The sequence below is a fragment of the Nonomuraea purpurea genome, assembly GCF_042650645.1.
Classification (GTDB): Bacteria; Actinomycetota; Actinomycetes; order Streptosporangiales; family Streptosporangiaceae; genus Nonomuraea; species Nonomuraea purpurea.
The window spans coordinates 57,672-113,344 of record NZ_JBHSBI010000013.1; the positions used below are offsets into that span (position 1 = coordinate 57,672).

Annotated in this window: 51 protein-coding genes (2 of these 51 cut by a window edge); 22 read left to right on the forward strand and 29 right to left on the reverse strand. The window is 69.6% G+C overall.

Going from position 1 to position 55,673, the window contains the following annotated elements; translation table 11 throughout:
• The 3 genes in view from ACFOY2_RS25315 to ACFOY2_RS25325 are tightly spaced (each overlapping or abutting the next) and all read left to right on the forward strand, a layout consistent with a single transcriptional unit that may run on beyond the window.
• Positions 1-587 carry the 3' portion of a TetR/AcrR family transcriptional regulator gene (locus tag ACFOY2_RS25315; RefSeq protein ID WP_379530576.1) on the forward strand. Its footprint begins 118 nt before the window's first position, so 587 of the gene's 705 nt are visible here — the last part of the coding sequence; its start codon lies off the left edge, out of view; its stop codon occupies positions 585-587.
• The gene (locus ACFOY2_RS25320) at positions 547-2,019 is read left to right on the forward strand and encodes an AMP-binding protein (RefSeq protein ID WP_379530577.1); all 1,473 of its coding nucleotides are present in this window, start codon (positions 547-549) and stop codon (positions 2,017-2,019) included. Before ACFOY2_RS25315 ends, ACFOY2_RS25320 begins: the two co-directional genes overlap by 41 nt.
• On the forward strand, positions 2,016-2,735 hold the full coding sequence (locus tag ACFOY2_RS25325; protein WP_379530578.1) for an enoyl-CoA hydratase/isomerase family protein: 720 nt from the start codon (positions 2,016-2,018) through the stop codon (positions 2,733-2,735). Before ACFOY2_RS25320 ends, ACFOY2_RS25325 begins: the two co-directional genes overlap by 4 nt.
• A gap of 3 nt (positions 2,736-2,738) precedes the next feature.
• Here the strand turns inward: ACFOY2_RS25325 and ACFOY2_RS25330 are convergent, their stop codons facing one another.
• On the reverse strand, positions 2,739-3,176 hold the full coding sequence (locus ACFOY2_RS25330) for a MerR family transcriptional regulator (protein WP_379530579.1): 438 nt from the start codon (positions 3,174-3,176) through the stop codon (positions 2,739-2,741).
• Between the two features lie 38 nt (positions 3,177-3,214).
• Between ACFOY2_RS25330 and ACFOY2_RS25335 the strand changes: the two genes are divergently transcribed.
• Positions 3,215-3,844, forward strand: a complete 630-nt coding sequence (locus ACFOY2_RS25335) for a class I SAM-dependent methyltransferase (RefSeq protein WP_379530580.1) — start codon at positions 3,215-3,217, stop codon at positions 3,842-3,844.
• Here ACFOY2_RS25335 and ACFOY2_RS25340 read toward each other — a convergent pair.
• The 5 genes from ACFOY2_RS25340 to ACFOY2_RS25360 are packed head-to-tail and all read right to left on the reverse strand — an operon-like array spanning position 3,837 to position 7,860.
• Complete coding sequence (locus tag ACFOY2_RS25340; RefSeq protein WP_379530581.1) at positions 3,837-4,445, reverse strand: PH domain-containing protein; 609 nt, start codon at positions 4,443-4,445, stop codon at positions 3,837-3,839. The two genes, ACFOY2_RS25335 and ACFOY2_RS25340, sit on opposite strands and share 8 nt — an antisense overlap.
• A complete protein-coding gene (locus ACFOY2_RS25345; protein ID WP_379530582.1) occupies positions 4,442-5,515 on the reverse strand; it encodes an adenosine deaminase in 1,074 nt (357 codons plus the stop codon). Before ACFOY2_RS25345 ends, ACFOY2_RS25340 begins: the two co-directional genes overlap by 4 nt.
• Before the next feature lie 18 nt (positions 5,516-5,533).
• Positions 5,534-5,884: a cupin domain-containing protein gene (locus ACFOY2_RS25350; RefSeq protein WP_379530583.1), complete on the reverse strand. Its 351-nt coding sequence runs from the start codon at positions 5,882-5,884 to the stop codon at positions 5,534-5,536.
• Between the two features lie 5 nt (positions 5,885-5,889).
• Positions 5,890-6,480 carry an AMIN-like domain-containing (lipo)protein gene (locus tag ACFOY2_RS25355; RefSeq protein ID WP_379530584.1) on the reverse strand — a complete coding sequence of 197 codons (591 nt, stop codon included), beginning with the start codon at positions 6,478-6,480 and terminating at the stop codon, positions 5,890-5,892.
• A 51-nt stretch (positions 6,481-6,531) separates the two neighbouring features.
• Positions 6,532-7,860, reverse strand: a complete 1,329-nt coding sequence (locus ACFOY2_RS25360) for an MFS transporter (RefSeq protein ID WP_379530585.1) — start codon at positions 7,858-7,860, stop codon at positions 6,532-6,534.
• 165 nt (positions 7,861-8,025) lie between these two features.
• On the opposite strand from ACFOY2_RS25360, the gene ACFOY2_RS25365 reads away from it, so the two are divergent.
• Positions 8,026-8,436, forward strand: coding sequence for a MarR family winged helix-turn-helix transcriptional regulator (locus ACFOY2_RS25365; RefSeq protein ID WP_379530586.1), 411 nt, complete (start codon positions 8,026-8,028; stop codon positions 8,434-8,436).
• On the opposite strand, the gene ACFOY2_RS25370 is transcribed toward ACFOY2_RS25365, so the two are convergent.
• The 6 genes from ACFOY2_RS25370 to ACFOY2_RS25395 form a co-directional block, all read right to left on the reverse strand.
• Complete coding sequence (locus ACFOY2_RS25370; RefSeq protein ID WP_379530587.1) at positions 8,423-9,700, reverse strand: thymidine phosphorylase; 1,278 nt, start codon at positions 9,698-9,700, stop codon at positions 8,423-8,425. The two genes, ACFOY2_RS25365 and ACFOY2_RS25370, sit on opposite strands and share 14 nt — an antisense overlap.
• Complete coding sequence (locus tag ACFOY2_RS25375; protein ID WP_357819431.1) at positions 9,700-10,095, reverse strand: cytidine deaminase; 396 nt, start codon at positions 10,093-10,095, stop codon at positions 9,700-9,702. Before ACFOY2_RS25375 ends, ACFOY2_RS25370 begins: the two co-directional genes overlap by 1 nt.
• On the reverse strand, positions 10,092-11,378 hold the full coding sequence (locus tag ACFOY2_RS25380; protein WP_379530588.1) for an ABC transporter permease: 1,287 nt from the start codon (positions 11,376-11,378) through the stop codon (positions 10,092-10,094). Before ACFOY2_RS25380 ends, ACFOY2_RS25375 begins: the two co-directional genes overlap by 4 nt.
• Positions 11,375-12,508 (reverse strand): ABC transporter permease, encoded by a 1,134-nt coding sequence (locus ACFOY2_RS25385; RefSeq protein ID WP_379530589.1) that lies wholly within the window; start codon positions 12,506-12,508, stop codon positions 11,375-11,377. The genes ACFOY2_RS25380 and ACFOY2_RS25385 overlap by 4 nt, the downstream gene beginning before the upstream one ends.
• On the reverse strand, positions 12,508-14,103 hold the full coding sequence (locus tag ACFOY2_RS25390) for an ABC transporter ATP-binding protein (RefSeq protein ID WP_379530590.1): 1,596 nt from the start codon (positions 14,101-14,103) through the stop codon (positions 12,508-12,510). The genes ACFOY2_RS25385 and ACFOY2_RS25390 overlap by 1 nt, the downstream gene beginning before the upstream one ends.
• A gap of 81 nt (positions 14,104-14,184) precedes the next feature.
• On the reverse strand, positions 14,185-15,246 hold the full coding sequence (locus ACFOY2_RS25395) for a BMP family lipoprotein (RefSeq protein WP_379530591.1): 1,062 nt from the start codon (positions 15,244-15,246) through the stop codon (positions 14,185-14,187).
• Positions 15,247-15,547: 301 nt separating this feature from the next.
• Here ACFOY2_RS25395 and ACFOY2_RS25400 point away from each other — a divergent pair, with 301 nt between their 5' ends.
• On the forward strand, positions 15,548-17,428 hold the full coding sequence (locus tag ACFOY2_RS25400) for a Xaa-Pro dipeptidyl-peptidase (RefSeq protein WP_379530592.1): 1,881 nt from the start codon (positions 15,548-15,550) through the stop codon (positions 17,426-17,428).
• Here the strand turns inward: ACFOY2_RS25400 and ACFOY2_RS25405 are convergent.
• Positions 17,409-18,632, reverse strand: coding sequence for a M20 family metallopeptidase (locus tag ACFOY2_RS25405; protein WP_379530593.1), 1,224 nt, complete (start codon positions 18,630-18,632; stop codon positions 17,409-17,411). The two genes, ACFOY2_RS25400 and ACFOY2_RS25405, sit on opposite strands and share 20 nt — an antisense overlap.
• 500 nt (positions 18,633-19,132) lie before the next feature.
• Between ACFOY2_RS25405 and ACFOY2_RS25410 the strand changes: the two genes are divergently transcribed.
• Positions 19,133-20,524, forward strand: coding sequence for a peptide ligase PGM1-related protein (locus ACFOY2_RS25410; protein ID WP_379530594.1), 1,392 nt, complete (start codon positions 19,133-19,135; stop codon positions 20,522-20,524).
• Here ACFOY2_RS25410 and ACFOY2_RS25415 read toward each other — a convergent pair.
• Positions 20,496-20,705 (reverse strand): SCO4848 family membrane protein, encoded by a 210-nt coding sequence (locus tag ACFOY2_RS25415; protein WP_357819447.1) that lies wholly within the window; start codon positions 20,703-20,705, stop codon positions 20,496-20,498. The genes ACFOY2_RS25410 and ACFOY2_RS25415 overlap by 29 nt on opposite strands.
• A 98-nt stretch (positions 20,706-20,803) precedes the next feature.
• On the opposite strand from ACFOY2_RS25415, the gene ACFOY2_RS25420 reads away from it, so the two are divergent.
• Positions 20,804-21,889: a D-alanyl-D-alanine carboxypeptidase family protein gene (locus ACFOY2_RS25420; protein ID WP_379530782.1), complete on the forward strand. Its 1,086-nt coding sequence runs from the start codon at positions 20,804-20,806 to the stop codon at positions 21,887-21,889.
• On the opposite strand, the gene ACFOY2_RS25425 is transcribed toward ACFOY2_RS25420, so the two are convergent.
• Positions 21,878-22,816, reverse strand: coding sequence for a YihY/virulence factor BrkB family protein (locus ACFOY2_RS25425; RefSeq protein WP_379530595.1), 939 nt, complete (start codon positions 22,814-22,816; stop codon positions 21,878-21,880). The genes ACFOY2_RS25420 and ACFOY2_RS25425 overlap by 12 nt on opposite strands.
• A 188-nt stretch (positions 22,817-23,004) precedes the next feature.
• On the opposite strand from ACFOY2_RS25425, the gene ACFOY2_RS25430 reads away from it, so the two are divergent.
• Positions 23,005-24,195, forward strand: a complete 1,191-nt coding sequence (locus tag ACFOY2_RS25430; protein ID WP_379530596.1) for a helix-turn-helix domain-containing protein — start codon at positions 23,005-23,007, stop codon at positions 24,193-24,195.
• Between the two features lie 216 nt (positions 24,196-24,411).
• Here ACFOY2_RS25430 and ACFOY2_RS25435 read toward each other — a convergent pair whose 3' ends face one another.
• From ACFOY2_RS25435 to ACFOY2_RS25445, 3 genes are read right to left on the reverse strand one after another with little or no spacing between them, the layout of a single operon-like run.
• The gene (locus ACFOY2_RS25435; RefSeq protein ID WP_379530597.1) at positions 24,412-24,654 is read right to left on the reverse strand and encodes a hypothetical protein; all 243 of its coding nucleotides are present in this window, start codon (positions 24,652-24,654) and stop codon (positions 24,412-24,414) included.
• 27 nt (positions 24,655-24,681) lie between these two features.
• Entirely contained in the window at positions 24,682-25,686 is a 1,005-nt protein-coding gene (gene trpS / locus ACFOY2_RS25440) for a tryptophan--tRNA ligase (RefSeq protein WP_379530598.1), read from the reverse strand.
• 14 nt (positions 25,687-25,700) lie between these two features.
• Positions 25,701-27,014 carry a hemolysin family protein gene (locus ACFOY2_RS25445; protein ID WP_379530599.1) on the reverse strand — a complete coding sequence of 438 codons (1,314 nt, stop codon included), beginning with the start codon at positions 27,012-27,014 and terminating at the stop codon, positions 25,701-25,703.
• Between the two features lie 86 nt (positions 27,015-27,100).
• Between ACFOY2_RS25445 and galE the strand changes: the two genes are divergently transcribed.
• Positions 27,101-28,051, forward strand: a complete 951-nt coding sequence (galE, locus tag ACFOY2_RS25450) for a UDP-glucose 4-epimerase GalE (RefSeq protein WP_379530600.1) — start codon at positions 27,101-27,103, stop codon at positions 28,049-28,051.
• A 217-nt stretch (positions 28,052-28,268) separates the two neighbouring features.
• On the opposite strand, the gene ACFOY2_RS25455 is transcribed toward galE, so the two are convergent.
• Positions 28,269-29,255 (reverse strand): malate dehydrogenase, encoded by a 987-nt coding sequence (locus ACFOY2_RS25455; RefSeq protein ID WP_379530601.1) that lies wholly within the window; start codon positions 29,253-29,255, stop codon positions 28,269-28,271.
• 58 nt (positions 29,256-29,313) lie between these two features.
• Positions 29,314-31,392: a serine/threonine-protein kinase gene (locus ACFOY2_RS25460; RefSeq protein ID WP_379530602.1), complete on the reverse strand. Its 2,079-nt coding sequence runs from the start codon at positions 31,390-31,392 to the stop codon at positions 29,314-29,316.
• 152 nt (positions 31,393-31,544) lie between these two features.
• On the opposite strand from ACFOY2_RS25460, the gene ACFOY2_RS25465 reads away from it, so the two are divergent.
• Entirely contained in the window at positions 31,545-32,672 is a 1,128-nt protein-coding gene (locus tag ACFOY2_RS25465; protein WP_379530603.1) for a saccharopine dehydrogenase family protein, read from the forward strand.
• 5 nt (positions 32,673-32,677) lie between these two features.
• Here the strand turns inward: ACFOY2_RS25465 and ACFOY2_RS25470 are convergent, their stop codons facing one another.
• The 4 genes from ACFOY2_RS25470 to ACFOY2_RS25485 form a co-directional block, all read right to left on the reverse strand.
• Complete coding sequence (locus ACFOY2_RS25470; RefSeq protein WP_379530604.1) at positions 32,678-33,706, reverse strand: polysaccharide deacetylase family protein; 1,029 nt, start codon at positions 33,704-33,706, stop codon at positions 32,678-32,680.
• Between the two features lie 135 nt (positions 33,707-33,841).
• Positions 33,842-35,056: an NADP-dependent isocitrate dehydrogenase gene (locus ACFOY2_RS25475; RefSeq protein WP_379530605.1), complete on the reverse strand. Its 1,215-nt coding sequence runs from the start codon at positions 35,054-35,056 to the stop codon at positions 33,842-33,844.
• Between the two features lie 53 nt (positions 35,057-35,109).
• The gene (locus ACFOY2_RS25480) at positions 35,110-35,409 is read right to left on the reverse strand and encodes a DUF3017 domain-containing protein (RefSeq protein WP_379530606.1); all 300 of its coding nucleotides are present in this window, start codon (positions 35,407-35,409) and stop codon (positions 35,110-35,112) included.
• A gap of 21 nt (positions 35,410-35,430) precedes the next feature.
• The gene (locus ACFOY2_RS25485; protein ID WP_379530607.1) at positions 35,431-36,552 is read right to left on the reverse strand and encodes a citrate/2-methylcitrate synthase; all 1,122 of its coding nucleotides are present in this window, start codon (positions 36,550-36,552) and stop codon (positions 35,431-35,433) included.
• 181 nt (positions 36,553-36,733) lie between these two features.
• On the opposite strand from ACFOY2_RS25485, the gene ACFOY2_RS25490 reads away from it, so the two are divergent.
• Positions 36,734-37,381 carry an FHA domain-containing protein gene (locus tag ACFOY2_RS25490; RefSeq protein ID WP_357819472.1) on the forward strand — a complete coding sequence of 216 codons (648 nt, stop codon included), beginning with the start codon at positions 36,734-36,736 and terminating at the stop codon, positions 37,379-37,381.
• Between the two features lie 214 nt (positions 37,382-37,595).
• Here the strand turns inward: ACFOY2_RS25490 and ACFOY2_RS25495 are convergent, their stop codons facing one another.
• On the reverse strand, positions 37,596-39,125 hold the full coding sequence (locus ACFOY2_RS25495; RefSeq protein WP_379530608.1) for a glycoside hydrolase family 10 protein: 1,530 nt from the start codon (positions 39,123-39,125) through the stop codon (positions 37,596-37,598).
• A gap of 86 nt (positions 39,126-39,211) precedes the next feature.
• On the opposite strand from ACFOY2_RS25495, the gene ACFOY2_RS25500 reads away from it, so the two are divergent.
• Positions 39,212-40,642 carry a glycoside hydrolase family 3 protein gene (locus tag ACFOY2_RS25500; RefSeq protein ID WP_379530609.1) on the forward strand — a complete coding sequence of 477 codons (1,431 nt, stop codon included), beginning with the start codon at positions 39,212-39,214 and terminating at the stop codon, positions 40,640-40,642.
• Complete coding sequence (locus ACFOY2_RS25505; protein ID WP_379530610.1) at positions 40,639-41,499, forward strand: MurR/RpiR family transcriptional regulator; 861 nt, start codon at positions 40,639-40,641, stop codon at positions 41,497-41,499. Before ACFOY2_RS25500 ends, ACFOY2_RS25505 begins: the two co-directional genes overlap by 4 nt.
• Positions 41,500-41,508: 9 nt before the next feature.
• Here ACFOY2_RS25505 and ACFOY2_RS25510 read toward each other — a convergent pair whose 3' ends face one another.
• Positions 41,509-42,279: an IclR family transcriptional regulator gene (locus tag ACFOY2_RS25510; protein ID WP_379530611.1), complete on the reverse strand. Its 771-nt coding sequence runs from the start codon at positions 42,277-42,279 to the stop codon at positions 41,509-41,511.
• Between the two features lie 101 nt (positions 42,280-42,380).
• Here ACFOY2_RS25510 and ACFOY2_RS25515 point away from each other — a divergent pair, with 101 nt between their 5' ends.
• From ACFOY2_RS25515 to ACFOY2_RS25540, 6 genes are read left to right on the forward strand one after another with little or no spacing between them, the layout of a single operon-like run.
• The gene (locus ACFOY2_RS25515; RefSeq protein ID WP_379530612.1) at positions 42,381-43,325 is read left to right on the forward strand and encodes an ABC transporter substrate-binding protein; all 945 of its coding nucleotides are present in this window, start codon (positions 42,381-42,383) and stop codon (positions 43,323-43,325) included.
• Entirely contained in the window at positions 43,322-44,092 is a 771-nt protein-coding gene (locus ACFOY2_RS25520; protein ID WP_379530613.1) for an ABC transporter permease, read from the forward strand. The genes ACFOY2_RS25515 and ACFOY2_RS25520 overlap by 4 nt, the downstream gene beginning before the upstream one ends.
• A gap of 53 nt (positions 44,093-44,145) precedes the next feature.
• Positions 44,146-44,841 (forward strand): ABC transporter permease, encoded by a 696-nt coding sequence (locus ACFOY2_RS25525; RefSeq protein ID WP_379530783.1) that lies wholly within the window; start codon positions 44,146-44,148, stop codon positions 44,839-44,841.
• Positions 44,834-45,604: an ABC transporter ATP-binding protein gene (locus ACFOY2_RS25530; protein ID WP_379530614.1), complete on the forward strand. Its 771-nt coding sequence runs from the start codon at positions 44,834-44,836 to the stop codon at positions 45,602-45,604. The genes ACFOY2_RS25525 and ACFOY2_RS25530 overlap by 8 nt, the downstream gene beginning before the upstream one ends.
• Positions 45,601-47,193, forward strand: coding sequence for a thiamine pyrophosphate-dependent enzyme (locus ACFOY2_RS25535; RefSeq protein ID WP_379530615.1), 1,593 nt, complete (start codon positions 45,601-45,603; stop codon positions 47,191-47,193). Before ACFOY2_RS25530 ends, ACFOY2_RS25535 begins: the two co-directional genes overlap by 4 nt.
• Before the next feature lie 10 nt (positions 47,194-47,203).
• Positions 47,204-48,664, forward strand: coding sequence for a benzaldehyde dehydrogenase (locus ACFOY2_RS25540; protein ID WP_379530616.1), 1,461 nt, complete (start codon positions 47,204-47,206; stop codon positions 48,662-48,664).
• A 6-nt stretch (positions 48,665-48,670) separates the two neighbouring features.
• Here the strand turns inward: ACFOY2_RS25540 and ACFOY2_RS25545 are convergent, their stop codons facing one another.
• Positions 48,671-49,069, reverse strand: coding sequence for a hypothetical protein (locus ACFOY2_RS25545; RefSeq protein WP_379530617.1), 399 nt, complete (start codon positions 49,067-49,069; stop codon positions 48,671-48,673).
• A gap of 52 nt (positions 49,070-49,121) precedes the next feature.
• Entirely contained in the window at positions 49,122-50,339 is a 1,218-nt protein-coding gene (locus ACFOY2_RS25550; protein ID WP_379530618.1) for a serine hydrolase domain-containing protein, read from the reverse strand.
• Positions 50,340-50,632: 293 nt separating this feature from the next.
• On the opposite strand from ACFOY2_RS25550, the gene ACFOY2_RS25555 reads away from it, so the two are divergent.
• A complete protein-coding gene (locus ACFOY2_RS25555; protein WP_379530619.1) occupies positions 50,633-51,391 on the forward strand; it encodes a GbsR/MarR family transcriptional regulator in 759 nt (252 codons plus the stop codon).
• Positions 51,392-51,401: 10 nt separating this feature from the next.
• Here ACFOY2_RS25555 and ACFOY2_RS25560 read toward each other — a convergent pair whose 3' ends face one another.
• Positions 51,402-52,247: a bifunctional methylenetetrahydrofolate dehydrogenase/methenyltetrahydrofolate cyclohydrolase gene (locus ACFOY2_RS25560; protein ID WP_379530620.1), complete on the reverse strand. Its 846-nt coding sequence runs from the start codon at positions 52,245-52,247 to the stop codon at positions 51,402-51,404.
• Positions 52,248-52,439: 192 nt separating this feature from the next.
• Here ACFOY2_RS25560 and ACFOY2_RS25565 point away from each other — a divergent pair, with 192 nt between their 5' ends.
• Positions 52,440-55,673, forward strand: the 5' portion of a protein-coding gene (locus tag ACFOY2_RS25565; RefSeq protein ID WP_379530621.1) for a glycoside hydrolase family 38 N-terminal domain-containing protein. It continues 948 nt past the right edge of the window; only the first 3,234 of its 4,182 coding nucleotides appear in the window; it begins with the start codon at positions 52,440-52,442; its stop codon lies off the right edge, out of view.

Below are 55,673 nucleotides of genomic sequence, written 5' to 3' on the forward strand. Positions count from 1 at the left end.
CGGTCAACATGACCAATGCCGGGATTTATCACCATGTGTCGAGCAAAGAGGCCCTGCTCGCCGACCTCATGCGCGTCGCCCAGCGGAACCTGATCGACGCCGTCGAACGCATGCTCCACCCCCACCACCGCCCCCTCGACCGCCTGTCCCTGCTGATCAGCTCACTGACCGCCGTGCACGCCCTCAGCCCCATGACCACCCGCGTGATGGACGGCGAACTACGCTCCCTCACGCCCGGCTCCGCCGCCCACACCGAGATCATCGCCCTGCGCGACGCCTACGAGGAGCACTGGAAGCGGGCCATCGCCGACGGCGTCGCCGAGGGCACGTTCCGCGTCGCCGACCAGAAGCTGACCCGGCTCGCCCTGATGTCCATGTGCACCGGCACCAGCGAGTGGTATCGCCCCGACGGGGACTCCACGCTGGAGCAGGTGTGCGCCGAGTTCGTCACGATCGGCCTGGCCGCCGTCCGCGCCCCCGCCACCGCCGGGGCCGTGGCGAGGCATGATCCGTCCCTGCTGCCCGACTTCCCGTGGGAGCCGCCGGATGCACGCAACGATCCCCGACCTGCTGAGGCACGCCGCTAGCACCTACGGCCGGCGCGAGTTCCTCAGATTCCCCGACACCTCCATCACCTTCGGCGAAGCCGACGCCCGCTCCGACCGGCTGGCCGGCGCCCTGATCGACCGGGGCGTCCGGCCGGGCGACCGGGTCGCGGTCATGCTGGACAACGTGCCCGGATGGCCGCTGACCTGGCTCGGGATCCTCAAGGCCGGCGCGATCACCGTGCCGGTGAACATGCGCTACCGGGCCGCCGACCTGGAGCACGTCCTGCGGGACTCGGGCGCCGTCGCCACCGTGACCGCCACCGATCTGGAGCACGTCCCGGGGACGGTGTACGACGTCGACTCGTTGTCGTCGGACACAACCGTCCCGAACCGCACCCACGATGTCACGAACGACGTCGCGAATTTTCAGTACACGTCGGGGACGACCGGCTTCCCCAAAGCCTGCATGCTCACCCACGACTACTGGCTCACCACCGCCCGCCTCATCGCCGGCCAGGCCAGGCTCCGCGACGACGACGTCATGCTCATCGCCCAGGCCTACTCCTACATGGACCCGCAGTGGGCCACCCTCATGTGCCTCATGGGCGGCATCCCCCTGGTGGTCCTGCCCCGCTTCTCCGCCTCCGGCTTCTGGGCCTCGGCCAGGGAGCACGGCGCGACGCTCACGTACGTGCTCGGCACCATGCCCCTGCTGATGCACAAGCAGCCGCCCCACCCCCGGGACCGCGACAACCGGATGCGGCTCGTGCTCTGCTCGGGCATCCGGCCCGACCTGCACCGGACGTTCGAGGAACGCTGGGGCGCGCCCTGGCGCGAGCTCTACGGCTCCACCGAGACGGGCCCCGACCTCGGGGTCCCCATCGAGGCGGTGGAGACGGTCGGCACCGGCGCCATGGGCCCGGCGTATCCGGGCAAGGAGGTCACGCTGGACGAGGAGAGCGGCGAGATCCTGGTCAGGGGCGTCCCCATGATGAAGGGCTACTGGAACCACCCGGAGGCCACCGCCCACGCGTTCAGAGGCGGCTGGTACCACACCGGCGACCTGGGCGTCCGCGACGCCGCCGGATACATCCGCCACGCCGGGCGGTTGAAGGACATGGTGCGCAGGGGCGGCGAGAACATCTCGTGCGCCGAAGTGGAGAGCGTGCTCACCCAGCACCCGGCCGTCCTGCAGGCGGCCCTGGTGCCCATCCCCGACGAGTTGTTCGGCGAGTTGCCCAAGGCGTTCATCCAGCTCCGCCCCGGCCACGCCCCGGAGCCGAGCACGGCCATGAGCGTGATCGAGCACGCCAGGCGACGCCTGGCCCGTTTCAAGATCCCGGCGTATGTGGAGTTCGTCGAGGGTTTCTCGCTGACCCCGTCGGCCCGCATCGAAAAGCGTCATCTGCTGAACCAGGACCGCGACCAGCGGACCGCCCCCGCCATCCCCGTCGAAAGGGAACGCTCATGATCGAGGTGACGGAACGCGACGAGGTGGCCGTGGTCACGCTCACGCGTCCGGAGAAGCTGAACGCCCTGACCGCCGCCATGCGCAGGCGACTGGCGGCGGAGGTGCGCGCGCTCGGCCGCGACACCAGGGGCATCGTCGTCACCGGCACCGGCCGGGCGTTCTCGGCCGGTGAGGACCTCCACGAGGCCGTGGGACAGTCGCTGGTGGCGGAGGTGGAGTCGTTCCACGACATGACCAGGGCCGTGCTGGAGACGCGGGTCCCGGTCGTGGCCGCGATCAACGGCCTGGCCGTCGGCGGCGCCGCGGAATGGACGCTCTGCTTCGACGCTCGCATCGGCACCCCGGCGGCCGAGTACTTCTTCCCTGAGAACCACATTGGGCTGTCGATCTCGAACGCCTCCAGCTACCTGCTCCCCCGCCTGGTCGGCGCCAGGGCGCTGCGACTGGTGCTCGACTCGGCCCGCATGAGCGCCGAGGACGCCCTGGCCATGGGCCTGCTGGACGAGATCGTCGCCCAGGAGAGCCTGCTGGAGGCGGCCATCGCCCGCGTCCGCCACTGGAGCGCCCCGGGCACGGCGACGGCCGTCCACCTCGACCTTCTGCGCCCGTCCCGCGAGCAGGTCGAGCGCGCCTTCGCGGCCGAGACCGAGGCGGCCAAGCAGGTGGAGAAGTCGGGCACCGCCCAGGCCGGCATCGCCCGCTTCACCACCAGGTGAAGGTCAGCGCGAATGAACCTCTTCGTGAGCCTCTTCGAGAGAACGTCCCGCCAGGAGCGCCGCGACCCCGTCGGCGAAGTTGGAGCACTCGAAGAGGTCCTCGTGCGGGCAGGCCAAGCCATGGGCGATGGCGGTGCGTGCCACCTGAGCCTGGGCAATCCGTTGATCCAGCTCGGCGAGCTTGCGTTGGCACAGCTCCCGCCAGCCGTCGTCGGCCGGCGAACGAGACGCGATGAAGGTTTTGGCCTCCCGCAACGTGAAGCCGACGTCTCGCAGCAACAACACCACACCGACCTGCCCGACGGCCGATGGCGGATAACGCCGTTGGCCTGAGACCCGGGCCGGCGCCGGTAGCAGGCCGAGCTCCTCCCAGTAGCGCAGCGCGGAGGTGGCGACGCCCGTGCGGCTCGCCAGCTCACCGATCGTCAACTGCTCACTCATTTGACTTCAAGCATACTTGAAGTCGTTGACTGGCGATCATGAGCAAACAACGCGCGATCAGATACTTGGTGGGCCAGGCCCATCACCCCCGGGGCATCGTCGGGTGGGCCAACGGCTGGATGTTCGCTCATCGCCCCTCCAACAGGAAGCGCAACATCTGGGCGGTGTCGTTGCTGGACGTGCAGCCCACCGACCGGGTGCTCGAAATCGGCTTCGGCCCCGGCGTCGCCATCGCCGAGTTCGCCGCCCGCGCCACCCGGGGCCACGTCTTCGGCATCGACCACTCGCAGGCCATGGTCCGGCACGCCACCCGTCGCAACGCCGCCGCCGTCCGCGCCCGCCGCGTGCACCTCACGCGCGCCTCCGTGGAGCAGTTGCCGAGTTTCGGCGAGCCGCTCGATGCCGTCCTCGCCGTCAACTCCGTGGGGTTCTGGCCCGACCCGGTGGAGCGGCTTGGCGAGCTGCGCCGCCTGCTCCGCCCCGCGGGACGCATCGCGCTCGTCAGCCAGCCCCGCTGCCCCGGCGCCACCCGGGACACCACGGCCCAAGCCGCCCAAGAGCTTCAGGACATGCTCACCCAGGCCGGCTTCACCGATTTCCGGGTCGAGACCCTCGAACTCGACCCGCCCGTCGCCTGCGTGCTTGCCAACAATCCGGGCACTAAATGACCGCGGCGACCACCACGAGCACGAACGCCGCCGCCACGACCGCGATGGCGTCGTAGGACCAGGTGACCCGGGCCGGTTCGGCCGTCTCGTCGCGTCGCCTGGCCGACTCGGCGCGCTCGCGGATCTGGTCGCCCACCCAGTCGGCGTGCGTCTTGCCGGTGAACGCCTCCATCGCCGCCTGCTCCGGCTTCGACAGCCTGGGTTCGGTCCGCAGGCGCCCCCGCTCCTGCTTGGGGACCCCGCGCCGCTGCGCCCTGGCCCGCTCTCGCGCGCTGCTCATCGGCGTCCACAACCGCAGCGTGCGTTCCTCGCCGTACTGGACGTTGATGGAGTGGGACACGCTCACGTCGTCGATGGCCGTCCACGGCAGGAACGTCGTGCGGAACGGGTTGCGCCCCACCAGCCCCGCCTCGGTGAACACCGTGGCGGGGCGCAGCGCGACCACGTAGACCAGGGCCGTGAGGACGCCGAGCACGGCCAGCGCGATCAACGACGACTTGCCGGTGTAGCGGGCGATCAGGTCCCACACGTTGAGGGCGACGAAGGCCAGCCACACCCAGCCCAGCACGAAGGCGACCCTGGAACGGTAGGTCTGTTTCACGGCTGCCACTTGAGCTGCGCGAACCCCGGCTTGATCACGCCGTTGATCAGCGCCAGCCGCTCGTCGAACGGGATGAACGCCGACTTCATCGCGTTGACGGCGAACCACTGCAGGTCATCCCAGCCGTAGCCGAACGCCTCGACCAGCTTGGCGAACTCCAGCGACACGCTGGTCGAGCTCATCAGCCGGTTGTCGGTGTTGACGGTGACCCGGAAGTGCAGCCCCCGCAGCAGCCCGATGGGGTGGTCGGCGATGGAGTCGGCGGCCCCGGTCTGCAGGTTGGACGTCGGGCACATCTCCAGCGGGATGCGCTTGTCCCGGACGTAGGCGGCCAGCCGCCCCAGCTTGGCCGAGCCGTCCTGGGCCACGGAGATGTCGTCGATGATGCGCACCCCGTGGCCGAGCCGGTCGGCGCCGCACCACTGGATCGCCTGCCAGATCGACGGCAGGCCGAACCCCTCGCCCGCATGGATGGTGAAGTGGGCGTTCTCGCGCTGCAGGTACTCGAAGGCGTCGAGGTGGCGCGTGGGCGGGTAGCCGGCCTCGGCCCCCGCGATGTCGAACCCCACCACGCCCACGTCGCGGTAGCGCACCGACAGCTCGGCGATCTCCATGGACCGCGCCATGTGCCGCATGGCCGTCAGCAGGGTGCCGACCCGGATGCCGCGCCCTTCGGAGCCCTGCCTGAACCCCTCGAGCACCGCCTCGACCACCTCGTCGAGGCTCAGCCCCGTGGTGGTGTGCTGCTCGGGCGCGAAACGCACCTCGGCGTAGACCACGCCGTCGGCGGCCAGGTCCTGGGCGCACTCGGCGGCCACGCGGACGAGCGACTCGCGCGTCTGCATGACCCCGACCGTGTGCTCGAACGTCTCCAGATAGCGTTCGAGCGATCCCGAGTCGGACGCCTCCTCGAACCACTGGCGTAGATTGTCGGGATCTTGGGTGGGCAGCCGACTATAACCGGACTCCCGCGCGAGCTCGACGATCGTCTCGGCGCGGAGCCCGCCGTCGAGGTGATCGTGCAGCAACACCTTGGGAGCCCGCCGGATCTCATCAAGCGTGGGGCTCATCTGACCATGATATGAGGGTCAGTCGCGCCCGGCCGACTCAGGGGAGAAGGCGGGCAGGCAGACCGCGACGTATTCGGCCCCCTCGGGGCCCACCCGGTATCTGACCTTCTCCCCCGGTGAGGTCACCACCGACTGCCCGGCCGCGACCTCCGTCGTGCCCTCGGCGTGCTCCACGATCACCAGGCCGCGCAGGACCAGGGTGTACTCGGTGAAGGACGGCGTCTGGGCGGGCTCGTCCCAGCCGGGCGGGGCGGTCATGTGGGCGATGGAGATCGCCTCGTCGCCGCTGTTGACCCGGCCGATGTGCTCGTCGATGAGCTTGCCGCCCGGCACCGGGATGCGGGCAGGACCTTCGATCTTTCTCACCACGGACGTCAGTGTGCCACGTCCACTGTCAGCCGGTTCGGCGGGCCCTGCTCCTTGACCTGGAACGCGGCCCGCCTGTTCAGCACCAGCCCGATGCCGACGCGCCCCTCGAAGTCGCCGGTTCTGACGACGCCGGCCAGGTTGCGCAGGTTGGCCGGGTAGATGGGGCCGCCTTTCCAGGTGGGTTCGCCGCGCTCGTCGTGCGCGTCGGCGGGGAAGAGCGTGACCTGCAGGTACGCGCCGCCGTGGACGTCGATCGGCTCGCCGGAGCCGTCCTCGACGAGTTCGTCCACCCATTTCGCGTTGTATCCGGGGACGTCGCCGTCGAAGTCGACGACCACGCGGTCGTAGGTGTCGTGGGCGGTGAACCGCACGCCCTTGACCAGGACGGGCTCGCCGCCGCCCTTCTCGACGTCCACCTCGGAGGTGCTCGTCGGAGTGTCGCTGTCGGGGCGACCCGACTCCGTGGCGGCCGACTGGCCCTGCGGCAGAACGGTTTGCGTGGCGGTGCCGCAGGCGGTGAGCACGGCGAGGGCGGCGAGCACGGCGGCGGCGCGCGCACGCGACGACCGGCCGCCGTGCTGAGCAGACGAGCACATGATCAGTAGATGCCCAGCTCACCGGGGGTGCAAGCGTGTGAAGGGGCCCCTTCACACGCTCTCGTAGACCGGCGCGCTCTCCTGGGGGACGGGCGCGGCCTTGCGGGCGCGCAGCCCCGTCGCGGAGATCACCAGCCCGACCAGGGCCAGCACGAGCGAGACCACGATGGCCGCGCGCAGCGAGCCGATCGAGAGCGTCTCGCCGCCCGAGGTGAGCACGGCGGTGACCACGGCCAGCACGATCGCGCCGCCGACCTGGCCTGAGGTGTTCAGCAGCCCGGAGGCCAGGCCCTGCTCGTCGTCGTCCACGCCGTTGGTGGCCTGGATGTTCAGCGAGGGGAACGACAGCGCGAACGCGATGCCCATGAGGATCATGCCGGGGATGACCATGCCGCCCAGGCTCGGGGTGCGGTCGATGCCGGAGAAGATCGCGTACCCGCCGGCCAGCGCGGCGGAGCCGATGACGATCAGCTTGCCGGTGCCGAATCTGTCGGCGAAGTCGCCCATCTTGGTCGAGGTGACCGCGACGAGCACGCCGGCGGGCAGGAACGCCATGGCGGTGCCCAGGGCCGACCAGCCGAGCAGGTTCTGGAAGTACTGCATGGCCACGAACTGGAAGGCCACGTACGAGCCCATCAGGATCAGCAAGCCCAGGTTGGCCCGCACGATGGGGCCGGAGCGCAGGATGCCCAGCCGCACCAGCGGGTGGCGCATCCGCAGTTCGGCGAAGACGAACAGGCCGAGCAGCACGGCCACGCCCACCAGCGAGCCGATGGTCGTCAGGGAGGCCCAGCCGGCCTCGGGCGCCTGCACGACGGTGAAGACCAGCAGCAGCATGGACGCGGTGATCAGCACGGCGCCGACCAGGTCGTGACCGCCCTCGGCACGCTCCTCGGCGCCGCGCGGCAGCGCCTTCAGCGCGGCGACCAGAGCGATGATCGCGACGGGCACCGGCATCAGCAGCGTGTACCGCCAGCCGATCTCGGTGAGCAGGCCGGACAACACCAGGCCGAGCGAGTAGCCGCTGGCGCCGCTGGCGGTGAAGATGCTCAACGCCCTGTTGCGCTGCGGCCCTTCCGGAAAGGTCGTCGTGATGATCGACAAGGCGGCCGGTGCGGTGAAGGCGGCGGCCACCCCCTTGACGAAGCGGGCCGCGATCAGCAACCCGCCGTCGTCCACGAGACCACCCAGCAACGACGCCACGGCGAAAACACCCAAGGCGACCAGGAACACCCTGCGCCGCCCGAGCAGATCGGCGGTCCTGCCCCCGAGCAACAGAAGACCGCCGTAACCGAGCACGTAACCGCTCACCACCCACTGCAGGGAGGAGGTGCTCAAACCGAGGTCGTGCTGGATGGCCGGGAGGGCGACACCCACCATCGAGACATCCAACGCGTCAAGAAAGATCACTGTGCAGAGCACGGCAAGCGCGCCCCAACGGGACGAGGAAGAGGACATGGATCAGAACGATACATGCACTCGCATCTAATGCAAGTGCATTTAATTCCATTGCATGAGATTTCCCGGAGTGGTAACCTCCGCGACATGGACGAGGAGTTCGTGGTCGGCACCTGGCACTACGTCCTGGCCAAACACGCCAAGGCCATGTGCGCGCTGGAGCGCGAGCTGGGCGATCGGCACGGGCTGGGGCCCAGCGAGTTCGAGGTGCTCGACCGGATGGTGCACCACGGCAAGAAACTACGCATCCAGGAACTCTGCGACGAGGTCCACCTGAGTCAGAGCGCGCTGTCCCGGGTGGTGGCGCGGCTGGAGAAGGCCGCGCTCGTCTCACGCGTCGTCTGCGACGTCGACCGGCGGGGCGTGTTCGTGTGCATCACCGACGAGGGGCGCGCCAGGCACGCCGAAGCGCTCCCGACCCAACGCGCCGTCCTGTCCTCCGTCTTCACCGAAGCTCCCGCCCCGGCCGCCTTCGAGGCCGCGGTTACGGGGCCGTGACGCGGTCGATGACCAGCGGAAGCAGCTCCTGGCCCGCCTCCCCCACCGCGTAACCGTCCTCCAGCGCCTCCAGCGCCCGCTCGAACCTGGCCGTCTCGTCGGCGTGCAGCGTCAGCAGCGGCTGCCCTTCCCGCACCAGATCCCCCGGCTTGGCGTGCAGCGTGACCCCCGCGCCGAACGACACCGGATCCTCCTTGCGTGCCCGCCCGGCCCCGAGCCGCCAGGCGGCCAGCCCCACGGCGTAGGCGTCCAGCCTGGTCAGCACCCCCGACGAGGGCGCCTCGACGGTCAGGGTCTCGGCCGCCCGGGGTAGCAGGGCGTCCGGGTCGCCGCCCTGGGCGGTGATCATGCGCCGCCAGGCGTCCATGGCCGAGCCGTCCTGCAGCACCTTGGCCGGGTCCTTGCCGGACACCCCTGCGGCCTCCAGCATCTCCTTGGCCAGGCGTACGGTCAGCTCGACCACGTCGGCGGGCCCGCCGCCCGCGAGCACCTCGACGGACTCCTCGACCTCAAGCGCGTTGCCCACGGCCCGCCCCAGCGGCCGGTCCATGGCGGTCAGCAGCGCGACCGTGCGCACGCCCGCGTCCGTGCCCAGGGCGACCATGGTCTCGGCGAGCTCTCTGGCGGCCGACGGCGTCTTCATGAACGCCCCCGAACCCACCTTCACGTCGAGGACCAGCGACCCGGTCCCCTCGGCGATCTTCTTGGACATGATCGACGAGGCGATCAGCGGGATCGACTCGACGGTGCCGGTGACATCGCGCAGCGCGTACAGCTTCTTGTCGGCCGGGGCGAGCCCGGAGCCCGCGGCGCAGACGACGGCGCCCGCCGAGCGCAGCACGTCCAGCATCTCGGAGTTGGACAGCGAGGCCCGCCAGCCCGGGATGGATTCGAGCTTGTCGAGCGTGCCGCCGGTGTGCCCGAGGCCGCGCCCCGACAGCTGCGGCACGTACGCGCCGCACGCCGCCACGAGCGGCGCCAACGGCAGCGTGATCTTGTCGCCCACGCCGCCCGTCGAGTGTTTGTCGGCCGTGGGCCGGTCGAGCGCGGACCAGTCCATGCGCTCGCCCGAGCGGATCATGGCCTGGGTCCAGTCGGCGATCTCGCGCCGGTTCATGCCGTTCAGCAGGACGGCCATGGCCAGCGCCGACATCTGCTCGTCGGCCACGCCACCACGGGTGAAGGCGTCGATCACCCAGTCGATCTGGGCCGTGGTGAGCTCGCCGCCGTCACGTTTGGCGCGGATCACCTCGATGGCGTCCATCACTGGCTCCGGCTGAGGTCGGCCGGGCCGAACGCGTACGGCAGGATCTCCGCCATCCGCTTCGGCCCGTCCACGGTCTCGACCAGCAGGTCCTCGCCGCCGAACTCGTAAAGGAGCTGCCTGCAGCGACCGCACGGCATCAGCAGCTCGCCGTGGCCGTCGACGCAGGTGAAGGCCACGAGCCGGCCGCCGCCCGAACGCTGCAGCGCCGAGACCAGGCCGCACTCGGCGCACAGGCCCACGCCGTAGGAGGCGTTCTCGACGTTGCAGCCGGTGACGATCCGGCCGTCGTCGACCAGCGCCGCCGCGCCCACGGGAAAGTGGGAGTACGGCGCGTACGCATGCCGCATGGCCTCTTCGGCCTCGCTACGCAGGCCGTCCCAGTCGATGGTCAATGTTGTTCCCCCCGGCGATAGCTCACACCGTCGGCCTTGGGCATCCGCAACCGCTGCGAAGCCACCAAGAGCACGAGCAACGTGAGCACGTGTGGTGTGACGAAAACAAGCTCGCCCGGCAACTCCTCGACGGTCAGCCACAACCAGAAGAGCACAACCACGCCGGCCGCGGCGACGGCCATCAGCGTGTAGTCCTTGGTGCCCCTGGTCACGACCTCGGCGGGCTGGTCGGAGGCCAGCATCCGCCGTACGCGCAGCACCAGGTAGCCGAGCAGCAGCACCGCGCCGAACAGGAAGAACGACACGATCGTCCCCGACCCCGAATCGCGCAGTTTCAGGGCCTCGGCGTAGCCGAACAGCGAGGCGCCGGCCGCGAGCCCGCCGGGCCGCCAGTTGCCGAAGATCATGGCGGCCAGGCCGATGAAGCCACGTCCCTGTGTCTGGCCCTCGACGTACTTGTTGGAGACGAAGACCAGGAACACGCCGCCGAGCCCGGCGAACGCACCGGAGATGACGACGGCGATGTACTTGATCCGGTAGACGTTCACGCCCAGCGACTCGGCCGCCCACGGGTTCTCACCCGCCGAACGCAGCCGCAGGCCGAAGGAGGTATGCCAGAGCACGTAGAACGTCAGCGGGAGCAGCAACACGGCCAGGACCACCAGGATGTTCACGTTGTGGGTCAGGCCGCGCAGAATCCCGGCGAGGTCGGCGACCAGGAACCAGCGGGTGCTCTCCAGCCACCCGAACACATCGGGCCCGTCGGAAAGCACCGGCAGGCTGGGCGTCCACGGGTGCCCGCTGATCGCGGGCGAGCCGGTGATGCCGGCACCCGCGTCGGCCGCCGGTGTGCCGTTCTTGTAGAGCACCTCCGACAGGAAGCGGGTGACGCCGGGGCCGAGCAGGTTGATCGCGACGCCGCTGATGATGTGGTCCACGCCGAACGACACGGTGGCGATGGCATGGATGAGGCCGCCGAGCGCGCCGCCGAGCAGCCCCGCGAGCAGCGCGGCCACGGGGCCCCACTGGTAGCCGGCCCAGCCGGCGAACCAGGTGCCGAGCACCATCATGCCTTCGAGGCCGATGTTGACCACGCCGGCCCGCTCGGCCCACAACCCGCCCAGACCGGCCAGACCGATCGGCACCGCCAGCATCAGCGCGGCGGCGAACGTGCCGGAGGAGGTGAGGTCGTCCTGGCCCGTCACGAAGCGCACCAGCGACATCAACAGAATGAGCGCGGCGACGCCAATGAGCGCCACATGGTACTTGCTTACGCGAGTCATGCTGCCACCTCAACCTTGCCGAGCTGCTGGGCGGCGCGCCGCTCTTCGAATCTGAGCGCAAGCCGGTTGGTCACCTCGTTGGCCACGACGACGAGCAGGACGATCACGCCCTGGATGATCGTGACGACGGACGCCGGCACGTTGGCCTCCTGCAGCGGTCCCTGCGCCCGGTCGAGAAAGGCGAACAGCAGCGCGGCGATCGCGATGCCGACGGGTTTGTTCCTGCCGAGCAGCGCCACCGCGATGCCGAGGAAGCCCAGCCCCGCGGTGAAGTTGGAGTTGAAGGCGCCCCTGTCGCCGAGGATCTCCGGCAGGCCGATGAGCCCGGCGATCCCGCCGGACAACACCATCGCCGCGATGACCATGCGCTTGGGATTGACGCCGGACGCGAGCGCGGCCGGGCCGTTGAGCCCGCTGGCCTTGACGTCGAAGCCGAAGCGGGTGCGCTCCAGCACGAACCAGATCACCACACCGAGCACGATCGCCACCAGCAGGAAACCCCACAGGCCGCCGGCGCGAGTGGGCGGGATCAGCCCGAACCACTCGAAGACGAAGTTGAGGTCGGGGAACATGGCCGACTCGGGCAGCTTCTGCGTCGTGGTGACGAGCGACCCCGCCTCGCGCTCGCCCATGAACGGGCCGCGGACCAGGAAAGCCGTCAAGTTGATGGCGATGTAGTTCAACATGATCGTGGAGATGACCTCGTTCACGCCCCTGGTCACCTTCATGACCGCGGGGATGAGCGCGTACAGGCCGCCGACCAGCGCGGCGACCAGGATGATCACCGTGATCTGGATAGGGGCGGGCGCCGTGAACGTCGAGCCGACGTACGCCGCGCAGATGGCCGCGAGGCGGTACTGTCCCTCGACGCCGATGTTGAACAGATTCATGCGGAAGCCGACGGCCACCGCCAGCCCGGCGATGAACAGCGGCACCGCCCGGTCGAGGAGCGCGGCGATGTTGTTCGACTCCGCCCGCTCGGTCGCACCGAAGTTGAAGAAGGCGGCGAACGCCTTGAGCGGCTCGCCGCCCGCGACGCTGATCGCCACGCTGCAGATCGCGATCGCCAGGACGACGGCGACGACGGCGCCGGCGACGGTGAACAGCGCCCGATTGAGCCCGGCGGGCATCACGTCTCCTCGTTGTCGGCGATGGCGCCGGTCATGTAGCCGCCCAGCCGCTCGGGCGTGATGTCGGAAGGGTCGAGCGCGGCCACGAGACGGCCCCGGTAGATCACCCGGAGGGTGTCGGACAGGCCGATCAGCTCGTCGAGGTCGGCGGAGATGAGCAGGACCGCCAGCCCCGCGGCCCTGGCCTCGCGCAGGTGGTCCCAGATGGCGGCCTGGGCGCCGACGTCCACGCCTCTGGTCGGGTGCGCGGCGATGAGGAACTTCGGCTCGCCGCTCATCTCGCGGCCGACGATCAGCTTCTGCTGGTTGCCGCCGGACAGGGCCAGGGCCAGGGTCTCGACGCTCGGCGTGCGGACGTCGTAGTCCTTGACGATGCGCGCGGTGTCGGCCTTGGAGGCGCGCCGGTTGATCCAGATGCCGCTGCGCGCGGGCTTCCTGGTCTGGTGGCCGAGCACGCGGTTCTCCCACAACGACGCCTCAAGCAGCAGGCCCTGGCGGTGCCGGTCTTCGGGGATGTAGCCGATGCCGGACTCCCTGCGGCGCAGGGTGGACCAGTCGCTGATGTCGTGTTCGCCGAGCTCGATGACGCCGTGCGCGGGACGGATGCCCATGATGGTCTCGATCAGCTCGGACTGGCCGTTGCCCTCGACGCCGGCGATGCCGAGGATCTCGCCCTCGTGGATCTCGAACGACACGTCGTCGAGAAGCAGGCGCTTGCCCTCTTCGCGAAGCTTGTCGACATACGTACTGATCTCGACGCCCTTCGGCACCGGGCGGTGGTCCTCGGCCTCCATGGTCAGGTGGGAGACCTTGAACGCCACCCGGTCGGTCACCGTGGACTCGCGGGTCTCCGGCGTGGGCAGCTCGCTGCCGACCATCAGCTCGGCGAGCTGCCGTGCGGTGACGTCGGCGGGGTTCACGCTGGCGACCGTGGTGCCGCGCCGGATCACGGTGATCGCGTCGGCGATGTCGAGCACCTCGTCGAGCTTGTGGGAGATGAAGATGACCGTCAGGCCATCGGCCTTGAGCTCGCGCAGGTTCTGGAAGAGCTCCTCGACCTCCTGCGGCACCAGCACGGCCGTCGGCTCGTCGAGGATGAGGATGCGGGCGCCTCGGTAGAGCACCTTGAGGATCTCCACCCGCTGGCGGTCGCCGACGCCGAGGTCCTCCACGAGTTTGCCGGGGTCGACGCGCAGGCCGTGGCTCTCGGCCAGCGCGGCGATGCGCGCGCGGGCCGAGGCGGTGTCGCGTCCGCCGCGGGTGCCCAGGACGATGTTCTCGACCACGGTCAGGTTGTCGGCCAGCATGAAGTGCTGGTGGACCATGCCGATACCGGCGGCGATGGCGTCACTCGGGGTGCGGAAGCTGACCTCCGCGCCGTTGATCTTGATGGTGCCCTCGTCCGGCTTCTGCATGCCGTAGAGGATCTTCATGAGGGTGGACTTGCCGGCGCCGTTCTCCCCGACGATGGCGTGCACCGTGCCGGGTTCGACGGTGATGCGGATGTCGTGGTTCGCGATGACGCCGGGGAAACGCTTGGTGATGCCCTCCAGCTCTACGGCGGGTTTCACCGTGGCCAGGGTGTCAGCACTCATTTCGCCTTCCTTGGGGGGCGGCATAGACAGAAGGCCCGAAGTCTGCGGACTCCGGGCCCTCAGGTGTCACTTCTACCGCGATTACGGCTTGGCCGGAACGGTGATTTTGCCGTCCACGATGTCCTTCTTGGCCGCGTCGAGCTTGTCCTTGATGTCGTCGATCTCGCCGCCGGTGGTGGACAGGCCCACCCCGTCGACCTTGAGGTCGTAGGTGGTGTTGCTGCCGCCCTTGGCACCGCCCTGAGCGGCCTTGATGAACTCGAACACACCGACGTCGACGCGCTTGAGCATCGAGGTCATGATGACCGGCTGCAGGTCGGTCTCCTTGACCGTCTGACGCTGGTCGGAGTCGACGCCGATGGCCTGCTTCTTGGCCGCAGCAGCCGCCTGGAAGACGCCGAGACCGGAGTCGCCGGCGGCGTGGTAGACGATGTCCGCGCCGTCCTGGTACATCTTCTCGGCCGCGACCTTGCCCTTGTCGGGGGCCTTGAAGCCGGAGAAGTCACCGTCGGGGGTGAGGTACTTGATGTCGATCTTGGCGTCGGCCTTGACCGACTTCACGCCCGCCACGTACCCGGCCTCGAACTTCTTGATCAGGTCGTTCTGGACGCCGCCGACGAAGCCGACGTGGCCGCTCTGCGACTTGGTCGCGGCGGCGACGCCCGCCAGGTAGGAGCCCTGCTCCTCGGCGAACAGCAGCCCGGTCACGTTGGGCGCGTTGGAGGCCGAGTCGACGACCGCGAACTGGATCTCCGGGTACTCCTCGGCGGCCTTCTTGATGTCCTCGCCATAGGCGAAGCCGACCCCGATGATCGGGTTGTAGCCGGCGTCGGCGAGCTGGCGCAGCAGGTCGCCACGGTTGGAGCCGTCGGCCGCCGGGCTCAGCTCCTTGATCTCCGCCCCGAGCTCGGTCTTGGCCTTCTCCAGCCCCGTGTACGCGGCGTCGTTGAACGACTTGTCGCCCCGCCCGCCGATGTCGAACGCGAGCCCCACCTTGAGCGCGCCCTTCGACGCCTCGCCGCCCGGCGCCTCGCTGGCCGTGGTGTTCCCACCACTGCTACCGCTGCCGCAAGCGGCCGCCGCCATGAGCATGACGCCGACTGCCGAGCCGAACGCCATCCTGTTGAATCGCTTGCCGAGCAAGGCGACTCCCTTCCCTTTCCCCGTCGTCCTCTCCTCTGTCGAAACTTCATCGCAGGCACGAAGGACGTACGGCACCTGCACGGAAGATAGTTGCTTGACCAGGGCAGACCAAACTCGCACACAGGGTCGCAACCGCTCCGTTATCGACATCACTCGCGTCCGTGACCTGAATCGAGCATCAGACACCGGGCGCGTCGAAGGAAAATTCTGCCCAACTTTTGGGGGGCGATCACCTCTTGCCGGGACGCCGATCATGACAGACATTCCCAGCGACGGTGAAATCTCGTCGACGGAGTCCCGTATGCAGCGTTGGAAGGCACTGGCCGTGCCGCTGGCCGCGTCGCTCGTCGCGGCCTTGACCGGCCCCACACCCGCCACAGCCGACACCCCCTCCATCTCGATCCAGAACAACGCCACCCAGCCGGTCTTCTCCCGGGCGGAGGCCGTCAAGCAGACGGTGTTCGTCGAGGTCGCGGGGACCGACAGCGACAACGACGGCCGGCCCGACCGGGTGGCCGTGGACATCCTGCGACCCAAGGAGACCGACCAGGGACTGAAGGTCCCGGTGATCATGGAGGCCAGCCCGTACTTCGCGGGCGGCAACGACGTCGGCAACCACCCCGTGGACGTCGACGCGGACGGCAACCCGCTGCCCGCCATGAGCACCCTGGCCAAGAAGCTGGACGCCGAGCCGTTCGACGGCTACTACGACAACTACTTCCTGCCCCGCGGCTACGCCGTCGCCCTGGTCGAGAACCTCGGCAGCGGGCGCGCGACCGGCTGCCCGACCTCGGGCGACGTCAACGAGACGGCCGGGCCGAAGGCCGCGATCGACTGGCTCAACGGCCGCGCCAAGGGCTTCGACGCCGAAGGGAACCCGGTCGCGGCCACCTGGTCCACTGGCAAGGTCGGCATGATCGGCGTCTCCTACAACGGCACGCTGCCGAACGCGGTCGCCGCGACCGGCGTCGAGGGCCTGAAGACGATCGTGCCGATCTCCGCGATCTCGAACTGGTACGACTACTACCGCGCCAACGGCGGCGTCCTGGCCCCCGGCGGCTTCCAGGGCGAGGACCTGGACGTGCTGGCCAAGTACGTACTGACCAGGCAGAACGGGCAGCAGGCCTGCGGCGCGCTGATCGACGGATTGACGACCGGCCAGGACCGGGTCACCGGCGACTACAGCCCGCTCTGGGACGCCCGCAACTACATGAACGACGTCGGCAAGGTCAAGGCCAGCGTCTTCCTGGCGCACGGGCTCAACGACTGGAACGTCAAGACCAAGCAGTTCGCGCAGTGGTGGTACGCCCTGGCCAAACGGCAGGTGCCGCGCAAGATCTGGCTGCACCAGGGCACCCACATGAGCCCGTTCAACTTCCGCGCGGCCGAGTGGCTGCGCCAGTTGCACGGCTGGTTCGACTACTGGCTGCACGGCATCGACTCCGGCATCATGCGCGAGCCGCAGGCGGACGTGGAGACCGCCGTCGGCCAGTGGGGCCGGTACAGGTCGTGGCCGCTGCCAGGAACGGCCACCGTGCCCCTCCACCTGGGCTCAGGGCGGCAACTCGGCCCGTTCTCGCAACCGCGCGCGGCGAAGGAGTCGTTCGTCGACCAGAAGGCCAGGACCGCCGAGCAGCTCGTCGAGGCCACGGGCGAAGACCCGAACCGGCTGGCGTACCTGACCCGCACACTCCCCTCCGACGTGCGGGTCTCGGGCACGCCCACGCTGTCGGTCCGGGCCTCGATGAAGGACGGCGCATCGCCGTACCTGACGGCGCTGCTGGTGGACTACGGCACCGACGTCCGGCCGAACGGCACCCTGGTCTCCACGGGCCAGACCTACTGTTACGGACAGGGTGTCCCCGGCGACACGGGCTGCACCACGCTGAGGAACCTGGGCACGGCCACCACCCCCTACAAGATCGTCACCAGGGGGTGGCTCGACGTGCGCAACCGGCACCGCCCCGACAAGACCGAGCCGCTGCGGCCCGGCAAGGAGTACACCTTCTCGTGGGACTTCCAGCCGACGGACTACGTGTTCAAGAAGGGCCACCGGCTGGGCCTGGTCATCATCTCGACCGACGTCGACTTCACGCTGCGCTACCCGCCCGGCACCACGGTGACGGTGTCGCCGGGGCAGTCGTCGCTGCGCCTGCCGTTGGTCACGCCATGGCGTTGGTGATGGAGTCGAGCGGGCCGACCTCCCACAGCGCGGTCAGCGCCGTGGTGGCCATCATCCGCACGCCCATCGAGATCGCCTTCTCGTCCACGTCGAACGTGCCCTGGTGGATGTCGTAGGTCACGCCGTCGGGCGAGCGGGTGCCGAGCCGGGCGAACGCGCCGGGGAGCGACTCCAGGTACCAGGCGAAGTCCTCGCCGCCGAGCGACTGCTGGGTCGGGACCACCGCGCCCGCGCCCAGCGCCCGCTCGGCGGCCTCGGCCAGCATCTCGACGCTGACCTCGTCGTTGACCACCGGCGGCACCCCGCGCGTGTAGTCGAGCGTGGCCTCGATGCCGTAGGCGCTTGCCACCGACTCCAGCAGCGACTTGATCAGGTCGGGGGCGGCGTGCCAGGCGGTCTCGTCGAGGCAGCGGACCGTGCCCTCGGCGATGCCGTCGTCGGGGATGGCGTTGGCCGCGGAACCCGCCTCGACCCGGCCCCAGACGAGGCTGAGCGAGGAGCGCGGGTCGACGCGGCGCGACAGGGCCGCGGGCAGCTCGGTGAGGATCTTGGCCAGGGCGAAGACCAGGTCGGCGGTCAGGTGGGGGCGTGCGGTGTGGCCGCCGGGCCCCGCCACCCTGACGACGATCCTGTCGCAGGCCGAGGTGATGGGGCCGGACCTGAGCCCGACCTGGCCGACGTCCACGCGGGGATCGCAGTGGAGACCGAAAATACGGTCGACGCCGCTGATGCCGCCGTGGGCCATGACCTCCAGCGCGCCGCCGGGAAGCTCCTCGGCGGGCTGGAAGATCAGGCGCACCCGGCCGGGCAGCAGGCCGGCGGCGGCCTGCTGGGCCAGGAAGAGCGAGGTGCCGAGCAGGATCGTGGTGTGCACGTCGTGGCCGCAGGCGTGGCAGGCTCCCGCCACGGTGGAGCGGTAGGGCGCGTCCTTCTCGTCCTGAAGGGGCAGCGCGTCGATGTCGGCGCGCAGCGCGACGGTCGGGCCGTCGCCGTTGCCCACGTCGCAGATCAGCCCGGTGCCGCGCGGCAGCACCGAAGGGGTCAGGCCGGCGGCGGTGAGCCGCTCGGCGATCCGCTGGGTCGTGCGATATTCGGCGAAGGCGAGCTCAGGATGCATGTGAATGTCGCGGCGGAACGCCACGAGGTCCTGCTCGGCCTCCGCCAGGAACGCGTCGAGTTCCCCCCGAAGCTCACGTCCCCGCATATGTCACCATCCCGTCCCAATGCCGCAGGCCCCACGTTCTGGCCGTCGCGGCTCGTGCGCTGTCAATACTCGTCCACCCCGCGACGGCCTCTGTCTGGTCGAGCAGGCCGCTCGGCGAAATCAAAAGACACACCCGCTTGGTTTGGTGTGCGAGATCGTCAGCACGGGCCTGGCGTTCGTCGGTCGCGAATGCCGCCGCGGCCCGGGAGCACAGCGGTCGGCCGTGAGCCCGATGGCGATGCTTCGACTTTATCGCTCTCCTGAGCCGCCCCGCCGACACATACACCAAAAGTTAGCCGATGACCTGACCGTAACCCCAGGTGACCCCAGTTCCCGAACGTTTGTCTGACCCGGAAATAGTCACAAGGGATCATTAGATCGTGACCCGATGTCGCCACTCCCAAACGTGGTCAGCGATTCCGAATCCTGTCACCTTCTGTCATGGTCATCACACTTCGGCGATTGCTGTTTTTGGGAAGATTGCGTGTTTCACTCGCTATATGATCACTAATATCCCGTTCGGGGAGAAGTGTTCTGGGTGGAGCATCTTCAAGCCGAGCGAGGGGACCCTGGTGGTCGTGCCCTCGCTCTCCCTCCCGCAGGATGAGCTCCGCCGCATCACGGCGGCCAGGTCGTACGAGGAACGTTTACTCTTCCTCCTCCTCGCCCTTCGCGAGCCCGGGGTAAAGGTGGTCTACCTCTCCTCCGCGCCCGTCGACCGCGACATCATCGACTACTACTTCGGCTTCCTGCCCGATCCGGACGACGCCGCCAAGCGTCTGACGCTGATCACGCTGGACGACCCCTGGTCCCAGCCGCTGACCAGGAGCCTGCTCCGCCGTCCCGACGTGCTGGAACAGCTCCGCTCGGCGATCGAAGGCGAGGCGTGGCTGGTGCCGTTCGTCCTGAGCGAGCTCGAGGAGGAGCTCGCCGCCTTCCTCGGCATCCCCCTGTACGGCCCCGCGACGTCCCTGGCCTACTACGGCTCCAAGAGCGGCGCGCGGGAGGTCGGGCACGAGGCGGGGGTGCCGATGCCGCGCGGCTTCGGCGACGTGCGCGCGGCGAACGAGGTCGAGGAGGCCATGGAGGCCCTGCCGGGCGAACGGGTGATCGTCAAGCTGAACGACGGCTACTCCGGGCTCGGCAACGTGATCGTCACCAAGGGTGACAGGTCGCTGACGAGCTTCTCGGCGGCGGGAGAGACCTGGGAGAGCTACACCAAGAAGATCCGCGAACGGGGGGCGGTGGTCGAGGAGTTCATCGAACATCGCCCGCTCTACTACCCGAGCGCGCTGGCCCAGATCACGCCGGGCGGCCAGGCTCAGGTGCTCGCCACGCACGACCAGGTGCTCGGCGGGACCAACGGCCACGTCTACCAGGGCTGCACGTTCCCCGCCGCTCCCGAGTACCGCGCGGAGGTCGGCGCGTCGGCCGAGCGGATCGCTCGCGTGCTCGCCGACAAGGGCGTGGTCGGGCTGTTCGGCATGGACTTCTTCGCGCTGAAGGCCGACGCCGGGTACGCGGCGCTGTTGTGCGAGATCAACCTGCGGATCGGCGGGACCACGCATCCGTTCGGTGCCGCCGTGATGACGACCGGGGCGACGTACGACGCGGGTACCGGCCTGCTCATGTCCGGAAATCAGCCGAAGTTCTACACGGCGACCGACAACTGCGCCTCCTCCTGCCTGCGCGGTCGCACCCCCGGTGACGTCATGCGCATGGCGGAACGGCTCGGCGTCGGATTCGACGCGCGGCGGCGTACCGGAAACGTCTTCCACCTGCTGGGCGCCATCCCCGAGTACGGCAAGCTGGGCTTCACCTCCATTGGCGACTCACGTGAGGAAGCGGACGAACTCCACGCCCTCACCCGGCGTCTCCTCTGCGGCCCCTGAGGCCGCGCCAGCCGATGATCCCCAAGACGACGGCGAGGATGATGTTGACGGCGATCAGGATGCCGTGCACCACGTAGAAGCTGGTCGGATGCCCGTCGGCCAAGTTAAACCCCAGGTTCACCCACTCGAAGATCATGAATGCGCCCAGGATGATGAGGAATCCGGCGATCTTTCGTGACATCAGCACCTCACTAGTATCGAGGGTGGATCTTCGGGGGATGTGTCGCCACATGGGCATTAACACGGAGCTACCCTGAGACCGCCATGTGGACAAAACTCATGCCGGTGACGGCACTCATCGCCGCGGCCTCGCTCACCAGCGGGACCGCCCATGCCGCCCCGGCCACACCTGTCGGCGGCGAGGCGCTGGGCAGTCGTGGCCTGGTGGCCCCGGAGGGCGTCAAGCAGCCGCCCAAGAGCAAGGCTACGTCGTACGTCGTCGCGGACGCCGACACGGGCCAGGTGCTCGCCGCCAAGGACGCCCACGGGCGTTACCTGCCGGCCAGCACGCTCAAGACCCTGACCGCGCTCACCCTCATCCCCAAACTCGACAAGAACCGCAGCATCCGGCCCAGTGAGAACGCCTGCAACCAGGAGGGCAGCGCGGTCGGCCTGTCGGTCAAGACGACGTACAAGATCGAGGACCTGTTCAGGGCGCTGATGATGTCGTCGGGCAACGACGCTGCCATGGCCCTGGCCGAGACCAACGGCGGCCTGGACAAGACCATGCGCGACATGAACGCCGAAGCCAAGCGGCTGCAGGCGAACGACACCGTCGCCAAGACGCCCAGCGGCCTGGACAAGCCAGGACAGAGCAGCTCCGCCTACGACCTGGCGCTCATCGCCCGCGCCGGCCTGGCCAACTCCGACTTCAAGCGCTACATCAGCACCAAGGTCGCCAAATTCCCCGCGCCCAAGGGCTACTACGAGATCAGCAACCACAACAAGCTGCTGTGGCGCTACAACGGCATGGTCGGCGTCAAGAACGGCTGGACCACCAAGGCCCAGGCCAGCTTCGTCGGCGCGGCCACCCGCGACGGGCACACGATCGTGGTGAGCATCATGCGGCACGAGGGCGGCTTCTGGGACGAGGTCGCCGACCTGCTCGACTGGGGCTTCTCGGTCAGGGGCAAGGCCAAGCCGGTCGGCGAGCTGGTCAAGCCGCTGCCCGACGCGCAGGCCGCACCCAAGCCCGCGGCCTCGGTCACCCCGGCGACCCAGCCGTCGCTGCTGGAGCGGGCCGCCTCCAAGCAGACCGACTCCACCAGGACGGTCGGGTCGGTGGTGATCGGCGGCGGCCTGCTGTTCGGGCTGATCTGGCTCGGCTACGGGATCCGCCGCCGCCGCGTCCGGTCACGCTCCTGAGGGCGTCTGCGACGAGGGGACCGGCGTCGGGGCCGGCGGCGGGCACAACCCCGCCGTCGCCGTCCAGGCGGCGACGAGGAGCACGAGCCTGGCCGAGAAGTTGATCCAGATCAGCAGGCCCACGATGGCGGTGAACGCGCCGTAGAGCGGGTTGGCGAGCGTCGCCGCGAGCAGCAGCGTGGCGGCCTGCTTGAGCACCCCGAACCCGATCGCGCCCAGCAGCGCCCCCTTGGCGACGACCCGGAACGGCTGGGTCCGCCCGGCCACCCAGCCGAGCAGGATCACGAACAGCAGCCAGTCGGCGCCCACGCTCGCCACCACCCCGGCGACCCTGAGCGCGGTGGCGACCACCGGCCCGCCGCCGAACAGGAAGTTCAGGACCCGGTCCGTGGCCGTGGTGGCGAACCCGGCCACCAGCACGGACGAGATCATCGTCACCCCGATCAGCACGATCGAGACCAGGTCCCGCAGCTTGCCGACGAGGAAGTTGAACGGCGGCGCGGTGGTCATCGACATCTCACGCAACGCCCCGCGCAGCGCGTCCAGAGCGCCGAGCCCGGCGTAGAGCAGGCCGAGCAGGCCGATGATCCCCGCGGTCTCCCTCGCCGTGGCGATGGACTCCAGGTCGAGCAGGTTGGCGATGCCCGCAGGCAGCCGTTCGGCGATCGACTTCTCCAGGGCCTGCCTGGTGGCCTCGCTGGTCGCGACCACGTACCCGAGCACCGCGTACGACAGCGCCACGAGCGGGAAGAAGGACAGGAACGCGAAATAGGTCACCGCGGCCGCCAGCCGGTCGGCCGACTGGCCCTCGTAGCGCCGCACGGCGCGCAGGAGGTGGTCGAAGGCCGGCCTGCGGACCCGCCAGTCCTCCACCCTGCGGCGGCCCCAGCCCTTGATCGCCTCGATCCGCTCCGTCACCTTCGCCATCGCGCCCCCCTACCCCGGAACGCTGGAAACCTCGCCCCATTCCGGACCGGAATGTGAGGAACCAACGCGTTCGCCGGTGCGCTGTTTCTTCGCGAGATGCCCCCTGAGCAGGGCGGAAACCATGGCAGGCGGGCACCGGGAGCCCTAGCCTGTGGGGTGTTGAGAACGATCCGAGAGGCGCCGAGCCCATGGCCGAAATCAGCACCGGGCAGATGGTCAGACTCCAGCGCGAACGAAGGGGCATGAGCACCACCGCGCTGGCGACCCAGGCCGGATGCACCCCCAGGCACATCGAACTGATCGAGCACGGCAAGCGAACGCCCTCGCTGCCCCTCCTGCGGGAGATCGCCAAAGTGCTGGGCGTACGCAGCGCCGTGCTATTAGGAGAGGCCCCGCGCGACTCCCACGAGCCCAGCAGGCCGCAGATCAGCGACATCGAACGGGCCCTGTTCACCTGCCGCTCCCTGACGCCCGACATCGAACCGCCCGACGCCGAGCAACTGGCGGAGCGGGTGGCCTCGGCGCGCGCCGCCTGGTTCAGCTCGACCCGGCGCTACTCGATCCTGATGGCGGCGCTGCCGTCGCTGATCTCCGACGCCGAAAACCTCGCGCTTGAGCGCACACCGGCTGCCAACAGCGTGGCGACGGACGCGTACCTGCTGGCCAGGGCCGTGCTCAAGCACCTGAGCCGGGTCGACCTGTCGCATCTGGCGGCCGATCGGGCGATGCGCTTCGCCGAGGAGTCGGGCGACCCGCTGATGCTGGCGTGGGCGTACTGGAACCTGGGGCAGTCGATGTTGTCGGATGACATGCACCAGATCGCCTACGACGTCGCCCAGCGCGGCATCGAGCTGCTCGAACCGCACGTCGGCGACGGCGACGCCCGCCACATCAAGGCGTTCGGCGCGCTCCACCTGCTCGCCGCGATCGGCGCGGCCCGCATGGGCGACGACGACGAGGCCAGAGAGCTGGTACGCGGCCCTGCGGCGCGGCTGGCCGAGCAGGTCGGCGACGACTCGGGGGTCTACGACGTGGCCTTCTTCGGCCCCACCAACGTCGCCATCCACATGGCCAGCATCGAGAGCGACACCAACCGCCCCGAGGCGGTGCTGCGCATCGCCGACGACATCGACCTGCGCCTCACGCCGTCGATCGAGCGGCGCACCACCCACCTCATCAACGTCGCCCGCGCCTGCGAGGACCTGGGCGACGACGCCGCCAGCCTGCTCCACCTGCTGAGAATCGAGCGCGAATGCCCGGAAGAGCTCGATCACAAGCTGCTGCTGAGAGAGATGATCCGGTCCCTGGCGCGGCGGGCACGGCCGTCGTGGGCACCCGAGGTCCGCCAGCTCGCCGAACGCCACGGCATCCCCATCTGACGGGCGAACACAGAGTTCGGTCGGCGCGAACGGGGAGATCTGTCGCCCGAGTTCGTCACTCAGCGGCGTTCCGATGCGACTCTGCGTTCATGACAACAGCGCCGAGTGCCGATTTCGTCATGGAACGACTACAGGAGGAGGCCATCAGGGAGTTTCCCGGGTGGACGTTCGAGCGGCACCAGTCAGGCTGGACTGCGGTCCACGACGAGGTCCGGCTCACCAGGCCGAGCCTGGCCGCCCTGCGGGCGCTGCTGCGGGTGCACCGGGCGACCCGCGGCAGCTGATCGATCGCCACGGCCGGGCCGCCGCCACCCGGGCGCCGACGGCGTCCAGGACGAGGTCGAGGCCGAAGGCGAAACGGTCGAGCGCGCGCTGCAGCGTGTACGGCAGCGCGGCGTCCGACACGGCGAACGCCCCGGCCTCCTCAAGCGCCGCCAGCCCGGGGAAACGTCCGTTCATCCGCTCACCCAGGAGCGGTCGCCGGCCCTACAGCGTGGGCAGGAAGCCCACGCGCTCGCGGACCTGCTCCATGGTCTGCCTGGCCACGGCGGAGGCCCGCTCGGCCCCGACGGCCAGCATCCGGTCGAGTTCGCTCTCGTCCGACAGCAGCTTCTCCGTGCGCTCCCTGATCGGGGTGAAGGTGTCGGCCACGACCTCCGCCACGTCCTTCTTGAACGTGCCGTAGCCCTGCCCCTCGTAGCGGGCGACCAGGTCGGGGATCGGGGTGCCTGTCAGGGCGGACTGGATGCGCAGCAGGTTGGAGATGCCGGGCTTGTTCTCCTCGTCGAACAGGACCTCGGAGCCGGTGTCGGTGACCGCCCGCATGACCTTCTTGCGCAGCGGGCCCGGCTGCTCGAGGACGTCGAGGATGCCGGCGGGGCTCGACGACGACTTCGACATCTTCGCCGTCGGGTCCTGCAGGTCGGTGATCTTCTCGACCTCTTTGAGGATGTACGGCTCCGGCAGCGTGAACGTCTCGCCGAAGCGGTGGTTGAAGCGCTGCCCGAGGTCGCGCGTGAGCTCGAGGTGCTGCTTCTGGTCGGCCCCGACGGGGACGCGGTCGGCCTGGTAGAGCAGGATGTCGGCGGCCTGCAGGATCGGATAGGTGAACAGGCCGACGCTGGCCGCGCTCTCGCCGAACTTGGCCGACTTGTCCTTGAACTGCGTCATCCTGGCCGCCTCGCCCATGCCGGTGAGGCAGATCAGCACCCAGGCCAGCTCGGTGTGCTCGCGTACGTGCGACTGCACGAAGACGGTGGAGCGCTCGGGGTCGAGGCCGGCGGCGAAGAGCTGGGCCGCGGCCACGCGGGAGCGGCGGCGCAGGTCGGCGGGCTCGGTCGGCACGGTGATCGCGTGCAGGTCGACCACGCAGTAGAAGGCGTCGTGGGTCTCCTGCAGCGTGACCCACTGGCGGACCGCACCCAGATAGTTGCCCAGGTGGAAGGAGTCCGCGGTCGGCTGGATGCCGGAGAGAACACGAGGTCTGGCCATAGCAGGCAATTGTGTCAGGAATCCTGGTCCGAGGGCGACTCGACGACCGGTCGGCGTTTCACTCTGACGCGGGCGATACGGCGGCCGTCGAGCTCGGTGACGGTCAGCTCAAAGCCCGAAATTTCGACTTTTTCGCCGACTGAGGGGACATGCCCGAGCATCGCCATCACGAAACCGCCCAACGTCTCGTAAGGACCGTCCGGGAGTCTGATGCCGGTTTCTGTGGCGAAGTCGTTGAGGTTCGTCAGGCCGTCGATCTCGATCTCGCCCGCGGGCAGGACGACGACGTCCTCCTCGACGTCGTACTCGTCCCTGATGTCGCCGATCAGCTCCTCGACCAGGTCCTCCATGGTGACGATGCCGGCCGTGCCGCCGTACTCGTCGACCACGATCGCCAGGTGCTGGCCTTCGTCGCGCATCTCGTTCAGCGTGGAGAGCAGGCGCTTGGACGCGGGCACGAACTTGGCCGGCCTGATCGGCACGACCGCGCTGATCGGCTCGGTCCGCCCGATGAGCTCCGGGTCCAGCAGGTCGCGTACGTGGACGAAGCCGATGACCTCATCGTAGGACTCGCGGTAGACCGGGAAGCGGGAGTGCGGGAGCGTGGCGGCCAACTGGGCGGCCTCGTTCAGCGGCGTGTCGGCGTCCATGAACTCCACCTCCGTGCGCGGCAGCATCACCTCCCTGAGCTGCCGTTTCCCGGCGGCGAACACTTCGTTGATCAGCTTGCGCTCGTCGGCGGTCAGGTCGGTGTGCCCGACGACCATGTCACGCAGTTCCTCGGTGGTGACCTCCTCCCTGTCGGCCGCCGGGTTGCCGCCGAGCAGCCTGACCACGCCGTCGGTGGACTTCGACAACATCCAGATGATCGGGCGCGACAGGAAGGCGATCCGGTCGAGGGTGGGGGCCACGAAGAGCGACAGGCCCTCGGTCCGCTGCAGCGCCAGGCGCTTGGGGGCGAGTTCGCCGAGGACGAGGGAGACGTACGAGATCGCCAGCGTCACCAGCACGAGGGCCACCACGGGCGCGATCGCGCCGGGCACCCGCACGTGTTCGAGCACGGGCACGAGGTACGCCGAGAGCCGGGCGGCGCCGAACGCGGCCGAGAGCATGGTGGCGACCGTGACGCCGATCTGCACGGCGGACAGGAAGCGGTTGGGATCGCGGGCGAGTTTGGCCACGCGCTCTCCCCGACGGCCTAGCTGGGAGAGCTTCCGGATCTGGCTGTCCCGTAGGGAGACCATCGCGATCTCTGCGGCGGCGAAGAATCCCCCGATCAGAATGAAGACCAGAACCAGGGCGATGTTGGCCGCGACGGTGTCAAACATGGTGGTTGGCAGCGTACTTGTGCCCCTTCCCGCGTATGCTGAACGTTAAGCCGTACAAATTCAAACATATTCGCACAGGAGTACACATGAGGCTGTTGGTCACCGGAGGGGCCGGATACGTCGGCAGTGTCGTCGCCGCGCAACTCGTCGAGGCGGGACACGAGGTGACCGTACTCGACGACCTGTCGACCGGGCATGAGGACGCGGTGCCGGAGGGTGCCAGATTCGTTAAAGCGAACATCACCGAGGCCAGCGACGCGCTCGACGGCATGGACGCGGTGCTGCACTTCGCCGCCAAGTCGCTGGTGGGCGAGTCCGTGGCGGAACCGGGGCTGTACTGGGCGAGCAACCTGGGCGCCACGCTGGCCCTGCTCGACGCCATGCGGGACAAGGGCGTGGGCCGGATCGTGTTCTCCTCGACCGCCGCCACGTACGGCGAGCCCGAGCGCTCCCCCATCGAGGAGGGCGACCCGACCCGCCCGACCAACCCCTACGGCGCCACCAAACTGGCCGTCGACACCACGCTGAGCGCGTTCGCGCGGATGCGCGGGCTGGGCGCGGTGAGCCTGCGCTACTTCAACGTGGCGGGCGCCTACGGCCGCTACCGCGAGCGGCACACGGTCGAGACCCACCTCATCCCGAACGTCCTCAAGGTCGCGACCGGCGAGCGCGAGTCGGTGAGCGTGTTCGGCACCGACTACCCGACGCAGGACGGCACCTGCGTGCGCGACTACATCCACGTGGCCGACCTGGCCCGCGCGCACCTGCTGGCGCTGGAGGCGATCACTCCGGGCGAGCACAAGATCTACAACCTGGGCAGCGGCACGGGCTTCTCCGTGCAGGAGGTCATCTCGGTCTGCCGTGAGGTCACCGGCCATGAGATCCCCGCCGTCGTCGGCGAGCGCCGTCCCGGCGATCCGGCCGTGCTCGTCGCCTCGTCCGCGAAGATCCAGCGGGAGCTTGGGTGGAAGGCCGAACGGGCGTCCCTGCACGAGATCGTCTCCGATGCGTGGGGAGCGCTTTCCCGAAACGCGTGATACGCGGATGGAATATGTGCTGTGATACCGAAATGTGAGGAGCTTTTCACCAAGGGTCACGAGGCTGCTCTTCGGCGTCCTCATCGCGGTGGGCAGCCTCATGGCCGCGGCAGGCGTCATCTTCGCCACGCCGGGGCCCGGTCCTGCGTTCGCGCCGTCGTCGTGCCCCACGCCGATCGCTCCCGGGCCCTGAGGGCCCGGGAGCCGTACCGGCCGATCAGATGAGGCCGAGCTCCTTCACCGCGTCGCGCTCCTCGACGAGCTCGCCGACGCTGGCGTCGATGCGCTCGCGGGAGAACGCGTCGATCTCAAGGCCCTGGATGATCTCGAACCTGCCGTTGGCCGCGCGCACGGGGAACGACGAGATGAGGCCCTCGGGCACCCCGTAGGAGCCGTCGGAGACGACCGCGGCCGAGGTCCACTCGGTGCCGTTGACCCAGTCGTGGACGTGGTCGACCGCGGCGTTGGCGGCCGAGGCCGCCGAGGAGGCGCCGCGGGCCGCGATGATGGCCGCGCCGCGCTTGGCCACCGTCGGGATGAACGTCTCGCGCAGCCACTCGGCATCGACCTGCTCGGCCGCGACCTTGCCGCCGACCTCGGCGTGGAACAGGTCGGGGTACTGCGTGGCGGAGTGGTTGCCCCAGATCGTCATCTTCTTGATCTCGGTGACCGGCACCTGCAGCTTGGCGGCGAGCTGCGACAGCGCGCGGTTGTGGTCGAGCCTGGTCATCGCCGTGAAGCGGTCGGACGGCACGTCGGGCGCGTTCTGCTGGGCGATGAGCGCGTTGGTGTTGGCCGGGTTGCCGACGACCAGGACCTTGATGTCGTCGGCCGCGTGGTCGTTGATGGCCTTGCCCTGCGGGCCGAAGATGCCGCCGTTGGCGCCGAGCAGGTCGCCGCGCTCCATGCCGGCCTTACGGGGCATGGCGCCGACCAGCAGGGCGACGTTGGCGCCCGAGAAGGCCACGTTGGGGTCGTCGGTGATCTCGATACCGGACAGCAGCGGGAACGCGCAGTCGTCCAGCTCCATCGCCGTGCCCTCTGCGGCCTTCACCGCCGCCGGGACCTCCAGCAGGCTGAGCTTGACCGGAACATCGGCGCCCAGAAGCTGACCCGACGCGATGCGGAACAGCAACGCGTAACCGATCTGGCCGGCCGCTCCGGTGACGGTCACCTTGACGGGCACAGTGGCTGAGGACGCCATGGCCTTCCCCTAACTCGCAGCAAGAATCGTTGACGTGCAGGATGTTACCCGCTCGTCATCAGCAGCTTTCCCTCGCGGGCTGTTTCAGCTCCTTGTCGAAGTCGACCTTGTTGAAATACGTGGTCAGGAGCCCCTCGATGACGCCGTCGCGGTAGAGGCCGGCGATGATGCCGTTCACGGCCTGGCAGGTCCGCACGTCGCCGTACTTGATGCCGACGGCGTAACGCTCGTTGCTCAGCCTGGCCCCGAGGATCTTGTAGCTCAGGCTCTCGCGGTTGGCGAACCCGGCCAGGATCAGGTCCTCGCCGGGCACCGCGTCCACCTTGCCGCTCCTGAGCAGGTCCATGCACTCGGCGTAGTTGCGCGCCACCACGGGCTTGACCTTCACCTTCTCCTGCACGTCGCCGACGTTGAGCGCGCAGATCTTCTTCCCGGTGAGGTCGTCGATCGAGTCGATGCCGCTGTCCGCCTTGACCAGGACGTCGCGGTGCGCCAGGTAGTAGGGCCCGGCGAACTGGGTCTGGCTCTCGTCGACCGCGAACGTCGCGACGACCAGGTCCATCTTGCCCTCGGCCAGCGCCTCGGTCCTGTCATACCTGCCGACGCGCGTGAACGTCGTCTCCTTGGCCCCTAACTGCGCGGCGATGCGCTTGGCGATCTCGATGTCGAAGCCCTCGAAACTGTCGCCGTTCTCCAGCCCGATGCCGGGCAGGTCACCTTTGACGCCGATCACGATTTTTCCGGTCTCGGCGACCTTGTCCACCACCGAGGAGTACGACCCCGGCCCCTCCGGCCCTCCGGTCTGCTCGGGCTGCTGCAGGAAGGCGGCCAGCTTCGGCCAGCCGTTCAGCATCAGCGCGAACGCGGCGGCGGCGATCAGGATCAGGGCGGTGACCAGCGCGATCCACACCCGAGCCCGGCGGCTCCTGGCCGGCGGGGCGGGCTCCTGCGCCGGATGGGGCCGCGCCTCCGTGTCGGCCGACCCGGTCGCGGGCGGCACGGTGGTCGGCGGCACGGTGGCGGGCGGTGCGGTCCCTGAGGTGGTCGTGGGGGGCGCGGCGGTCGGCGCGGCGGTCGTGGGGCCCGGCGGCGGGTGAGCGTTGCCTGGGGGCGGCTGAGCGTTGCCTGGGAGCGACGACGGCGCGGCCACGTGCCCGGAGCCGGTCGGCGGCGAGGCGTGGGCCCGCTGGCCCGTACGGTCCTGCGACGGCAGCGCGATGCCCGGCTTGTCGGTGATCGACCCGGCCGAGACCCGCAGGAACGGCGTGGTGTCGTCGGTGGCCACCTGCACGCCCCGGGTGAGCACGGCCGTGGAGGCCCCCACGTTGGACGACTGCCCGAGCAGCCGCAGCAGGATCTGGTCGGCCGACGGCCGCTCGGCGGGCGACTTGGCCAGCGCCGAGCGCACCACGCTCTGCAGCGGCTCCGGCATCATGCCGACGTCGACCTCGTGGTTGAGGATGCGGTTGAGCACCATCGCGATGGACTTGCCCTCGAACGCGGTCTCGCCCGTGGCCGCGAAGGCGATGGTCGCGCCCCAGGAGAACACGTCGGTGTAGGGCCCGATCTCGTCGCCGGCGATCTGCTCGGGCGCCATGTAGGCGGGCGTGCCGATGGCCCGGCTGGTGATCGTCCCGGTGGAGTCGATGATGCGGGCGATGCCGAAGTCGACCACGCGCGGCCCGTCGGCGGCGATCAGCACGTTGTCGGGCTTGAAGTCCCTGTGCACGATCGAGGCGTGGTGGATGGCGGTGAGCGCCGTGGCGGTGCCGATCGCCAGCCGGTCGAGCACGGTGCCGACGAGCGGCCCGTCGGTCTCGATGAGCTCTCTGAGCGGCCGGCCGTCGATGTACTCGCTGGCGATGTAGGGCGTGTCGCCGTCGAGGTCGGCCTCTATGACCCGGGCGGTGCAGAACGACGCCACCCGCTGCGCCGCCTTCAACTCCCTGGCGAAGCGTGACCGCGCGCTGGTGTCGCCGCTGAACTTCACGTGCAGCAGTTTGATCGCGGCCCGTTCTCCGCTGTCGTTGACGCCCAGGTAGACGATGCCCTGCCCACCTTCTCCGATCCGTCCGGACAGCCGGAACGACCCCAACTCGATGGGATCGCCGGTGACCAGCGGCGAGATTTGCGGCATTCGTCATTCCCCACGTGTACTGAACCCCAACGACGAAAACTTTACGACGCTCAGCAACTTCCCAGGGATCCGTTAATCGTTCGTGACGTCACGGGTTCGCCTCATCCACAGGGGTTCTTGCCCCCGAGAGCCGTCTCCAGCAGGCTCGGAACATGGACCGCCCCTACGACATCGTGCTCTTCGGAGCAAGCGGATTCACCGGCGCGCTGACGGCCGGATACCTGGCACAAGCCGCGGGCCCCGGCACGCGATGGGCGCTGGCCGGACGCGACCGCGCCAAGCTGGAGCGGCTCGGGCTGGACGTGCCCATCCTGATCGCCGACGCCGCCGACCCGGCCTCGCTGGCCGAGCTGGCCCGCCGCACCCGCGTCCTGGCCACCACGGTCGGCCCCTACCTCGTGCACGGCGAGCCGCTCGTCGCGGCGTGCGCCGAGGCCGGCACCCACTACCTGGACCTGACGGGCGAGGCGGAGTTCGTGGACCGGGTCTACGTGCGCCACCACGAGCGGGCGGCCAGGAGCGGCGCCAAGATCGTGCACGCCTGCGGCTTCGACTCCATCCCCTTCGACCTGGGCGTCCTCTACACGGTCACGCAACTGCCCGAGGGCGTCCCGCTCAAGGTCAGCGGCTTCCTGCGGGTCAGCGGAACCCCGTCGAGCGGCACGCTGGCCACCATGACGACCATCATCGGCCGCGCCTGCCAGATGGCCGAGCAGAGCTCCCGGCGCCGCTCCGCCGAGCCGCTCCCCGCCGGGCGCAGGGTGAGCTCCCTGCCGGGCGGCCTGCGGTACGTGGGCGGCTGGGCGCTGCCGATGCCCACCGTCGACCCGCGCATCGTCGGCTACTCAGCCCGCCTCCTCGACCGCTACGGCCCCGACTTCACCTACCGCCAGCACTACGCCGTCAGGACCCTGCCCGCCGCCCTGGCCACGGCGGCGGGCGCGGGCGCGTTCGCGGCGCTCGCCATGGTCCCGCCGGTCCGCGGCTGGATCCGTGGCCGGCTGAAGCCCGGGGGCGGCCCGTCGCCCGGCAGGCGCGCCAGGAGCTGGTTCACGGTCACGTTCCTGGGCGAGGGCGGGGGCGAGCGCGTGGTCACGGAGGTCGCGGGCGGCGACCCCGGCTACGACGAGACCGCCAAGATGCTCGGCGAGTCGGCGCTCTGCCTGGCCTTCGACGACCTCCCCGACCGGGCGGGACAGCTCACCACGGCCTCGGCCATGGGCCTGCCGCTCATCGAACGCCTGAACCGGGCCGGCCTCACGTTCGTCAGGAAATCCTGAGCGCGTCAGTAGGGCAGGCTCCAGGTGGCGAACGACTTACGCAGGTAGGGAGTCTTGAACTTCGGATAGGCCACCGTCCCGACGTCGCCGTCGGAGGTGTAGCGCATGTCCGGGTTGTTCTTCAGCCAGTCGAGCCAGGCCGCCGAGCAGAACTGCGCGCAGTCGCCCTTCTTCTCCATGACCTTGATCCGCGGGATGCCTGCCGGGTCGAACGCCTTGCTGAACGGCGCCGGAGCAGGCGTGTACCCCGCCAGGAACGCGCCCTGGTGGTTGTAGAACTTGCCGTGCAGGGCCCACTCCTTGTTGCGCGGCTGGTTGCCGTAGGGCAGCGCGATCGTGGTCGGGTTGACGCCGGACAGGGTGTTGATCTGCTTGGCGATCGAGCCGATCTGCTCCTCGACGTCCTTCTGCGGCCGTCCGCGCAGGTTGAGGTGGTCGCGGGTGTGGTTGCCGATCTCGAAGCCGTTGTCCTTGAGCCAGCCCAGCGTCTGCGCCTGCTCCTCGGGGATGGTCTTGCCGAACATGTCACGCGTCACGTAGAACGTGGCGGCCGGACGCCACCCCGGGTGCGCGGCGGCCACCTCTTTGAGGATGGCGACGGCCGTGTCCTTCTGGGGCACGCCCACCTCGTTCAGGGTGAGCTGCGAAGGGGAGGAGTCATCGAAGGTCAGCACGACGGGGTGCTTCCCAGCCGGAATGTCGATCTTGCCGGACACCATCTGGGCGGCCGTGATCGGCACGTAGTCCTCTCTGACCAACCGTTCCAGGTCTTCCCTGAACTGCTGGGGCGACCTGTCGTCCGTCGTCGCCGGCTTGGGGACGATCCGGTGGAACATCAACACCGGGATCTGCCCGAGCTCGTTGGCCTTGACCTTGGCGGCGGCCTTGATCTTGGCAGCCCTGGCCGCCTTGAGCTTCGCGACGGCGTCGCTCTTGGTGTCGGTCAGTTTGACGGTGCTGGGCTGCGAATCGCATCCGGTCAGGAACGCGGCGGCAGCGAGCACCCCCAGCCCACTCAAAATTCGCAGTCGCATCCGAACCCCCCGAGACGCGTACGACTGATTACGAGGGGGCTCCTACCCAACTGATCAACAACGCCACGCAGGCACCATGTCAAGACATGGGAAAGGGCCGCCCGAGGGCGGCCCTTCGCGCGGGGAGGAAGACGATCAGGCCATCTTCTTCTTGAGGTTCTCATCCAGCGCCGCCAGGAAGTCCTGGGTGGTCAGCCACTCGGCGTCGCCGCCGACCAGGAGCGCCAGGTCCTTGGTCATCTGGCCGCCCTCGACGGTCTCGACGCAGACCTGCTCCAGCTTGTTGGCGAAGTCGCTCACCCCGGGGGTGTTGTCGAGCTTGCCTCGGTGGGCCAGGCCACGCGTCCAGGCGTAGATCGAGGCGATGGGGTTGGTGGAGGTCGGCTTGCCCTGCTGGTGCTGGCGGTAGTGGCGGGTGACGGTGCCGTGCGCGGCCTCGGCCTCGACGGTCTGGCCGTCGGGGGTCATCAGGACCGAGGTCATCAGGCCGAGGGAGCCGAAGCCCTGGGCGACGGTGTCGGACTGGACGTCGCCGTCGTAGTTCTTCGCGGCCCAGACGTAGCCGCCCTCCCACTTGAGCGCCGCGGCGACCATGTCGTCGATGAGGCGGTGCTCGTAGGTCAGGCCGGCCTTCTCGAACTCGTCCTTGAACTCGCTCTCGTAGATCTCGGCGAAGATGTCCTTGAAGCGGCCGTCGTACGCCTTGAGGATCGTGTTCTTGGTGGAGAGGTAGACGGGGTAGTTGCGGTTGAGGCCGTAGCGCATCGAGGCGCGGGCGAAGTCGCGGATCGACTCGTCCAGGTTGTACATCGCCATCGCGATGCCGCTGCCGGGGAAGTCGTACACGTCGAGCTCGATCGGCTCGGTGCCGTCCTTCGGCGTGAACGTCAGGGTCAGCGTGCCCTCACCGGGGATCTTCAGGTCGGTCGCACGGTACTGGTCGCCGAAGGCGTGACGGCCGACGACGATCGGCTTGGTCCAGCCGGGGACGAGGCGCGGCACGTTCGACATGATGATCGGCTCGCGGAAGATGACGCCGCCGAGAATGTTGCGGATGGTCCCGTTGGGGGACTTCCACATCTTCTTGAGTCCGAACTCCTCGACCCGCGCCTCGTCCGGGGTGATGGTGGCGCATTTCACACCGACGCCGTACTTCTTGATGGCGTTGGCGGCGTCGATGGTGACCTGGTCGTCCGTCGCGTCACGGTGCTCGATGCCGAGGTCGTAGTACTTCAGGTCGACGTCGAGGTAGGGAAGGATCAACTGGTCCTTGATGAATTGCCAGATGATCCGGGTCATCTCGTCGCCGTCAAGCTCGACGACAGGACCCTCCACCTTGATCTTGGGCATGCGAATGGTTCCCCTTCAATGAATCGATGCGTTGAGGCTATCGGACCGTCCGGTCACCGGGCGAAAAGGGACAAGATCAGCGCCTTGAGCTCGTTGTTGTACAGCAAGAGCGAGGTCAGGACCAGGACGAAGCCAAATCCCGCCAGGGTGATGACGTCGACCTTCTTGCTCCTGATGGACAGTTGCCCGCTGTAACCGGCGAAGCGGAGCGCGGCGGCGATCATGATGAAGGCGCCCATGGTGAACCCGCCCCAGCGCGGGTCCACGAAGAAGATCACGAGCAGACTCACGACCGCACCCGCCAGGATCAGCGGGTACGGCCCCCAGGTCTCGCGTTCGGTCCCTTGGCTCAACGGCAACTCATCTCTCTACGCTCATCGCTCGTCGATCGGCTTCCACTTCTGGTCCGTCTCCCCGATGTACTCACTGTCGGGCCGGATCAGCCGGTTGTCGGCGTGCTGCTCGATCACGTGAGCGGTCCAGCCGGACATCCGGCTGATGGAGAAGACCGGCGTGAACAGGTCGGTCGGAATACCGAGATAGTGGTACACCGACGCGGCGTAGAAGTCGACGTTCGGGTAGAGGCCCTTGGTCTCGAGGACGACCTCCTCCATCTCCTTGGACATCCGATAGTAGGTGTCGTCGCCGGTGGACTCGGCCAGTTCGGCGGACATCCTGCGCAGATGTGTGGCGCGGGGGTCCTCGGTCTTGTAGACGCGGTGGCCGAATCCCATGATCTTCTCGTGGGCGTCCAGCTTTTCGCGTACGGCCTGGGCCACGCGGCCGGGGGCCAGCGACTCCAGCGTCTTCATGACCTGCTCGTTCGCCCCGCCGTGGAGCGGTCCTTTGAGGGTGCCGATGGCGGCGACGATGGCGGAGTGCATGTCCGACAGGGTCGCGGCGCAGACGCGGGCGGCGAACGTGGAGGCGTTCATCGTGTGGTCGGCGTGCAGGACCAGGCACTGGTCGAAGATCTCGACCTCGCGGGCCTGCGGCGTGCGGCCCGTCACCTGGAGCAGGAAGTTCGCGGCGATGCTCAGCGAGGGGTCGGCGTCGGGGACGTCGGAGCCGGTGCGGGCGGCGTGGTAGCGGGCGACCAGCAGGGGCTGCTGGGCCACCAGCCGGGCGGCCTTGCGCAGGTTGGCGTCGGGGGTGCTGGAGTCTTTGTCGGCGTCGTCGGCGCCGGCCAGCGAGACCAGCGAGCGCAGCGCCTCCATGGGTTTCTGCTTCTCGGCGATCTCGGCGATGTTCGCGGAGACGAGGCCGCCCAGCTCGCGGCCCTGCGCCAACTCGGTGCCGTAGGCGTCCAGTTCGGAGCGGGTGGGCAGCTTGCCTCGCTGGAGCAGGTGTGAGGTCTCCTCGAACGTCGCACGGCCGGCCAGATCGTGGATGTCGTATCCACGGTAGAAGAGCCGACCGGCCTTTCCGTCAATGTCGCTCAGCGCTGTGGACGCGGCTACGACATCGGCCAGGCCTTTCGTGGGCTTGTCCGCCATGAGTGTTTCCTCCGCTTATCTCCGTCCGAAGTCTACCCGTGAGCAGGCAAAACCGTCCGCAAAGGTCCAGACCAATTTCACGTCGGATTCTCCTTTCGGCAAAGGCGATTCCGCATCCCCTCGTTTGGGTAAGCCGGAGCTGTAGTAATAGTTACGGCGGGCTACCTGGGGAGGAACTGCCGTGGAGGGGCCGTTCATACGCATCGAGGACACTGGCGAGGTGGTCCCGTTGCGCCCCGAGATCACGACTGTCGGAAGGGGCCGGGGCGTCGACATCCGGCTCACCGACCCCAGCGTGTCTCGGCTCCATGCCGAGTTCGTCAGACGAGGACCTTACCTGTATGTCGTGGACCTGGGTCTGTCCAGGAACGGCACACGGGTGAACGGCAGGCCGATCGCCCGGAGGGTGCTCGACGACGGTGACGTCGTCTCCTTCGGCGCGGCACGGGGTCGCATAGGTGGAGTCCCTCGTGAGGACTTCACCCCCGAGGTCGAGCTGCGCAGGGCGGCGGCGCCCGAGCTCACCAGGCGCGAGGTCGACGTGCTGACCTCGCTGTGCAGGCCGGCCCTGTCTGACGAGGCGTTCGTCGCTCCGGCGACCGCACGCGAGATCGCCGACGACCTGGTCGTGACCGAGGCCGCGGTCAAGCAGCATCTGCTGCGGCTCTACCAGAAGTTCAGGATTCCCGAGGGCACCAACCGGCGCACACGGCTGGCCAACGAGGTCGTCGCGCTCGGTCTGGTCCGCCCGACCCCTGTCGTGCCACCGCAGCGGGCATCGGGAACCTCGGCCGAACAACCGTCGGCGGCCGGGCGCAGGGCTTCTTAGGCACCGGTTCTGCGAACCGGGGCTTCTGCGAAGGGTTCCGCCAGTGTCGGGACCCTGGCTTCACCGTGCCCGAGGGCACGGTGCCGGGCGGCGGCGCCCGTCCTTTCAGGCGAGGCGCCGGGCTCGTCGCAGGTCGGGAAAGCGGGCCGGCGACGCACGTGAGCGGAGCACGCTCACGGACACGTCACCGGCTCGTTCCCGGCCATTTCTTCCCTCAGAGCACCCTGAAGCCGTTGCTGGGCTTGCTCGTCCGGTTGACGCGGTCCACCGCGACCACGTAGTAGTGATCGCCGCGCTTGCCGTCGGGGTCCGTCCAGCGCACCTGGCGATCGCCCGGCACCACCGCGACCAGGTTGCGCGCGTCGGCGAAGGCGCCGGAGGCGGCGTCCCTGGCGAAGCGGAAGATCGCGAACAGGAACGGCTCGTCCCTGCCGGTGGCCACCGCCCGCACCTCGACGCCGCCGGAGCGGCGCAGCGCGTAGGCCAGCACCGGCCGCCGCGGCGGCTCCCCGCCGGCTAGCCTGGGCAGCACGGGCGCGAGCGCGGGCCGCTGGTAGTGATCGTTCACGGCGGTCGTGATCGAGCCGATCCTGTCGACCTTGACGTCATTGGCGTTGTACCAGATGTCGCCGCCGATCTCCGGGTGGTCCCCGTTGAGGGTCAGGTGCCTGGACAGCTCCTGCGGGGCCTGCCATTCGGCCGCCTGGGCCGGGTCGCCGGCCTTGTAGGCGGCCTGGCCGATCCACAGCAGCGTCTTGGTGCCGCTCGCGACGTCCGCCCACCAGGGCACGAGCTTGGAGTAGTCGGCCGGCGGCTGCCCGATGTACCAGTAGAGCTGGGGCGCGATGTAGTCGAGCCAGCCCTTCTTGACCCAGCCTCGGGTGTCGGCGTGCAGGTTGTCGTAGGACTGGCCGCCGTTGGTGTCGGACCCGAGCGGGTCGGCGGCCTTGTTGCGCCAGATCCCGGACGGGCTGATGCCCCAGGCGATGTCCGGCTTGGCCGCCAGAACGCGCTGCTGCATCTCCTGGACCATGAGGTCGACGTTGTTACGCCGCCAGGAGGCCAGGTCGGGGAAGCCGGCGCCGTACTTGGCGTACGCGGCGCTGTCGTCGAAGGCCGTGGTGTTGGTGGGGTAGAAGTAGTCGTCGAAGTGCAGGCCGTCGATGTCGTAGCGGGTGACCGCGTCCATCATCGCGTCCTGGCAGAACGTGCGCACTTCCGGCATGCCCGGGTTGTAGTAGAGCTTGCCGCCGAACGGCAGAATCCAGTCGGGGTGCTTGCGCCCGGGGTGGTCGGGGTGCAGCTTGGCCGGGTCGGCCTGCATCGAGACCCGGTACGGGTTGAACCACGCGTGGAAGGCCAGGCCCCGCTTGTGCGTCTCGGCCACGGCGAACGCGAGCGGGTCGTAACCGGGGTCCTGCCCCTGGGTGCCGGTCAGGTACTGTGACCAGGGCTCGAACGGGGACGGCCAGAACGCGTCCGCCGTGGGCCTGATCTGCACGAACACCGAGTTGAGCTTGCGTTGCACGGCCACGTCCAGCCAGGCGAGGAACTCGGCCTTCTGCTCGTCGGCGGTCAGCCCCGGCTTCGACGGCCAGTTGATGTTGACCACGGAGGCGATCCACATACCGCGCATCTGACGCAGCGGCGGAACGTAGCCGGCCTGCGCGAAGGCGGGCAACGGCACGGCGGAGGCGGCGGCGGCGAGGGCGAGGCCCCTCAGGAGGGTTCTTCTGCTGGGCATGGGGGGTGCCTCTCGAAAGTGGTTGTGTCGAGGGCGACGATGACAGAAAATTACCTTCAGATCAATAAATGTGAAGGAAAATGCCGATGAGCGGTGACCTGTACAGACTGGCGATGACGGTGCTGCACCCCGGGTACGAGGGGACCTCCGCCCCCGAGTGGCTGCGCCGTGCGCTGGGCGAGGGTCTGGGCGGGGTGGTCCTGTTCGCCCGCAACGCCATCGACGCCCGGCTCGTACGGGAATTTCGCGCCGAAAACCCCGACGTCGTCGTCGCGATCGATGAGGAGGGCGGCACGGTCACCCGGCTGGAGGTCGTGGAGGGCAGCTCCTTCCCCGGCAACCGGGCGCTGGGCGTGGCCGACGACGTGGCGCTGACCGAGCGGGTGGGCCGCCAGATCGGCCGCATGCTCGGCGAGCTGGACATCACGCTGAACTACGCGCCCGACGCCGACGTGAACTCCAACCCGGCCAACCCCGTGATCGGCGTCCGCTCGTTCGGCCCCACGGCCGACCTGGTCGCCCGTCACACGGCCGCCTACGTCAACGGGGTTCAGGGCGCGGGCGTGGCGGCCTGCGCCAAGCACTTCCCCGGCCACGGCGACACGGTCACCGACTCCCATCTGGCGCTGCCGACCGTGCACGCCCCGCGCGAGGTGCTCGCCGAGCGCGATCTGCCGCCGTTCAAGGCCGCGATCGACGCCGGGGTGCGCTCGATCATGTCCGGCCACCTGCTCATCCCCGCTCTCGACCCGTCGGTGCCGGCCACCCTCAGCCGGGCCGTCCTGACCGAACTCCTCAGGGGCGAGCTCGGTTTCGACGGCATGCTCGTCACCGACGCGATCGAGATGCAGGCGGTGGCCGACATGTTCGCCCCCGGCGAGATCGCGGTCCGCGCGCTCAACGCCGGCGTGGACGCCATCTGCATGGGGGTGTCCACCGAGGAGATCGTGTACGAGATCCGCGACGCCGTCGTGGCGGCCGTCCGCTCCGGCGCGCTGCCCGAGGAGCGGCTGGAGCAGGCGGCCTCCCGGGTACGGGCGCTTTCCGGCTGGTACGCCGCCCAGTCGGAGCTGCGCGACAAGGCCAGGCTGGACGTCGACCCCGCCGTCGGCCTGGAGGCGGCCAGGGCGGCCCTGTCCACGGCCGGATCGGCCGTCCTTGACCGCGCGCCGCTGGTCGTCGAGGTCAACACCCGCCTCAACAAGGCCGTGGACCCGGCCACGCCGACCGGCATCACGGCCGCCCTCATCTCCCTTCTGCCCGAAACGGCCATCGTGCGCATGGACCCCTCCGGCGAGCTGCCGCGCTTCGACGAACGCCCGATCGTGCTGGTCGTCCACGACGCCGCCCGCCACCCCTGGGTACGCGAGACCGTGGCCAAGGCCCTGGCGGCCCGCCCCGACGTGATCGTCGTCGACACCGGCATCCCGGCGCCGCCCGGTGGGCCCACGCACGTGGCCACCCACGGCATCTCCCGGGTCTCGGCGCAGGCGGCGGCGGAATGGCTGACCAGATGAGCGCCGAACCCGCCAACCCCGTCGCGGCGGTACGGGCCGTGCTGCCCTCGCTCACCCCGGCGGCGCAGGCCATCGCCCGCATCATCCTCGACGACCCCGGCCTCGTCGTGCGCAGCACGATCACCGAGTTCAGCGCGGTGTCGGGGACGAGCGAGGCGACGATCGTCCGCACGGCCCGCGCGCTCGGCTTCGCCGGATACTCCCAGATGCGCTTCGCGCTGGCCGCGGCCGTCGCCAAGGAGCCCGAGCGGCTGGTGCCCGGCGACCTGGCGCCCGACGACCCGCTGACGGACGTCATCGCCAAGGTCGCCCGCGCCGAGTCGGAGGCGCTGGCCGACACGGCCGGCCAGCTCGACCCTGACGGGCTGGGCGAGGTGGTCAAGGCCATCTCGGTGGCGCGCCGCGTGGACGTGTACGGCGTGGCGGCCTCGGGGCTGGTGGCCGCCGACATGTCGCAGAAGCTGCTGCGCATCGGGCTGTCCAGCCACCCGTTCAGCGACGCGCACCTGGCCCTGACCAGCGCGGCCCTGCTGAAGGACGGCGACGTGGCGGTCGCCATAAGCTGCACCGGCGAGACGCCCGACGTGCTGGTGCCCGCCCGCACCGCCTCCGAGGCGGGGGCGGTGGTCGTGGGGATCACCAACAACCCCCGGTCGTCGCTGGCCGAGCTGGCCGATCACACGCTGGTGTCCGCCGGCCGCGAAACCGCCTTCCGGCCGGGGGCTCTGGCCAGCCGGATCAGCCAACTGCTGATCGTCGACTGCATCTTCGTCGGGCTGGCGCAACGCACCTACGACACGGCGGACGCGGCGATCCGGGCCACCCGCGAGGCCACGGACCGCTACCGCATGCGCTGACCCGGCGGCTCAGGCGCGGGCGACGGAGAGCGTGGCCAGGTCGGCCTCGATCTTGGCGGCCGTGGCCTGGAGCGGGGGCAGGAGGTCGCGGCGGATCGCCTGCAGGCTCCTCCGGCTGGCGTGCGTGGAGACGTTGACCGCGGCCACCGCCCGTCCCGACCGGTCCCTGATGGGCACCGCGATCGAGCGCAGCCCCTCCTCCAGCTCCTGGTCCACCATCGCCCACCCGCGCCCGCGCACCTGGTCCAGCTCGGCCCGCAACGCCGCCGGCAGCACGACCGTGTGGGAGGTGAGCCGGCGTAGCGAGGCCCGCTCCAGGTAGGCGTCCAGCTCCGCGGGCGGTAGCCCCGCCAGCAGCACCCGCCCCATCGACGTGCAGTAGGCCGGGAACCGGGTGCCGATGCTGATCGTCACCCGCATGATCCGGGCCGTGGCGACCCTGGCCACGTAGACGACGTCCTCGCCGTCGAGCACCGCGACCGAGGCCGACTCGCGCACCTCGGCGGCCAGGCGTTCGAGATGCGGGTCGGCGACTTCGGGCAGCGACAGACTGGACAGGTAGGCGTACCCGAGCTCAAGCACGCGCGGCGTCAGCGCGAACAGCCGGCCGTCGCTGCGCACGTACCCGAGATCGACGAGCGTGAGCAGAAACCGCCTGGCCGCCGCCCGGCTGAGCCCGGTCGCGCGGGCGACCTGACTGAGCGTCAGCTCAGGCTCCGTGGCGCTGAACGCGCGGATCACGGCGAGCCCGCGGGCGAGCGACTGCACATGATCGACCATGGTGATCCCCTTGACAGGAGCGGGCAATGGCGTAAGTTCCGCGATACGGGGTTGTTCGGTCAGAGAATACATGTGCGCATCGCGAACAAATAGGAGCAACTGTGCGTCGCGCTCTCGTGGTTTCCTCCGCCCTCCTACTCGTGGCCGCGTGCGGCAGCACGCCGCCCTCGGCCACCGGCAAGGCCCCGGGCGGCAAGGACAGGATCAACGCCGGGGTGATCGCGATCGTCGACACCGCTCCGATCCATCTCGGCAAGGCCAAGGGCTTCTTCGACGAGCAGAACATCGACCTGACGATCACCCCCGTCCAGGGCGGCGCCGCCGCCGTCTCGGGGGCGGTGAGCGGCCAATTCCAGTTCGCCTTCGCCAACACCACCTCGCTGCTGACCGCCAAACAGCAGGGCCTGGACGTGAAGGTGGTGGCCAACGGCGTCTCCTCGACCGGAGAGCAGGGCAAGGACTTCAGCGCGGTGCTGGTCAAGCCCGACAGCCCGATCAGGGCGGCCAAGGACCTGGCCGGCAAGAAGATCTCGGTCAACCAGCTCAAGAACATCGGCGACACCACCGTACGCGCCTCCGTGCGCAACGCCGGAGGCGATCCGACCGGCATCGAGTTCGTCGAACTGCCCTTCCCCGACGCGCCCGCCGCGCTGCAGGGCGGCAGGGTGGACGCCATCTGGGTGGTCGAGCCGTTCGTCAGCCAGGCGATGAGCCAGGGTGCGCGCGCCGTGTCATGGAACTTCGCCGACGCCGCCCCCGATCTCACCGTGGCGATGTACTTCACCACCGGCAAGACCGACCCCGACCTGACCAGGCGGTTCGCGGCTGCCATGGGCAAGTCGCTGGAGTACGCCGACACGCATTCCGACGAGGTCAGACAGGTGCTGAAGACCTACACCAAGATCGCGCCCGAGGTGATCGCCAAGATCAATCTGCCGAAGTGGCCCGTCGCGGTGAACAAGGCGTCCGTGCAGACCATCGCCGACCTGGCGGTCGCCGACGGGGTGCTCAAGGAGAAGGTCGACGTCTCGGCGCTGGTGCCGTGATCGGTCGTCTCGCGTACGGGCTCGCCGGGCTGGGCGGCCTGCTGGCGCTGCTGGAGGCGGTGCCACGGCTCGGCCTGGTGGACGAACGGTTCCTGCCGCCCGCCTCGACCGTCCTCGGCACGCTCGCCGGGCAGCTCGTCACGCCCGAGTTGTGGATCGCGCTCGGCGAGACCATGCGCGGCTGGGCGCTGGGGCTGGCGATCGCGTTCGGGGCCGCGGTCGTGGCCGGGGTCGTCATCGGGATCACGCCGGGGCTGCGCGACCTGACCGGCTCGACCGTGGAGTTCCTCCGGCCGATCCCGTCGGTCGCGCTGGTGCCGCTGGCCACGCTGCTGTTCGGGCCGTCGCTCGGCTCGACGCTGCTGCTCGTGGTCTACGCCGCGTTCTGGCAGGTGCTCATCCAGGTCCTGTACGGCGTCGCGGCCGTGGACGCCGTCGCCTTCGACACCGCCCGCTCCTACGGGCTGTCGGCCTGGTCACGGGTGCGCCACCTGGTGTGGCCGACGGCGCTGCCGTACGTGATGACCGGGCTCAGGCTGGCGGCGGCGGTCGCGTTCATCCTGGCGGTGACGGCCGAGCTCGTGATCGGCAGCCCTGGGCTGGGCGCGGAGATCCAGGTGGCGCAGAGCAGCGGGGCCGTCTCGACGGTGTACGCGCTGATCGTGCTGGCCGGGCTGGTCGGCATCGGGGTGAACGCGGCCGTACGGCTGCTGGAGCGCAGGGTGCTGGCCTGGCACCCGGCCGTGCGTTCGGAGGTGGCGGCGTGAGGAAGGTAGTCAACCTGCTGGCCCTGCCCGCGCTGCTCGTGCTGGCCTGGTGGATGTTCAGCGGCAGCTCCTTCTACCTGCCCGGACCGGCCGACGTGGGTCGGGCGTTCGCCGACACGTGGTTCTCCGGGCGGCTGGTCGAGGACGTGCTGCCGAGCCTCGGGCGGCTCCTGGCAGGGTACGCGGTCGCGGGGCTGCTCGGCGTGGGACTCGGGGTGCCGATCGGGCTGTCGTCGAGGCTGCGGGCCACGCTGGAGCCGGTGCTGGAGTTCTTCAGGGCCATCCCGCCGCCCGTGCTGGTGCCGTTGATCATGCTGCTCGCGGGCATCGACACACCCATGAAGGTGCTGGTCATCGTCTCGGGTTGCGTGTGGCCGATCCTGCTCAACACCGTGGAGGGCGTGCGGGCGCTCGACGAGGTCCTCGCCGACACCTGCCGCATGTACGGCGTGCGCGGCGCGTCCAGGATGCGGCGGTTCGTGCTGCGCGGCGCCAGCCCGCAGATCATGGCCGGGCTGCGGCAGGCGCTGTCCATCGGGATCATCCTCATGGTCATCAGCGAGATGTTCGCCAGCTCAAGCGGGCTGGGGTTCACGATCGTGCTGTTCCAGCGGCAGTTCCAGATCGCCGAGATGTGGAGCGGGATCCTGCTGCTCGGGCTGCTCGGACTTGGATTGTCCGTCCTGTTCCGCCGCCTGGAGCGGCGGGTGCTTGCTTGGTACTACGGCAGTGGAGCCGCCCGTGCTTGAGATCTCCTCGTTGAACAAGGTCTACGAGAGCCCAGGACGCCGCGTCGAGGCGATCGGCTCCATCACCTTCGACGTCGGCGCCGGGGAACTGGTGTGCGTCGTGGGCCCGTCCGGGTGCGGCAAGACCACGCTGCTGCGCTGCGTCGCCGGGCTGCTGCCGGCCGGCGGGGGTGAGGTGCGACTGGACGGCGTGCCCGTCACCGGCCCTCCGCCCCGGATGGCCGTGGTCTTCCAGGAGTACGGACGCAGTCTGTTCCCCTGGATGACCGTGCGCCAGAACGTCGAACTGCCGCTGAAGGAGAAGCGGGTGCCCACTGAGCGGCGACGCGACCTGGTCGCGGGCTCCCTGGAGGCGGTCGGGCTCGGCGACGCCGCCGACGCCCATCCGTGGCAACTCTCCGGCGGGATGCAGCAGCGGGTGGCCATCGCCAGGGCGGTCGCCTACGAGCCGCAGGTGCTGCTGATGGACGAGCCGTTCGCCGCCGTGGACGCCCAGACCAGGGCCGACCTGGAGGACCTCATCCTGCGGCTGTGGCGCGACCTCGGCGTGACCACGCTGTTCGTCACCCACGACATCGACGAGGCCGTGTACCTTGGGCAGCGCGTCGTCGTCCTGTCCTCCTCGCCGACCACGGTCATCGAGGACCTGAAGATCGACCTGCCGCCCGAGCGTGACCAGCTCACGACGCGGTCGCTGCCCCGGTTCGGGGAGCTGCGCGGGCACGTCTACCGGCAGATCCAGCGGGCCAGGGGCGAGCGATGAGCACGGTCAGGGACGCCGTCTTCGAGATCCTCAGGCGGTACGAGCTGACCACGATCTTCTGCAATCCCGGCTCCACCGAGGTCTCCCTGCTGACCGGGCTGCCCGACGACCTGCGTTTCGTGCTCGCCCTGCACGAAGGGTCCGTGATCGGGATGGCCACCGGATGGGCCATCGGGCGAGAGGCGCCCGCTCTGGCCGTGCTGCACACCACCGCCGGGCTCGGGAACGCGGTCGGCGCCATCGCCACGGCCCGCGCGAACCGAGTGCCCCTGGTGATCATCGTGGGGCAGCAGGACCGGCGGCACCTGGCGCTTGAGCCGTTCCTGGCCGGGCGGCTGGGCGGGCTGGCCGGGGACTACCCGGTGTGGGTGGACCAGCCGGTGCGGGCGCAGGACGTCCCGGGGGCGGTGGCGCGGGCCTTCCACGAGGCCGGCACCTTCCGCGGGCCCGCGCTCGTGATCGTGCCGATGGACGACTGGGGGGCGCTCTTCGAGGACGGGGAGACCCTGGCGGCCCCCGGACGGGTGCTGCGGCCCGTCGCCGTCGCCGACTCCGACCTCGCGCCGCTGGTGTCACTGCTGGCGGGGGCACGCTCGCCGGCTGTCGTCGCCGGGGCGGGCGCCTCATGGGAGTCCCTGGTCGCGCTCGCCGAGCGGCTGGGGTGCCCGGTGTTCCAGGAGTCGTTCGGGGCACGGGCCGGGTTTCCGCAGGACCATCCGCGCTACGCCGGGGTGCTGCCCGCCGACCGGGCGCGGCTGCGGGAGGCGCTGGCCGGGCACGACGTGGTGCTGGCCGTGGGGGCGCCGGTCTTCCGGCAGTACCCGTACGCGCCCGGGCCGTTGGTGGAGCCGGGGACGGTGGTGGCGGTGGTCACCGACGATCCGGCCGAGGCACATCGGAGTGCGGCCGACATGGCCTGTTTGGCGGCGCCGTCGGCGGTATGCGCCCGCCTGGCCACCCTCCTCCCGGCCCGTACCCCCACCACGACCAGGGCTTCCGGTCTTGTCGAGCTGCCCGAACTGCCGGCGGAAGGCAGGCCGCTCAGGGCCGCGCACGTCCTCCACGAGCTCGCCCAGCGCCTGCCCGCCGACACCGTGCTCATCGAGGAGACCCCGTCCTCCCGCCCCGACCTGCACCGCCTCATCCCCGCCAGAACCCCGCTCGGTTTCCTGTCGGCGGCCATGGGCGGGCTCGGGTTCGCCGTCCCGGCGGCGGTCGGCCTGCGGATGGCGCTCCCGCACCGCCCGGTGGTGGCGGTCGTGGGCGACGGATCGGCGCTGTACGGCGTGCACGCCCTCTGGAGCGCCGCCCACTACCACGTGGGCGCGCTGTTCGTCGTGCTCGCCAACGGCCGCTACGCGGTCATGGACCGGCTGGCCGACAAGCAGGGCGGCAAGGCGCCGTGGCCGGCGTTCACCGAGGTGGACATGCGCGCCCTGGCCAGATCGCTCGGCTGCCCGGCCCGCCGGGTGGACGACCACGACGAACTGACGTCGGCGCTGGAGGAGATCCTGCCGACGCTGTCCACCCGCGAGGAGCCCCTGCTGCTCGACGTGACCGTGACCGTGGACCCCGACTTCCAGCCTTGAGGAGGCTCCCATGACGTTCCTTGACCCGAAGATCTGGACAGGATCGATCTTCGACGGCGGATGGAAGGCGTCGCAGGCGGGGGACGCGCCCGTCGTCGAACCCGCCACGGGCAGCGAACTGGGCCGCGCGGGCACGGCAGGCGCCGGCGACGTGGCGGTGGCGGCCGTACGGGCCCGCCAGGAGCAGCGGGCGTGGGCGGCCACGCCGTACGAGGAGCGGGCCGCGCTGCTGCGGCGGGCCGGCCGGCTGTTCGAGGAGCACGCGCAGGAGATCCAGGACTGGATCGTGCGCGAGTCGGGGGGCGTGCCGGGCAAGGCGGGCTTCGAGACGCACGTGGCCGCCCAGGAGTGCTGCGAGGCGGCGGCGCTGGCCTCGCAGCCTCTGGGCGAGGTGCTGCCGACCGCGCGCAAGCGGCTCAGCTTCGCGCGGCGGGTGCCCGCCGGGGTGGTCGGCGTGATCGCGCCGTTCAACTTCCCGCTGATCCTCGGCATCCGCTCGGTCGCGCCCGCGCTCGCGCTGGGCAACGCGGTCGTCTTCAAGCCCGACCAGCGTACGGCCGTCTGCGGGGGCTTCTCGATCGCCCGCGTCTTCGAGGAGGCCGGGCTGCCGAGCGGCCTGCTGCACGTTCTGCCCGGCGGTCCGGAAGCCGGACAGGCCCTCGTCGCCGACCCGAACATCCCCGTCATCTCCTTCACCGGCTCGACCGCCGCCGGACGCAAGGTCGGGGAGGCCGGCGCGCGGCTGCTCAAGCGGGTGCACCTGGAACTGGGCGGCAACTCGGCGCTCGTCGTGTTCGACGACGCCGACCTGGAACCGGCGGTGTCGGCGGGCGCGTGGGCGTCCTTCTTCCACCAGGGCCAGATCTGCATGACCTCGGGACGCCACCTCGTGCACGAGTCGGTGGCGCGGGAGTACGTCGAACGCCTCGCCGCCAAGGCCACCGGCCTGCCCGTCGGCGATCCGGCCACCGGCCAGGTCGCGCTCGGGCCGCTCATCGACGCGGGACAGCGTGACCGGGTGCACCGGCTCGTCACCGAGAGCGTGTCCGCCGGGGCCAGGCTCGCCGCCGGCGGGACGTACGAGGAGCTGTTCTACCGGCCCACGGTGCTGGCCGAGGTGCCGGTGAACGCGCCCGCGTACGCGCAGGAGGTGTTCGGGCCCGTGGCGCCCGTGACGACGTTCTCCACCCTGGAGGAGGCGGCCGCCCTGGCCTCCGACTCCGAGTACGGGCTGTCCCTGGGCGTCCTGACCCGCGACGTCATGAAGGGGATGGCGCTGGCCGACCTGGTGCCCACGGGGATCGTCCACATCAACGACCAGACCGTGGACGACGAGGCCGTGGCGCCGTTCGGCGGGATGGGCGCGTCGGGGACGGGGACGCGGTTCGGCGGAACCGGGGCCAACATCGACGCCTTCACCGAAACGCAGTGGGTCACCATACAAGGGGACATCGCCAGGTACCCGTTCTGAGGGAAGTCAAGCGGCGTCGAGGGCTGCGGTGATCTTGCGGATCATGTCGGCCATGGTGGGGCCGGGCTCGCCCTGGGCCGCTGCTTCGATGGCGACGATGACGGTGCTCCGGAAGTTGCCGGCCTCTGCCGGAGCCTGCTTCTTGAGCAGGCTCATGGCTGCCGTCAGGGCCGGAAGCACGTGGTCGGCGAGCTCGGCCACGGACTTGCCGTTCAGGTTCATGCCCGTTGACTTCTCGGCGAGCACGTGCCCGACCGGGCCGGTCGCGGAGGCCAGGGCGATGGAGCCCTCGGTGGCGATCTTGTGGGGCGAGCCGGCGGCACCGGCGGCGGCCAGCAGCGTGACGGCGCCGTAGGCGGCGGTCCGCAGGGTGATCTTGTCCTGGTCGGTAAGGGTGACGGACATGGCTGTGTGCTCCTTCAAAGCTGTTAAGGGGTAGCTGGATGCGGGCTCGGTGTCAGTCGTCGATCGCCTGGTAGAGCGTGGTCCAAAAGTCGTGGATGAGCCGTGCCGAATCCGGGACGGACATCCCGACCTGGGTGAGCAGGATTCCGGTGAGCTGCTTGTCCGGGTCGGCGTAGGTCGAGGTGCCGCTTCCGCCGTCCCAGCCGAACTGGCCGATGGAGGCGTAGTCGCCACGGTAGGTGCGCACCGCCATCCCCATGCCCCAGCCGCCGTGCTGCCCTTGTCCGAATGACACATGGACGTTCTCGGTGGCCAGGGCGTTTCTGGCGGCGTTCTGCTCGGGCGTGAGGCGGTTGGTGGTCATCAGCTCGACGGCGGGCCTGGACAGGATCCGTTCGTTCCCGTGCGTCCCGCCGTTCAGCAGCATCCGGAAGTAGGCGTGGTAGTCATCGACGGTGGAGACCAGCCCGCCGCCACCGCCGGGGAACGCCGGAGGCCGGCTCCAGCGTCCGCCCTTGGCCTCGTCCCATACGGTGAACTCTCCGGTCTGCGGGTCGGGGGCGTAGAGGGTCGACAGCCGGTCGATCTCGTCGGCGGGCACGTGGAAGCCGGTGTCCCTCATCCCCAGCGGGTCGAAGATGCGTTCACGCAGGAACGTCTCGAACGACTGGCCCGTGACCCTGGCCACCAGCACGCCGAGCAGATCGTTGCTGATGTGGTACTGCCAGCGCTCTCCGGGCTGGTGCATCAGCGGAAGCGTGCCAAGGCGGCGCATCCACTCGTCCGGCTCGGGCATCGGCTCCGGCAGGTCGGGCGTGAGCCCCTGCTCGAAGATCGCGCCCATGATCGGCGTACCCAGCGCCGTCATGTCCATGCCGAGCCCGAACGTGGAGGTCAGCAGGTCCCGTACGGTGATCGGCCGCCGCGCCGGCACGGTGTCGTCCAGCGGGCCGTCGATCCGCTTCAGCACCCGCCGGTCGGCGAGTTCCGGCAGCCATGGCTCTACCAGGTCGTCCAGCCGCAACCTGCACTCGTCGAGCAGGACCATCGCCGCCGCGATCGCGACCGGCTTGGACGTGGACGCCATCCGGAAGATCGTGTCGCGGCGCATCGGAGCGCCGCCGTCATGGCGCATCGTCCCGATCGCTTCGACGTGCGTCTCGCCGCCTCTGCCGAACAAGGCGACGAGCCCGGGGATCTTCCCGGAATCGACATGCCGCGCCAGGACCTCGCGCATCCTGCGCAGCCCTGCTTCGGAGATGTGTCCCATCGTAAGTCTCCTCGATCTTGCTGGACCCGTCCCGGCGTGGGGCCTGTAATCCCCCGTCGGCGTTCGCGGATCGCTGAACGTCTGCGACAGTACATTGCATTCACAAAGTCGTCAACGTGCAAAGATGAGGCATCACGCCTGAACATCGAGCAGAAGAGGTCGATTTTGCAATGAGAATGACACTGAACGCAAAGGTTGATCAGAGTTGCATTGCAATGGGATCCGAGTGAATGCATACTGTGCAGCGAGCGCGCAGAGCTCCGCGCATGTCGACAGATAGGAGACGAGCACCGATGCCCGGAGGCAGACTCACCAGCGAGGACCGTCAGCACATCGCCACGGGGCTGGCCGAGGGACTCGGATACGCGGAGATCGGCCGGCGTCTGGGGCGGCCCGCCTCGACCATCATGCGGGAGGTCACCCGCAACGGCGGACCCGACGATTACGGGGCGGACCAGGCACACGACGCCACACGCCATCGTGCGCGCCGACGCAAGCAGGCTCAGCCTCCGGCGCCACCGGTCCCCGACAGCGGCCACGGGCGTGACCCCCAAGCGGTCAAGGACTTCACGGAGTCCTTCACCGCTCTCCTCACTCAGCAGGGGCTGCCCCGAATGGAGGCCAGGGTGCTGGCCTGCCTGTACATCACCGACTCCGGCGCTCTGACCGCCGCCGAGCTGGTCCAGCGGCTTCGCGTCAGCCCGGCGTCGGTCTCGAACGCCGTCGCCTTCCTCGAACAGCAGGGAATGCTCAGCAGGGAACGCGTTCCCGGCGCGCGTCGCGAACGCTACGTCATGGACGCTGAGCTCTGGCTCCGGTCCATCCGCGCAGCTCTGGAGATGAACGACGCCCTGGTGACCGCATCGCAGCGCGGAGCCGAGATTCTCGGTGTCGCGACCCCGGCGGGCGCCCGCTTCAAGTCATCCGCCGAACTCCTTCTGCTCGTGGGCGAGGCCCACCGGCAGGTCATGGAGCGGTGGCAGCAGAACCAGGCCGCCCAGGACGAACTCGCAGACCGGACCGAGAAGACAGGCGGGCCGCCGGCGGGGTGATCGGCAAAGCTCAGGAGCGTTCGGCGGACTCGACCACGTTGGACAGCAGCAGCGCACGCGTCATGGGCCCGACCCCGCCCGGGTTGGGCGTCAGGAACCCGGCGACCTCCGCCACGTCCAGCGCCACGTCCCCGGCGATCTTCCCCTCGACCCGGGAGACGCCCACGTCGAGCACCGCCGCGCCCGGCTTGACCATGTCCCGTGTGATGAGCCCCGGCACGCCCGCAGCCGCCACCACGATGTCGGCCCGGCGCACGTGGGCGGCCAGATCCTGGGTGCCGGTGTGGCAGAGGGTGACGGTCGCGTTCTCGCTGCGGCGGGTCAGCAACAGCCCCAGCGAACGCCCCACGGTGATGCCACGCCCGACCACGGCCACCTCCGCGCCCTTGATCGGTACGCCATACGCCTGCAGGAGCAGCACGATCCCGTGCGGGGTGCACGGGAGCGGCGCCTCGACCATGTGGACGAGACGGCCGAGGTTCACCGGGTGGAGGCCGTCGGCGTCCTTGGCCGGGTCCATGCGTTCCAGCAGCGCCATCGTGTCGAGGTGCTTGGGGAGCGGAAGCTGGACGATGTAGCCGGTGCACCCCGGGGAGGCGTTGAGCTCGTCGATGGCCGCCTCGACATCGGCCTGGCTCGCCGTCGCGGGAAGATCGACCCGGATGGAGGCGATGCCCACCTCGGCGCAGTCACGGTGCTTGCCCGCCACGTAGATCTGGCTGCCCGGATCGTCGCCGACGAGGACGGTGCCCAGACCGGGAACGATGCCACGTTCCTTGAGCGCGGCCACCCGGGTCGTCAGGTCTGCCTTGATCTTGGCGGCGGTCGCCTTGCCATCGAGTTTCACTGCGCTCATGCCGTCATCCTTCCACGTCTCCGCCGGCCTCCCGCACGCCCGCCCCGCCGATCTCCGCACGGCGGCACAAGTTATCCACAGATACCTGGCAGCCAGCTCAAGTTATCCACAGCCAACCGTTGACATCGTTGTCATTGATCTTTGAAGGGCTTAATGTAACGGGCGCCAAGCAAGATGCCCACGGAGGTCCCCTTGCCCGTCCCCCGCCTGTTGTCCGCAGAGTCCACCGACCTGTTCGTCGGCACCCCAGAAGAGCCACACCAGGTCCTGCGCGTCACCATCGCCCAGGGCGAGCAGTCCCCACTGGAACTGCACGGCGAGGGCGTCCGCCTAGCCCGGCCGGTGACCGTCCCGGCCGAGGCCGCAGGCGTCCTGGAGATCCCCATGAGCCTGTCGGCCCCGCCGGGCGCCGCCGTCCCCTGCGTGCTGAGGCTGGGCGAGGAGTCCCTTGAGCTCACGGTCACGGCCGAAGAGCCCGGCTGGACGATGTACATGGTGTCCCACTTCCACTACGACCCCGTCTGGTGGAACACCCAGGCCGCCTACACCACCCCGTGGGAGCTCCTCTCAGGCGACTCGACCACCAGACCCCTGTGGGAACACAACGCGTTCGCCCTGGTGGAAGCCCACATAGAGCTGGCGCGGCGCGACCCCGACTACCGTTTCGTGCTGGCCGAGGTCGACTACCTCAAGCCGTTCTTCGACACCCACCCAGAGCGCCGCGCCGACCTGCGCGCCCTCATGGCCGAGGGCCGGGTCGAGCTCATCGGCGGCACCTACAACGAGCCCAACACCAACCTGACCGGCGCCGAGACCACCATCCGCAACCTCGTCTACGGCATCGGCTACCAGCGCGACATCCTCGGCGGCGACCCGACCACGGCGTGGCAGCTCGACGTGTTCGGCCACGATCCGCAGTTCCCCGGCTACCTCGCGGCGGCCGGGCTGACGGGCAGCGCGTGGGCGCGCGGCCCCTTCCACCAGTGGGGGCCGATCAGCAAGAACTTCAAGGAGGCCAAGAACGACGCGGCCTTGATGCAGTTCCCCAGCGAGTTCGAGTGGATCTCGCCGTCGGGCCTGGGCGTCCTGACCCACTACATGCCCGGCCACTACTCGGCCGGCTGGTGGATGGACTCCTCGCCCTCCCTGGAGGAGGCCTGCCAGGCGGTCTACGACCTCTACCGCTCGCTCAAACCCGTGGCCGCCACCAAGAACATCCTCCTGCCCGTCGGCACCGACTACACCCCGCCCAACAAGTGGGTCACCGACATCCACCGCACGTGGGCCTCGCGCTATGTGTGGCCCCGGTTCGTCTGCGCGGTGCCCCGAGACTTCCTGGACGCCGTCCGCGCCGCCATGTCGTCCTTCAGCCCCCAGACCCGCGACATGAACCCCATCTACACCGGCAAGGACGTCTCCTACATCGACACCAAGCAGGCCCAGCGCGCGGCCGAGGTGGCGGCGCTCGACGCCGAGCGGCTGGCGGCGTTCGCGTCCCTGCTCGGTCTGGGCCGTTACCCGCACACGGCGCTCGACAAGGTGTGGCGTCAGCTCGCCTACGGCGCCCACCACGACGCGATCACCGGCTCGGAGTCCGACCAGGTCTACATCGACCTGCTGACCGGCTGGCGCGAGGCCCACGACCTGGCCGCCTCCGCCCGCGACACCGCCCTGACGGCCCTGACCGGCCAGATCGCCCTCGACGCTCCCGGCGTCGTGGTGACCAACACCCTGCCCTTCCCCCGCGACGGCCTGACCCGCGTCCCGCTGCCTCCCGGCCGCACCCTGGCCGGCCCTGATGGCGCCGAAGTCCCCGCCGTGGTGGAGAACGGCACCCTCACCTTCCTGGCGAAGGACGTCCCGTCGATGGGCTGGCGCACGTACGACGTCGTCGAGGGCTCCCCCGGCGCCTGGCACTCGACCTCCCACACCTCCTCCTGCACCATCCAGAACGACCGCTGGCAGGTGACGGCCGACCCCGCCAGGGGCGGGGCCCTGATCTCGGTCCTCGACCGCATCTCAGGCAGGGAGATCCTGTCCGGCACGGGCAACGAACTGCGCCTGTACGACGAATATCCCCAGCACCCCGACATGGGCGAGGGCCCCTGGCACCTCATCCCGACCGGCCACGCCGTCGGCTCGGCCGAGACCCGGGCCCTGACCACCACCGCCCGGACGAGCCCCATCGGCGAGCGCCTGATCGTCACCGGCCAGGTCGGCGAGATCACCTACGAGCAGACGGTCACCCTGCTGACCGGTTCCGACCGCATCGACTTCACCACCCGCGTGCTCGACCACACCGGCGCCGACCGCCTGCTCCGCGTCCGCTTCCCCGCCCTGGTCGAGGGCGCGCTGCCGGTGTCCGACGTGGCGGGAGCCGTCGTGGGCCGAGGCTTCGCCCTCCCCGACGTCGACTCGGCCGAACACCCGTGGACGCTCGACAACCCGGCCAACACCTGGTTCGGCCTGTCGAGCACGGCCCGCGTCGATCTCGGAGAGGCCGGGGCCCGGGCGCTGGGCGTGGCCGAGGTCGTGGTCCCCACGCCGGCCGACGCCCCGAAGGCCCGCGACCTGGTGGCGGCCCTGGCCCGCGTCGGCGTGACGGCCACGACGTCCTCGGCTCCTGGCACGCGCTACGGGTGGCTGGACGTCGACTCCAACCTCCCCGACGTCCGCATCATCCTGGGCGGCCCCGACACCAACCCCCTGGCCGCCGAACTGCTCTCCCGCGCCGACCCCGCCTACCTCGACGCCCTGAAGTCCGGCGCCACCCGCGTCTGGGTCCCCGCCGAACACCCGCTGCCCGAGGTCTGGCAGCCGAGCGCCGACCTGCGCGACGTCCGCGCCCTGCCGGCCCTCATCGTCACCGACTCCATCGCCGACCTGACGGCCGACCTGTCCGACGCCACGATCGAGGCGATCTGCCCCCTGGGTTCGGAACGCCTCGACGACCGCACGGTGGCCCTGCTCACGTACGGCCTGCCGGGCTTCGCCGTCGACCCCTCCGGCGCCCTGCACCTGTCACTGATGCGCTCCTGCACGGGCTGGCCGTCGGGCATCTGGCTGGACCCGCCCCTCCGCACCACCCCCGACGGCTCAGGCTTCCAGCTCCAGCACTGGACCCACGAGTTCTCCTACTCCCTGGTCGCCGGAGAGGGCGACTGGCGCTCCCTTCACCTCCCCGCAACCGCCCAGGAACACATCACCCCCCTGCTCCCGCGCACGGTCACCACACCACAGCAGGGCCTGTTCCCGCGCACCCACTCCCTCTTGACTCTCTCCCCCGCCCGCGAAGTCCTCCTGAGCACCCTCAAGGCCACGGGCAACCCCCACGCCCACGGCCTGGCCGCCCACCCAGGCTCGGGCACGACGATCCGCCTGATCGAATCCACCGGTCTAGGCGCCCAGGTCACGCTGCACTCCCCC

Bases quoted from the DNA above. Each gene is read 5' to 3' on its own strand.
- ACFOY2_RS25365 (WP_379530586.1), top strand. From the start codon at position 8,026: ATGGACGAGGAGTTCGTGGTCGGCACCTGGCACTACGTCCTGGCCAAA.
- ACFOY2_RS25510 (WP_379530611.1), bottom strand. From the start codon at position 42,279: ATGGTCGATCATGTGCAGTCGCTCGCCCGCGGGCTCGCCGTGATCCGC.
- ACFOY2_RS25330 (WP_379530579.1), bottom strand. From the start codon at position 3,176: ATGAGTGAGCAGTTGACGATCGGTGAGCTGGCGAGCCGCACGGGCGTC.
- ACFOY2_RS25345 (WP_379530582.1), bottom strand. From the start codon at position 5,515: ATGAGCCCCACGCTTGATGAGATCCGGCGGGCTCCCAAGGTGTTGCTG.
- ACFOY2_RS25400 (WP_379530592.1), top strand. From the start codon at position 15,548: ATGCAGCGTTGGAAGGCACTGGCCGTGCCGCTGGCCGCGTCGCTCGTC.
- ACFOY2_RS25460 (WP_379530602.1), bottom strand. From the start codon at position 31,392: ATGCCGCAAATCTCGCCGCTGGTCACCGGCGATCCCATCGAGTTGGGG.
- ACFOY2_RS25360 (WP_379530585.1), bottom strand. From the start codon at position 7,860: ATGGTGGGTGTCGCCCTCCCGGCCATCCAGCACGACCTCGGTTTGAGC.
- ACFOY2_RS25385 (WP_379530589.1), bottom strand. From the start codon at position 12,508: ATGCCCGCCGGGCTCAATCGGGCGCTGTTCACCGTCGCCGGCGCCGTC.
- ACFOY2_RS25500 (WP_379530609.1), top strand. From the start codon at position 39,212: ATGAGCGGTGACCTGTACAGACTGGCGATGACGGTGCTGCACCCCGGG.
- ACFOY2_RS25555 (WP_379530619.1), top strand. From the start codon at position 50,633: ATGCCCGGAGGCAGACTCACCAGCGAGGACCGTCAGCACATCGCCACG.
- ACFOY2_RS25505 (WP_379530610.1), top strand. From the start codon at position 40,639: ATGAGCGCCGAACCCGCCAACCCCGTCGCGGCGGTACGGGCCGTGCTG.
- ACFOY2_RS25415 (WP_357819447.1), bottom strand. From the start codon at position 20,705: ATGTCACGAAAGATCGCCGGATTCCTCATCATCCTGGGCGCATTCATG.
- ACFOY2_RS25445 (WP_379530599.1), bottom strand. From the start codon at position 27,014: ATGTTTGACACCGTCGCGGCCAACATCGCCCTGGTTCTGGTCTTCATT.
- ACFOY2_RS25420 (WP_379530782.1), top strand. From the start codon at position 20,804: ATGCCGGTGACGGCACTCATCGCCGCGGCCTCGCTCACCAGCGGGACC.
- ACFOY2_RS25430 (WP_379530596.1), top strand. From the start codon at position 23,005: ATGGCCGAAATCAGCACCGGGCAGATGGTCAGACTCCAGCGCGAACGA.
- ACFOY2_RS25390 (WP_379530590.1), bottom strand. From the start codon at position 14,103: ATGAGTGCTGACACCCTGGCCACGGTGAAACCCGCCGTAGAGCTGGAG.
- ACFOY2_RS25535 (WP_379530615.1), top strand. From the start codon at position 45,601: ATGAGCACGGTCAGGGACGCCGTCTTCGAGATCCTCAGGCGGTACGAG.
- galE (WP_379530600.1), top strand. From the start codon at position 27,101: ATGAGGCTGTTGGTCACCGGAGGGGCCGGATACGTCGGCAGTGTCGTC.
- ACFOY2_RS25465 (WP_379530603.1), top strand. From the start codon at position 31,545: ATGGACCGCCCCTACGACATCGTGCTCTTCGGAGCAAGCGGATTCACC.
- ACFOY2_RS25380 (WP_379530588.1), bottom strand. From the start codon at position 11,378: ATGACTCGCGTAAGCAAGTACCATGTGGCGCTCATTGGCGTCGCCGCG.
- ACFOY2_RS25325 (WP_379530578.1), top strand. From the start codon at position 2,016: ATGATCGAGGTGACGGAACGCGACGAGGTGGCCGTGGTCACGCTCACG.
- ACFOY2_RS25475 (WP_379530605.1), bottom strand. From the start codon at position 35,056: ATGCCCAAGATCAAGGTGGAGGGTCCTGTCGTCGAGCTTGACGGCGAC.
- ACFOY2_RS25320 (WP_379530577.1), top strand. From the start codon at position 547: ATGCACGCAACGATCCCCGACCTGCTGAGGCACGCCGCTAGCACCTAC.
- ACFOY2_RS25540 (WP_379530616.1), top strand. From the start codon at position 47,204: ATGACGTTCCTTGACCCGAAGATCTGGACAGGATCGATCTTCGACGGC.
- ACFOY2_RS25470 (WP_379530604.1), bottom strand. From the start codon at position 33,706: ATGCGACTGCGAATTTTGAGTGGGCTGGGGGTGCTCGCTGCCGCCGCG.
- ACFOY2_RS25410 (WP_379530594.1), top strand. From the start codon at position 19,133: ATGATCACTAATATCCCGTTCGGGGAGAAGTGTTCTGGGTGGAGCATC.
- ACFOY2_RS25335 (WP_379530580.1), top strand. From the start codon at position 3,215: ATGAGCAAACAACGCGCGATCAGATACTTGGTGGGCCAGGCCCATCAC.
- trpS (WP_379530598.1), bottom strand. From the start codon at position 25,686: ATGGCCAGACCTCGTGTTCTCTCCGGCATCCAGCCGACCGCGGACTCC.
- ACFOY2_RS25355 (WP_379530584.1), bottom strand. From the start codon at position 6,480: ATGTGCTCGTCTGCTCAGCACGGCGGCCGGTCGTCGCGTGCGCGCGCC.
- ACFOY2_RS25425 (WP_379530595.1), bottom strand. From the start codon at position 22,816: ATGGCGAAGGTGACGGAGCGGATCGAGGCGATCAAGGGCTGGGGCCGC.
- ACFOY2_RS25495 (WP_379530608.1), bottom strand. From the start codon at position 39,125: ATGCCCAGCAGAAGAACCCTCCTGAGGGGCCTCGCCCTCGCCGCCGCC.
- ACFOY2_RS25550 (WP_379530618.1), bottom strand. From the start codon at position 50,339: ATGGGACACATCTCCGAAGCAGGGCTGCGCAGGATGCGCGAGGTCCTG.
- ACFOY2_RS25405 (WP_379530593.1), bottom strand. From the start codon at position 18,632: ATGCGGGGACGTGAGCTTCGGGGGGAACTCGACGCGTTCCTGGCGGAG.
- ACFOY2_RS25560 (WP_379530620.1), bottom strand. From the start codon at position 52,247: ATGAGCGCAGTGAAACTCGATGGCAAGGCGACCGCCGCCAAGATCAAG.
- ACFOY2_RS25545 (WP_379530617.1), bottom strand. From the start codon at position 49,069: ATGTCCGTCACCCTTACCGACCAGGACAAGATCACCCTGCGGACCGCC.
- ACFOY2_RS25485 (WP_379530607.1), bottom strand. From the start codon at position 36,552: ATGGCGGACAAGCCCACGAAAGGCCTGGCCGATGTCGTAGCCGCGTCC.
- ACFOY2_RS25525 (WP_379530783.1), top strand. From the start codon at position 44,146: ATGTTCAGCGGCAGCTCCTTCTACCTGCCCGGACCGGCCGACGTGGGT.
- ACFOY2_RS25435 (WP_379530597.1), bottom strand. From the start codon at position 24,654: ATGAACGGACGTTTCCCCGGGCTGGCGGCGCTTGAGGAGGCCGGGGCG.
- ACFOY2_RS25455 (WP_379530601.1), bottom strand. From the start codon at position 29,255: ATGGCGTCCTCAGCCACTGTGCCCGTCAAGGTGACCGTCACCGGAGCG.
- ACFOY2_RS25370 (WP_379530587.1), bottom strand. From the start codon at position 9,700: ATGGACGCCATCGAGGTGATCCGCGCCAAACGTGACGGCGGCGAGCTC.